General features: G+C 71.6%; 64 protein-coding genes (1 of these 64 running past the window's edge). 31 read left to right on the forward strand and 33 right to left on the reverse strand.

What is annotated here, in order from left to right; all coding sequences use genetic code 11:
- Positions 1-55 precede the first annotated feature (55 nt).
- Positions 56-1558: an MDR family MFS transporter gene (locus CVS47_RS09360; protein ID WP_127095838.1), complete on the forward strand. Its 1503-nt coding sequence runs from the start codon at positions 56-58 to the stop codon at positions 1556-1558.
- Between the two features lie 37 nt (positions 1559-1595).
- On the opposite strand, the gene CVS47_RS16775 is transcribed toward CVS47_RS09360, so the two are convergent.
- Positions 1596-1733, reverse strand: a complete 138-nt coding sequence (locus CVS47_RS16775) for a hypothetical protein (RefSeq protein ID WP_164734624.1) — start codon at positions 1731-1733, stop codon at positions 1596-1598.
- 119 nt (positions 1734-1852) lie between these two features.
- On the opposite strand from CVS47_RS16775, the gene CVS47_RS09365 reads away from it, so the two are divergent.
- Positions 1853-2470 carry a carboxymuconolactone decarboxylase family protein gene (locus CVS47_RS09365; RefSeq protein ID WP_127095839.1) on the forward strand — a complete coding sequence of 206 codons (618 nt, stop codon included), beginning with the start codon at positions 1853-1855 and terminating at the stop codon, positions 2468-2470.
- A gap of 40 nt (positions 2471-2510) precedes the next feature.
- Here the strand turns inward: CVS47_RS09365 and CVS47_RS09370 are convergent, their stop codons facing one another.
- From CVS47_RS09370 to CVS47_RS09380, 3 genes are all read right to left on the reverse strand, one after another.
- Positions 2511-3506 carry an IS481 family transposase gene (locus CVS47_RS09370; RefSeq protein WP_127094508.1) on the reverse strand — a complete coding sequence of 332 codons (996 nt, stop codon included), beginning with the start codon at positions 3504-3506 and terminating at the stop codon, positions 2511-2513.
- Between the two features lie 115 nt (positions 3507-3621).
- On the reverse strand, positions 3622-4461 hold the full coding sequence (locus CVS47_RS09375; RefSeq protein WP_127095840.1) for an Fpg/Nei family DNA glycosylase: 840 nt from the start codon (positions 4459-4461) through the stop codon (positions 3622-3624).
- Positions 4462-4528: 67 nt separating this feature from the next.
- On the reverse strand, positions 4529-5497 hold the full coding sequence (locus tag CVS47_RS09380; RefSeq protein WP_241240094.1) for an alpha/beta hydrolase: 969 nt from the start codon (positions 5495-5497) through the stop codon (positions 4529-4531).
- Positions 5498-5609: 112 nt separating this feature from the next.
- On the opposite strand from CVS47_RS09380, the gene CVS47_RS09385 reads away from it, so the two are divergent.
- The gene (locus CVS47_RS09385; protein ID WP_241240095.1) at positions 5610-6119 is read left to right on the forward strand and encodes a MarR family winged helix-turn-helix transcriptional regulator; all 510 of its coding nucleotides are present in this window, start codon (positions 5610-5612) and stop codon (positions 6117-6119) included.
- 97 nt (positions 6120-6216) lie between these two features.
- Entirely contained in the window at positions 6217-6612 is a 396-nt protein-coding gene (locus CVS47_RS09390) for a glucose-6-phosphate dehydrogenase (protein WP_127095841.1), read from the forward strand.
- A gap of 22 nt (positions 6613-6634) precedes the next feature.
- Here CVS47_RS09390 and CVS47_RS09395 read toward each other — a convergent pair whose 3' ends face one another.
- Entirely contained in the window at positions 6635-7114 is a 480-nt protein-coding gene (locus CVS47_RS09395) for a GNAT family N-acetyltransferase (protein WP_127095842.1), read from the reverse strand.
- A complete protein-coding gene (locus tag CVS47_RS09400; RefSeq protein ID WP_127095843.1) occupies positions 7111-7836 on the reverse strand; it encodes a DUF72 domain-containing protein in 726 nt (241 codons plus the stop codon). Before CVS47_RS09400 ends, CVS47_RS09395 begins: the two co-directional genes overlap by 4 nt.
- Before the next feature lie 150 nt (positions 7837-7986).
- On the opposite strand from CVS47_RS09400, the gene CVS47_RS09405 reads away from it, so the two are divergent.
- From CVS47_RS09405 to CVS47_RS09420, 4 genes are all read left to right on the forward strand, one after another.
- Positions 7987-9051: an acyl-CoA dehydrogenase family protein gene (locus CVS47_RS09405; protein ID WP_241240096.1), complete on the forward strand. Its 1065-nt coding sequence runs from the start codon at positions 7987-7989 to the stop codon at positions 9049-9051.
- Between the two features lies 1 nt (position 9052).
- A complete protein-coding gene (locus tag CVS47_RS09410) occupies positions 9053-10477 on the forward strand; it encodes a bifunctional PIG-L family deacetylase/class I SAM-dependent methyltransferase (protein ID WP_127095844.1) in 1425 nt (474 codons plus the stop codon).
- The gene (locus CVS47_RS09415; protein ID WP_127095845.1) at positions 10474-11232 is read left to right on the forward strand and encodes a glycosyltransferase family 2 protein; all 759 of its coding nucleotides are present in this window, start codon (positions 10474-10476) and stop codon (positions 11230-11232) included. The genes CVS47_RS09410 and CVS47_RS09415 overlap by 4 nt, the downstream gene beginning before the upstream one ends.
- A gap of 67 nt (positions 11233-11299) precedes the next feature.
- Positions 11300-12055: an EAL domain-containing protein gene (locus tag CVS47_RS09420; RefSeq protein ID WP_164734625.1), complete on the forward strand. Its 756-nt coding sequence runs from the start codon at positions 11300-11302 to the stop codon at positions 12053-12055.
- A gap of 127 nt (positions 12056-12182) precedes the next feature.
- On the opposite strand, the gene CVS47_RS09425 is transcribed toward CVS47_RS09420, so the two are convergent.
- From CVS47_RS09425 to CVS47_RS09440, 4 genes are read right to left on the reverse strand one after another with little or no spacing between them, the layout of a single operon-like run.
- Positions 12183-12437 (reverse strand): hypothetical protein, encoded by a 255-nt coding sequence (locus CVS47_RS09425; protein ID WP_127095847.1) that lies wholly within the window; start codon positions 12435-12437, stop codon positions 12183-12185.
- Between the two features lie 28 nt (positions 12438-12465).
- The gene (locus CVS47_RS09430) at positions 12466-12795 is read right to left on the reverse strand and encodes a DUF7882 family protein (protein ID WP_206502588.1); all 330 of its coding nucleotides are present in this window, start codon (positions 12793-12795) and stop codon (positions 12466-12468) included.
- 58 nt (positions 12796-12853) lie between these two features.
- Positions 12854-13708 carry an ADP-dependent NAD(P)H-hydrate dehydratase gene (locus tag CVS47_RS09435; protein ID WP_127095848.1) on the reverse strand — a complete coding sequence of 285 codons (855 nt, stop codon included), beginning with the start codon at positions 13706-13708 and terminating at the stop codon, positions 12854-12856.
- Positions 13692-14456, reverse strand: a complete 765-nt coding sequence (locus CVS47_RS09440; RefSeq protein WP_127095849.1) for a histidine phosphatase family protein — start codon at positions 14454-14456, stop codon at positions 13692-13694. Before CVS47_RS09440 ends, CVS47_RS09435 begins: the two co-directional genes overlap by 17 nt.
- 87 nt (positions 14457-14543) lie before the next feature.
- Between CVS47_RS09440 and CVS47_RS16780 the strand changes: the two genes are divergently transcribed.
- The 5 genes from CVS47_RS16780 to CVS47_RS09460 all read left to right on the forward strand — a co-directional run bounded on the left by CVS47_RS16780 (position 14544) and on the right by CVS47_RS09460 (position 16724).
- Positions 14544-14693 (forward strand): hypothetical protein, encoded by a 150-nt coding sequence (locus CVS47_RS16780; RefSeq protein ID WP_164734626.1) that lies wholly within the window; start codon positions 14544-14546, stop codon positions 14691-14693.
- Positions 14694-14828: 135 nt separating this feature from the next.
- Positions 14829-15059, forward strand: coding sequence for a hypothetical protein (locus CVS47_RS09445; protein WP_127095850.1), 231 nt, complete (start codon positions 14829-14831; stop codon positions 15057-15059).
- Between the two features lie 178 nt (positions 15060-15237).
- Entirely contained in the window at positions 15238-16041 is an 804-nt protein-coding gene (locus CVS47_RS09450; protein WP_127095851.1) for an SDR family oxidoreductase, read from the forward strand.
- Positions 16038-16463 carry a hypothetical protein gene (locus tag CVS47_RS09455; protein ID WP_127095852.1) on the forward strand — a complete coding sequence of 142 codons (426 nt, stop codon included), beginning with the start codon at positions 16038-16040 and terminating at the stop codon, positions 16461-16463. Before CVS47_RS09450 ends, CVS47_RS09455 begins: the two co-directional genes overlap by 4 nt.
- 57 nt (positions 16464-16520) lie before the next feature.
- Entirely contained in the window at positions 16521-16724 is a 204-nt protein-coding gene (locus CVS47_RS09460; protein WP_127095853.1) for a hypothetical protein, read from the forward strand.
- 21 nt (positions 16725-16745) lie between these two features.
- Here CVS47_RS09460 and CVS47_RS09465 read toward each other — a convergent pair whose 3' ends face one another.
- Entirely contained in the window at positions 16746-17960 is a 1215-nt protein-coding gene (locus tag CVS47_RS09465; RefSeq protein WP_127095854.1) for an NAD(P)/FAD-dependent oxidoreductase, read from the reverse strand.
- A 116-nt stretch (positions 17961-18076) separates the two neighbouring features.
- Positions 18077-18406, reverse strand: coding sequence for a biopolymer transporter Tol (locus CVS47_RS09470; RefSeq protein WP_127095855.1), 330 nt, complete (start codon positions 18404-18406; stop codon positions 18077-18079).
- A gap of 123 nt (positions 18407-18529) precedes the next feature.
- Here CVS47_RS09470 and CVS47_RS16785 point away from each other — a divergent pair, with 123 nt between their 5' ends.
- Positions 18530-18685 carry a hypothetical protein gene (locus CVS47_RS16785; protein ID WP_164734627.1) on the forward strand — a complete coding sequence of 52 codons (156 nt, stop codon included), beginning with the start codon at positions 18530-18532 and terminating at the stop codon, positions 18683-18685.
- Positions 18686-18699: 14 nt separating this feature from the next.
- Here the strand turns inward: CVS47_RS16785 and CVS47_RS09475 are convergent, their stop codons facing one another.
- Complete coding sequence (locus CVS47_RS09475) at positions 18700-19245, reverse strand: TetR/AcrR family transcriptional regulator (protein ID WP_241240097.1); 546 nt, start codon at positions 19243-19245, stop codon at positions 18700-18702.
- Between the two features lie 129 nt (positions 19246-19374).
- On the opposite strand from CVS47_RS09475, the gene CVS47_RS09480 reads away from it, so the two are divergent.
- Positions 19375-22059, forward strand: a complete 2685-nt coding sequence (locus CVS47_RS09480) for an MMPL family transporter (protein WP_127095856.1) — start codon at positions 19375-19377, stop codon at positions 22057-22059.
- Positions 22060-22078: 19 nt separating this feature from the next.
- On the opposite strand, the gene CVS47_RS09485 is transcribed toward CVS47_RS09480, so the two are convergent.
- The 5 genes from CVS47_RS09485 to CVS47_RS09505 all read right to left on the reverse strand — a co-directional run bounded on the left by CVS47_RS09485 (position 22079) and on the right by CVS47_RS09505 (position 26163).
- Positions 22079-23398, reverse strand: coding sequence for a cytochrome P450 (locus CVS47_RS09485; protein ID WP_127095857.1), 1320 nt, complete (start codon positions 23396-23398; stop codon positions 22079-22081).
- Positions 23395-24600, reverse strand: a complete 1206-nt coding sequence (locus CVS47_RS09490) for an alcohol dehydrogenase catalytic domain-containing protein (RefSeq protein WP_127095858.1) — start codon at positions 24598-24600, stop codon at positions 23395-23397. Before CVS47_RS09490 ends, CVS47_RS09485 begins: the two co-directional genes overlap by 4 nt.
- 113 nt (positions 24601-24713) lie before the next feature.
- Positions 24714-25028 (reverse strand): hypothetical protein, encoded by a 315-nt coding sequence (locus tag CVS47_RS09495; RefSeq protein WP_127095859.1) that lies wholly within the window; start codon positions 25026-25028, stop codon positions 24714-24716.
- Positions 25025-25615, reverse strand: a complete 591-nt coding sequence (locus CVS47_RS09500) for an Asp23/Gls24 family envelope stress response protein (protein WP_241240098.1) — start codon at positions 25613-25615, stop codon at positions 25025-25027. Before CVS47_RS09500 ends, CVS47_RS09495 begins: the two co-directional genes overlap by 4 nt.
- A complete protein-coding gene (locus tag CVS47_RS09505) occupies positions 25612-26163 on the reverse strand; it encodes an RNA polymerase sigma factor (RefSeq protein ID WP_241240099.1) in 552 nt (183 codons plus the stop codon). Before CVS47_RS09505 ends, CVS47_RS09500 begins: the two co-directional genes overlap by 4 nt.
- A gap of 160 nt (positions 26164-26323) precedes the next feature.
- Here CVS47_RS09505 and CVS47_RS09510 point away from each other — a divergent pair, with 160 nt between their 5' ends.
- Together CVS47_RS09510 and CVS47_RS09515 are read left to right on the forward strand one after the other, a co-directional pair.
- Complete coding sequence (locus tag CVS47_RS09510) at positions 26324-26791, forward strand: Asp23/Gls24 family envelope stress response protein (protein WP_127095862.1); 468 nt, start codon at positions 26324-26326, stop codon at positions 26789-26791.
- A 114-nt stretch (positions 26792-26905) separates the two neighbouring features.
- Positions 26906-27259, forward strand: coding sequence for a helix-turn-helix domain-containing protein (locus CVS47_RS09515; RefSeq protein ID WP_241240100.1), 354 nt, complete (start codon positions 26906-26908; stop codon positions 27257-27259).
- A 105-nt stretch (positions 27260-27364) separates the two neighbouring features.
- On the opposite strand, the gene CVS47_RS09520 is transcribed toward CVS47_RS09515, so the two are convergent.
- Together CVS47_RS09520 and CVS47_RS09525 are read right to left on the reverse strand one after the other, a co-directional pair.
- Positions 27365-28297, reverse strand: coding sequence for a diacylglycerol/lipid kinase family protein (locus CVS47_RS09520; protein WP_127095863.1), 933 nt, complete (start codon positions 28295-28297; stop codon positions 27365-27367).
- Positions 28298-28484: 187 nt separating this feature from the next.
- On the reverse strand, positions 28485-30122 hold the full coding sequence (locus CVS47_RS09525) for an ABC-F family ATP-binding cassette domain-containing protein (protein WP_127095864.1): 1638 nt from the start codon (positions 30120-30122) through the stop codon (positions 28485-28487).
- A 106-nt stretch (positions 30123-30228) separates the two neighbouring features.
- On the opposite strand from CVS47_RS09525, the gene CVS47_RS09530 reads away from it, so the two are divergent.
- On the forward strand, positions 30229-31482 hold the full coding sequence (locus tag CVS47_RS09530; protein ID WP_127095865.1) for an NAD(P)/FAD-dependent oxidoreductase: 1254 nt from the start codon (positions 30229-30231) through the stop codon (positions 31480-31482).
- Positions 31483-31491: 9 nt separating this feature from the next.
- On the opposite strand, the gene CVS47_RS09535 is transcribed toward CVS47_RS09530, so the two are convergent.
- From CVS47_RS09535 to CVS47_RS09545, 3 genes are all read right to left on the reverse strand, one after another.
- Positions 31492-32055, reverse strand: coding sequence for an alpha/beta fold hydrolase (locus CVS47_RS09535; RefSeq protein ID WP_127095866.1), 564 nt, complete (start codon positions 32053-32055; stop codon positions 31492-31494).
- A gap of 63 nt (positions 32056-32118) precedes the next feature.
- Positions 32119-33192, reverse strand: a complete 1074-nt coding sequence (gene ychF, locus CVS47_RS09540) for a redox-regulated ATPase YchF (RefSeq protein ID WP_127095867.1) — start codon at positions 33190-33192, stop codon at positions 32119-32121.
- 94 nt (positions 33193-33286) lie between these two features.
- Positions 33287-34045: a class I SAM-dependent methyltransferase gene (locus tag CVS47_RS09545; RefSeq protein ID WP_127095868.1), complete on the reverse strand. Its 759-nt coding sequence runs from the start codon at positions 34043-34045 to the stop codon at positions 33287-33289.
- A 99-nt stretch (positions 34046-34144) separates the two neighbouring features.
- Between CVS47_RS09545 and CVS47_RS09550 the strand changes: the two genes are divergently transcribed.
- Both CVS47_RS09550 and CVS47_RS09555 read left to right on the forward strand, forming a co-directional pair.
- On the forward strand, positions 34145-34801 hold the full coding sequence (locus CVS47_RS09550) for an exonuclease domain-containing protein (RefSeq protein WP_241240101.1): 657 nt from the start codon (positions 34145-34147) through the stop codon (positions 34799-34801).
- A gap of 191 nt (positions 34802-34992) precedes the next feature.
- A complete protein-coding gene (locus CVS47_RS09555; RefSeq protein ID WP_127095869.1) occupies positions 34993-36276 on the forward strand; it encodes a DNA recombination protein RmuC in 1284 nt (427 codons plus the stop codon).
- Positions 36277-36279: 3 nt separating this feature from the next.
- Here the strand turns inward: CVS47_RS09555 and CVS47_RS09560 are convergent, their stop codons facing one another.
- Together CVS47_RS09560 and glpX are read right to left on the reverse strand one after the other, a co-directional pair.
- Complete coding sequence (locus CVS47_RS09560) at positions 36280-36495, reverse strand: UDP-N-acetylmuramyl pentapeptide phosphotransferase (protein ID WP_127095870.1); 216 nt, start codon at positions 36493-36495, stop codon at positions 36280-36282.
- 223 nt (positions 36496-36718) lie between these two features.
- Positions 36719-37708: a class II fructose-bisphosphatase gene (glpX, locus tag CVS47_RS09565; protein ID WP_127095871.1), complete on the reverse strand. Its 990-nt coding sequence runs from the start codon at positions 37706-37708 to the stop codon at positions 36719-36721.
- A 181-nt stretch (positions 37709-37889) separates the two neighbouring features.
- Between glpX and fbaA the strand changes: the two genes are divergently transcribed.
- Positions 37890-38918 (forward strand): class II fructose-bisphosphate aldolase, encoded by a 1029-nt coding sequence (gene fbaA, locus CVS47_RS09570; protein ID WP_127095872.1) that lies wholly within the window; start codon positions 37890-37892, stop codon positions 38916-38918.
- 97 nt (positions 38919-39015) lie between these two features.
- On the opposite strand, the gene CVS47_RS09575 is transcribed toward fbaA, so the two are convergent.
- From CVS47_RS09575 to CVS47_RS09590, 4 genes are all read right to left on the reverse strand, one after another.
- Positions 39016-39717, reverse strand: a complete 702-nt coding sequence (locus CVS47_RS09575) for an anti-sigma factor family protein (protein WP_127095873.1) — start codon at positions 39715-39717, stop codon at positions 39016-39018.
- On the reverse strand, positions 39714-40220 hold the full coding sequence (locus tag CVS47_RS09580; RefSeq protein WP_127095874.1) for a sigma-70 family RNA polymerase sigma factor: 507 nt from the start codon (positions 40218-40220) through the stop codon (positions 39714-39716). The genes CVS47_RS09575 and CVS47_RS09580 overlap by 4 nt, the downstream gene beginning before the upstream one ends.
- An 87-nt stretch (positions 40221-40307) precedes the next feature.
- Entirely contained in the window at positions 40308-40874 is a 567-nt protein-coding gene (locus tag CVS47_RS09585) for a DUF6264 family protein (protein ID WP_127095875.1), read from the reverse strand.
- The gene (locus tag CVS47_RS09590) at positions 40871-41911 is read right to left on the reverse strand and encodes a 4-hydroxy-3-methylbut-2-enyl diphosphate reductase (RefSeq protein ID WP_127097294.1); all 1041 of its coding nucleotides are present in this window, start codon (positions 41909-41911) and stop codon (positions 40871-40873) included. Before CVS47_RS09590 ends, CVS47_RS09585 begins: the two co-directional genes overlap by 4 nt.
- Before the next feature lie 102 nt (positions 41912-42013).
- On the opposite strand from CVS47_RS09590, the gene xseA reads away from it, so the two are divergent.
- Genes xseA through CVS47_RS09625 form a run of 7 tightly spaced genes read left to right on the forward strand, consistent with a single transcriptional unit; the run spans position 42014 to position 48500 of the window.
- Complete coding sequence (gene xseA / locus CVS47_RS09595) at positions 42014-43309, forward strand: exodeoxyribonuclease VII large subunit (RefSeq protein WP_127095876.1); 1296 nt, start codon at positions 42014-42016, stop codon at positions 43307-43309.
- Between the two features lie 30 nt (positions 43310-43339).
- Positions 43340-43573, forward strand: coding sequence for an exodeoxyribonuclease VII small subunit (locus CVS47_RS09600; RefSeq protein ID WP_127095877.1), 234 nt, complete (start codon positions 43340-43342; stop codon positions 43571-43573).
- Entirely contained in the window at positions 43573-44214 is a 642-nt protein-coding gene (locus CVS47_RS09605; RefSeq protein ID WP_127095878.1) for a DUF4245 family protein, read from the forward strand. Before CVS47_RS09600 ends, CVS47_RS09605 begins: the two co-directional genes overlap by 1 nt.
- Positions 44211-44870 carry a carbonic anhydrase gene (locus CVS47_RS09610; RefSeq protein WP_127095879.1) on the forward strand — a complete coding sequence of 220 codons (660 nt, stop codon included), beginning with the start codon at positions 44211-44213 and terminating at the stop codon, positions 44868-44870. The genes CVS47_RS09605 and CVS47_RS09610 overlap by 4 nt, the downstream gene beginning before the upstream one ends.
- A 28-nt stretch (positions 44871-44898) precedes the next feature.
- Complete coding sequence (locus tag CVS47_RS09615; protein WP_127095880.1) at positions 44899-46290, forward strand: class II fumarate hydratase; 1392 nt, start codon at positions 44899-44901, stop codon at positions 46288-46290.
- Between the two features lie 39 nt (positions 46291-46329).
- Entirely contained in the window at positions 46330-47847 is a 1518-nt protein-coding gene (locus CVS47_RS09620; RefSeq protein ID WP_127095881.1) for a sensor histidine kinase, read from the forward strand.
- A complete protein-coding gene (locus tag CVS47_RS09625) occupies positions 47844-48500 on the forward strand; it encodes a response regulator transcription factor (RefSeq protein ID WP_127095882.1) in 657 nt (218 codons plus the stop codon). The genes CVS47_RS09620 and CVS47_RS09625 overlap by 4 nt, the downstream gene beginning before the upstream one ends.
- A 272-nt stretch (positions 48501-48772) precedes the next feature.
- Here CVS47_RS09625 and CVS47_RS09630 read toward each other — a convergent pair whose 3' ends face one another.
- Both CVS47_RS09630 and CVS47_RS09635 read right to left on the reverse strand, forming a co-directional pair.
- Positions 48773-50122, reverse strand: coding sequence for a PhoH family protein (locus CVS47_RS09630; RefSeq protein WP_127095883.1), 1350 nt, complete (start codon positions 50120-50122; stop codon positions 48773-48775).
- 179 nt (positions 50123-50301) lie between these two features.
- Entirely contained in the window at positions 50302-51087 is a 786-nt protein-coding gene (locus tag CVS47_RS09635; protein ID WP_127095884.1) for an isoprenyl transferase, read from the reverse strand.
- Between the two features lie 157 nt (positions 51088-51244).
- On the opposite strand from CVS47_RS09635, the gene trhA reads away from it, so the two are divergent.
- Positions 51245-51949 (forward strand): PAQR family membrane homeostasis protein TrhA, encoded by a 705-nt coding sequence (trhA, locus tag CVS47_RS09640; protein WP_127097295.1) that lies wholly within the window; start codon positions 51245-51247, stop codon positions 51947-51949.
- Positions 51950-52079: 130 nt separating this feature from the next.
- Here the strand turns inward: trhA and CVS47_RS09645 are convergent, their stop codons facing one another.
- Complete coding sequence (locus CVS47_RS09645) at positions 52080-52397, reverse strand: hypothetical protein (protein WP_127095885.1); 318 nt, start codon at positions 52395-52397, stop codon at positions 52080-52082.
- 85 nt (positions 52398-52482) lie between these two features.
- Between CVS47_RS09645 and CVS47_RS09650 the strand changes: the two genes are divergently transcribed.
- Together CVS47_RS09650 and greA are read left to right on the forward strand one after the other, a co-directional pair.
- Positions 52483-52872 (forward strand): DUF4307 domain-containing protein, encoded by a 390-nt coding sequence (locus CVS47_RS09650; protein ID WP_127095886.1) that lies wholly within the window; start codon positions 52483-52485, stop codon positions 52870-52872.
- 96 nt (positions 52873-52968) lie between these two features.
- A complete protein-coding gene (gene greA, locus CVS47_RS09655) occupies positions 52969-53457 on the forward strand; it encodes a transcription elongation factor GreA (protein WP_127095887.1) in 489 nt (162 codons plus the stop codon).
- A gap of 9 nt (positions 53458-53466) precedes the next feature.
- Here the strand turns inward: greA and ilvA are convergent, their stop codons facing one another.
- Positions 53467-54061 carry the final stretch of a threonine ammonia-lyase gene (gene ilvA, locus CVS47_RS09660; RefSeq protein ID WP_127095888.1) on the reverse strand. The gene runs 632 nt beyond the window's last position, so the window shows 595 of its 1227 coding nt (coding positions 633-1227); the start codon falls outside the window, past its right edge; its stop codon occupies positions 53467-53469.

The following is a 54061-nucleotide window of genomic DNA, read 5'->3' on the forward strand; positions in this document are numbered from 1 at the left end:
TCGAACAGTGCTGTCTGCGGGGGACGGTCACGCGCGCCGTTCGAGGAGACGATCTATGACCGCCGACACCGACACCATCCGGACCACGACGGGCTCGCGGCCGATCACGGCACGGGAGTCCCGGGTCATCTGGCTGCTGCTGGGGGCCGCCTTCGTGGTGATCCTCAACGAGACGATCATGAACGTCGCGATCCCGCATCTCATGACCGATCTGCAGATCACCGCGCTCGCGGCGCAATGGCTCACCACCGCGTTCATGCTGACGATGGCGGTGGTGATCCCCATCACCGGCTTCCTGCTGCAGCGCTTCACGACCCGCCAGGCGTTCATCGGCGGCATGTCGCTGTTCTCCGCCGGCACGCTCATCGCCGGCCTCGCGCCCGGGTTCGAGGTGCTCCTCGGGGCGCGCGTGGTGCAGGCATCCGGCACCGCCATCATGATGCCGCTGCTGATGACGACCATCATGAACCTCGTGCCGCCGAACGCTCGCGGACGCATGATGGGCCGGGTCTCCGTGGTTATCTCCGTCGCCCCCGCCATCGGACCGACGCTGTCGGGAGTCATCCTGCAGACCCTCGGATGGCGCTGGATGTTCGGGGTGGTCTTCCCGATCGCCCTGGTCATGCTGCTCATCGGCGCGAAGTGGGTGACGAACGTCGGGGAGACCCGCCGCGCCCCCATCGACCCCCTGTCGATCGTGCTGTCGGCGCTGGGCTTCGGCGGCATCGTCTACGGACTCAGCCAGATCGGCGGCGCCTCGGCGCACGGCGGCAATGCCGACGCGGATGCCGCGGCCGCCACGGCGACCGTGTCGCTGTGGATCGCGCTCGTGGTCGGCGTCGTCGCGCTCGTGGCCTTCGTCTGGCGCCAGATCCGCCTGCAGCGCACGGACGACGCTCTGCTCGACCTGCGCGTCTTCCGCTCGCGGAACTTCACGATCTCGATGACGCAGATGCTCGTGCTGTCGCTCGCCTTCTTCGGCTCCCTGACCGTCCTGCCGCTCTACCTGCAGAACGTGAAGGGCTTCACGGCGCTCGAAACGGGCCTCATCGTCCTGCCGGGTGCGCTCGTGATGGGCCTCACCGGCCCGCTCATCGGCCGCATCTATGACCGCTGGGGCACCGAGGTGCTCGTGATCCCGGGAGCGTTCCTCACGAGCGCGATGCTCTGGTTCTACTCCACCGTCGGCCAGGACACCCCGGTGCCGATGATCGTCGCCGCACAGATCGTGCTGTCCCTCGGACTCGCGATGTCGTTCACACCGCTCTTCACGGCGTCACTCGGATCGCTCGAGCGCCGGTTCTACTCGTACGGCAGCGCCGTCGTCGGCACGGTGCAGCAGGTGGCCGGCGCAGCAGGCATCGCGGTGTTCATCACGGTGCTGTCGGGCGTCGCCGCCGCGGGCATCGCCGGCGGGGCGGAAGATGTCGCCGCGCAGGCCGACGGCGTGCGCGCCGCGTTCCAGGTCGGCGCCGTCGTGTCGCTGCTGAGCGTGATCGGATCGTTCTTCGTGCGCAAGCCGGCGGATCAGCCGGGCGTCGCCCCGATGGCGCACTGACGCTGGGACGCCGTCCGCGTATGCGGGCGGCGTCGGCTCACATGGAGCAGGAGCCCCCGCCGCAGCAGGACCCGGAGGCCTCCGGGGCGAGGAGGTTCTTCTCGTCGGGGAGGGGCTGCAGCACGGGACGGATGTCGTCGGACGGCGTGGCGGTGGCGGTCTGCTGATCGGACATCCCTCCACTCTAGACCCGCCGCCGCGCGAGGGCGCGGGAGAACACCCCCGGGCCCGCAGGACGTCTACCGCGGCCTCCCGAACAGGAGGAGACTGCGGACACCGACAGAACGGCGCGCCATGATCCTCACCCCTCCCCCCACCGAGCAGGCCTCGGGTCACGTCGCCGAGATGTATGCGGACGACCTCGCCGCCGACGGGCTCGTGTTCGCCCACACCCGAGCGATGGCCCTCAACCCGGAGGCTCATCAGGCGTTCGAGGCACTGGTGGGCGCGGTCGTCGGATCCCTGGGCCTCCGCGACTACGAACTGGTGACCCTGGCGGCCGCCGAGGCCCTGGGCTCGACCCACTGCCTCCTCGCTCACGGACGCAAGGTCATCGCGGGGGGCATCCTCACCGAGGATCAGATGGGGCAGCTGGTGCGAGACCACCGTGTCACCGGCCTGTCCGACCGCGAGATCGCGATGATGGACTTCGCCCGCAGGCTGTCGACGGATGCCGCGGGCATGACCGATCAGGACAGCCTGGCGCTGCGCGCCCACGGCTTCACCGATCGCCAGATCGCCGACATCGCGCTGACAGCCGCGGCACGCAACTTCTTCAGTCGCACCCTGCTCGCCCTCGCCGTCCCGGTGGACGAGGTGCCCGGGCTGACGCCCTCTGTCCGCGAGGCGGTCATGGAGTCGCGTCATGCGGGCAGCCGCCGGTCGACGGACGTCTCCGGCCTCGCCGGGTGAAACCGACGCGACACGTGCGGCCGACCCGCCGACGGCAGTGCTAGTTGTGATGTCCAGGCAGGTTGTTGAGTCTGCTGATGGGTGGGCCGCCGATGGCGGAGTGGGTTCGGTGATGATTGTAGAAGTGCAGCCAACCGGGCAAGGCAGCGCGTCGTTCGGTTTCTGAGGAGTAGAAGCGGGCGTAGGCCCATCCGTCGGCGAGGGTGCGGTGCAGGCGCTCGATCTTCCCGTTGGTCTGCGGCCGGTAGGGGCGAGTTCGTTTGTGGCGGATCCCGAGCTGGGTGCAGGCGTCTTTCCAGGCGTGGGATCGGTAGGCCGAGCCGTTGTCGGAGAGCACGCGCTCGACGGTGACGCCGCGTTCAGCGAACCAGGTGACTGCGCGCTCGAGCACGCCGATCGCCGTGACGGCCTTCTCGTCTGCGCAGACCTCGATGTAGGCGACGCGGGAGTGGTCGTCGATCACGGTGTGCAGGAACGCGGTGCCGATGAGAGGGCGGTAGTGGCGGCCGCGTTCCCCGGTTCGGACGGCTTGGTCGCGGGCGTTGGCTTTGCTCTGCTGGCGGCTGAGGAACTTGTGTCCGCCGCCGTCGGGGATGTTGCCGAACTTGGTGACGTCGACGTGGATAAGCGAACCCGGGTGCGGGTGCTCGTAGCGTCGGATCGGCTCGCCGGTGACGCGGTCGATATGGCTGAGCCGGTTGATCCGGGCGCGCACGAGCACCGCGTGAACTGTCGATGCCGGCAACCCCAGTTCGCCGCCGATCTGCACAGGTCCGAGCCGTCGCCGCCATCGCAACCTGACGATTCGTTTGACGACATCCGGTGGTGTTCTGGTCGGCATCGACCGCGGGCGACTGGAGCGATCCACCATCCCCGCAGCGCCCTCGGCCCGATATCGGGCCGCCCACTTTCGGGCAGTCACGGGCGAGACCATGAACATCTTGGCCGCGACGATCACCGGCCACCGATCATCGACGACGAGCCGCGCCAACCGAAGTCGAGCGCGCGGAGTCAGAGCAGCATTAGCGTGGGACACGAAGGCCTCCTGAGTGCGAGAGCGGTTCCTAGACAGCTCCACTCTCGCAACGGGAGGCCTTCACCCGTCAGCGAATCACACGCTATTCACGCAACAACGTCCCTGGACATCACAGCTAGTCCGGGCGCGCTCCGCCGGTCTGGCAGGTCGGGCAGTAGTGCGCGGCGGCCCCCGAGAAGGTCATCTCGGCGATCGTGTCGCCGCAGACCGGGCAGGCCTCGCCGGGCCGCCGATGCACCCGCATGTCGGCGCGCTTGTCGTCTTTCAGCGCCTCGGGGCGGCTGCCGCGACGCGCCGTCACGGCGTCGGCCAGGACGGTTCGCGCACTGTCGAAGAGCCGGTCGATCTCCTCGGCGCCGAGGGTGGACGCGTGCACGACCGGCGACAGCCGCGCCGCGTGCAGGATCTCGTCGGAGTAGGCGTTGCCGATCCCGGCGAACGCCTTCTGGTCCTGCAGCAGCGCCTTCAGCTGCTTGCGGCGACCGGAGACGGCCGCCGCGACATCCTGACGGGTGAATCCGGGCGCCGTCGGATCCGGGCCGAGGGCGGCCACCGCCGGCACGTCGGACGGGTCGGACACCGCCGACAGGGTGAGCGCCTTCCACGGACCGTCGTCGGTCAGATCGAAGCCCGAGCCGTCGTCGAGCCGCACGCGGGCGAGAAGCGTCGCCTCCCCGGTCCGGCGGGTGCCCTCAGGAACGACGTCGTGCCACAGCAGCCAGCCGTCGTGGCCCCAGTGCACGATGAGGTGCGCGGGGCCGGAGGCCGATGACACCCCGATGTCGAGCATCTTCCCGCGGCGCTCGACGGCGTCGATGAGCCCGCCCGCCGCCTCCGCGGGCGCGCCGGCCTTCACGATCTTGGGGAGGACGACGTCGAGGGCGGCGATGCGTCGCCCGACCGCGCGTGCGGAGAGGAATTCGGCGAGGGCCTGCACCTCGGGGGACTCGGGCATCCGCTCATGATGCCACGGGGCTCCGACACCCCGGTGGCGGAGCCCGGCCGCCGGTTCCCGACCGCCGTCAGTCCAGGTGGCGGCGCACGAAGCGCCCCATCTCGGCGAGCGCTTCCCGTCCGGCGGGCAGTCCGCCGTTCCACAGCGGGAAGGCGTGGATCATGCCGGGCCACGTCTGCAGCGTCGCCGCCGCCCCGGCGGCTCCCGCCGCGCGCACCAGCCGCACCGCGTCGTCGAGGAGCACCTCATCGGTGCCGACCTGCACCAGCGTGGGCGGCAGACCGCGGAGATCCGCGAACAGCGGCGAGACCAGCGGCTCGCGGCGCCCGACGCCGCCGGCGAGATAGGCGGCGGCGAGTTCGTCGAGGTAGGGACGGTGGAGCAGGGGGTCCGCGGCATCCTTCTCGGTCATCGACGACCCCGACAGCGTGAGATCCGTCCACGGCGAGACCAGCCACAGGCACGCCGGCGAGGCGGCGCCCCGGTCGCGGAGCACCTGCCGGAGGGCGAGCGCCAGCCCGCCGCCCGCGCTGTCGCCGCCGACGACGATGCGGTCGGGCGCGTAGCCGCTCGCGAGCAGCCACTCCCAGGCGGCGAGGGCGTCGTCGAGGGCCGCGGGGAACGGATGCTCCGGCGCGAGGCGGTACTGCAGGGCGAGCGTCCGCGCGCCGGCCGCCCGGCCGGCCTCCGTCGCGAGCGACCGGTGGCTCACGATCGATCCCGAGCAGTAGCCGCCCCCGTGGAGGAAGAGCAGCACATCGGATGCCGCGGCACCGGGCGCCGTCGACCACTCGGCCGGCACGCCTCCGGCGTCGACGGCCTCGAGGCGGATGTCGTCGGCCACCGGCCAGGTCGTCCCGACCTCCTCGATGCGCTGTCGGCGCGCCGCCCACCCCACGGGCCGGGGGCGGGAGCCGAGCATCAGCCGCACGCCGACCATGCCGGTCGGGTCGTCGCCGCTCATGCCCGTCTTGTCGTCGCCGGTGACGCCCGTCGGGTCCTCGCCGGTCACGCCCGTCGGGTCGTCGTCGGCCATGCCGCCTCCTCGTGCGCGTCGCGCGATCCCCGCGGTCGCGCCTGCCGACACGGTAGTGCACGGCCCGCTCCCCTCCCGCCTGCCCTGCACGGCGGGCCGTTAGAGTGACGTCGTGGCAGCGCACGCGGACAGGGACGACGAGGTCGACCTCCTCATCGATGCCTGGTCGCGTCGGCTTCCCGAGGCAGACCTCAGCCCCCTCGACGTGATGTCGCGGCTGCGCCGCGTATCGCTGCGGCTCGCGCGCCTGCGCTCGGACGCCTTCCGCGCCGCCGGGCTGGCCGCGTGGGAGTTCGACGTGCTGGCCGCACTGGGCCGCGCGGAGCCGGTGCACGAGCTCAACCCCGCCCAGCTGATCGAGCGGACGATGATCTCGAGCGGGGCCATGACCAACCGCCTCGGTCATCTCGCCGAGCGGGGGCTCATCGAGCGCGCCCCGAACCCCCAGGACGGCAGGAGCGTCCTCGTGCGCCTGACCCCCGCGGGCGCGGAGCGCGTGGACGCCGCGATGACCGAGCTCGTGCGCCGCGAGGAGCTGGAGCTGCAGCCCCTGCGCCGCCAGGATCGCGACGAGCTCGTGCGGCTGCTCCGGCTGCTCGGCGAGGGCTCGCGCGGGCTCTGAATCCCGGCGCCGACGTAGACTCGGTGAGGACGCCCCACCCCGAGGGGCGGTCCGACGGCTCCGCGGCTTTCACGGCCGCGTCGGAAGGAAACCCCGCATGAAGATCGCCGATTCCGCGGACTGGCGCGGGTCCCTCCCCTTCGACAGTCCTGTGCTGGTCGCCGACCTCGCGCCCGGCGATGCCGCACGGTGCGCGGCCTGCGGCGCCGACGCCGAGCCGCTGCCCCGCACCGAACTGTGGGCGGTCAAGCACCGGCATCCGAAGAACCACTCAGGCTTCGTGCGCTTCTACTGCGCCGAGCACACTCCCCGGGTTCCGGCGCCGGCTCCCGTCGCCGTCGCGCCCGTTCGCGCCCGCCGCGCCCCTGCCGCCGAGCGCGCACCGCGCCGCCCCGCGGTGACCGATGCCGCTCCCCGCGCGATGTGCCCGGACTGCTTCGTCGAGGTCTCGGCGACCGGCGAGTGCGGCATGTGCGGCCTGCAGGTGGCCTGACCCGTTTCCGAGCGCGAGGGGTTCAGCGCAGTCGCTTGCGCAGGAAGACCTGGGCCGTGCCGTCGCCCTGCTCGATGCGCTCGAACTCCTCGTAGCCGCAGTCCTCGTACAACCGGATGTTCGCCTCGCTGAGGCTGCCGGTGAACAGCTCCGCCGTGCGGCAGCGCGTCGTGCGCTCGGCGGTGGCGAGCAGCGTGCGGCCGAGCCCGCCGCCCTGCTGGTCCGGGGCGATCGCGATGCGCCCGATCTCGAGCACGTCGCCGCGCTCGCGCGTGCGGATGGCGCCGACGATGCGGCCCTCGACGATGGCCACGTATCCGCCCGCGTCGACCAGCTCCGCCTCCAGCTGCGCGAGGGTCTGGGTGAGCGCCGGCTGATCAGGGTCGCCGTAGATGAGCGCCTCGGAGACGAAGGCGGCGCGCTGGACGGTGAGCACCTCCCCCGCGTCCCCGGGACCGATCGGGCGCACCTCGATGGCCGGGTCTTCCGCATGCACGCTCATCGCAGCGCTCCTTCCAAGGCGCGCGCATCGCGCACCGCATGGCCGTAGCCGTCGTTGTTGAAGTAGGCGTAGACGTCGAGCCCCGCAGCATCCCATTCGCGGATGCGATCGGCCCACCAGCCGATCGCGGCGCCGTCGTACGACCCGGCGTAGAGGTGCTCGGGGTCGGGCCCGTGCAGGCGCACGTAGACGAACGGCGCGGTGGCGCGCAGGATGCACGGCAGGTGGGCGCCGCTCATCACGACGTAGGCGGCTCCCGCCCGTTCGAGGATGCCGAAGACGGACTCGTCGAGCCACGAGCCGTGACGGAACTCGACGGCGACGCGGATGCCGGCGGGAACCGCCGCCAAGAAGCCGGTCAGTCGCTCGTCGTCGCGGGCGAAGTCGGGCGGGAGCTGCACGAGGAGCACACCCCGTCGGGCTCCCAGCACCTCCCAGACCCGCACGATGCGGGCGATCCACTCCGACGGATCCGCGAGCTTGCGCGCATGGGTGAGACCGCGCGGCGCCTTCACCGTGAACGTGAAGTCCTCCGGCAGCCGCCGCATCCACGCGTCGAAACGCGCCTCCCCCGGCCACCGGTAGAAGCTCCCGTTCAGTTCGACGGTGGAGAACTCCTCCGCGTACCGCTCCAGCCATCGTCCGGGCGGCAGCCCGCGCTCGTAGAGCACGCCGCGCCAGGAGTCATAGCTCCACCCCGACGTCCCGATCCGCACACTCATCACCGGCAACCTACGAGCGTCGGCGCGGATCCTCCGCGGGCCTTGACACGGCGTGCCGGAGCGGCGACGGGATGCGGCGCCGGCTTATCAGCCGCCCCCGGGCGCGGCAAGGCCCCGGCTCCGTCGTCCGCGCCCGACGAGAATCGAACCGTGACTGCCTCGCCGATCGACGAACCGGCGGGCCTCCGCGCCTCCGGCGTGCTGTCGCCGTCGGCATCGTCCGTCCGGCGATCCGCGGCCGCCGAGCCCGGCTTCGGACGCGACGTCGACGCCACGCTGCGATGGGCTGCCACCGTCGGCGGACGCATCGCCGCGGAGGAGTCCGTCGCCGCGGTGTGGGAGACCCTCGCCGTGGTCGCCTCCCGCGATGTCGCCGCCGCCCGCATCCTCGAGCCGCACGTCGACGCCCTGCGCATCCTCCACGAGGCGGCGCAACAGGGGATCGCGGGGCCTGCCGACGTGCCGGACGCCGCGACCTGGGGCGTCTTCGCGGCCGAGGGGTCGGGCATGCGCGTCACCGCGCGCCGCGACGGCGACCGGTGGCGGCTGGACGGCACGAAGCCGTGGTGCTCGCTGGCCGGTCGCCTCAGCCACGCGTTGGTGACCGCCTGGGTCGACGACGACGACAGCCGTGGGCTCTTCGCGGTGTCGCTCGGCGACGCCGGCGTCCACGCTCATGGCGGTCCATGGCACTCGCACGGCTTCCCCGACATCGTCAGCGCACCGGTGGACTTCGACGACGTCCCGGCCGCAGCCATCGGCGATCCCGGGTGGTACCTCGCCCGACCGGGGTTCGCGCGCGGCGGCATGGGTGTCGCCGCCTGCTGGTGGGGCGGAGCATCCGCGCTGCTCACCCCGCTGTGCACCGCGGCGGCCGCCGACCGCGCGGACCAGCTCTCCCTCGTGCACCTCGGTCGGGCGGATGCCGCACTCTGGGCCGCGCGCGCCGTGCTGGTGGAGGCCGCCGACGTCATCGACGGAGGCGCCGAGGTCGACGAGCGCCTCCTCGCCGCGCGCGTGAGGGCCACCGTGTCCGAGGCGGCGCAGCTCGCTCTCGACGAGGCGGACGAGGCGCTCGGCCCGCTGCCGCTCGTCGCCGACGCCGCGCACGCCCGCCGGACGGCCGACCTGCGCATCTACCTGCGCCAGCAGCACGGCGCCCGGGACGTCGCCGGCATCGGCCGCCGCGTCGTCGCCGCGGCCGAGGGGCGCTGACATGGCCGGCGGCTTCAGCCACCTCGACCCCGGCACCCCCGAGGACGAGTGGGCCGCGGCGTTCCGCACCGCCGCCGTCTCCCGTGCCGACCTGGACGTCGCCGCACTCGTCGTGGTGGCCGCCCATCCCGACGACGAGACGCTCGGCGCCGGCGGGCTGATCGGCCTCGTCGCGCGGCGGGGCACGCCCGTGCGGGTCATCGTCGCGACCGACGGCGAGGGATCCCATCCCGCGTCGCCGACCCGCTCGCCCGCCGAGCTCGCCCGCACCCGCCGCGACGAGGTGACCGCCGCGCTCGAGCTGCTGAACCCCGGCTCCGCACCCGAGTTCCTCGGGATTCCCGACGGCGCTGTCGCCGCCCACGCCCGGGTGCTCGCGGGCGCCGTCTCCGACGTGCTCGACACCCTTCCGCAGCCCGCCCTGGTCATCGCCCCGTGGTCGGGCGACGGGCACGGCGATCATCGTGCCGCGGCCGAGGCGACGGCGGAGGTGTGCCGGCGACGCGGCGCCGCCTTCCGCGGATACCCGATCTGGCTGTGGCACTGGGGCACCCCGGCCGACGCGCCCTGGGAGCACATGGAGCGCGTGCCGCTGGACGGCGAGGCGCAGGAGCTCAAGGCGCGCGCCATGGCCGAGCACCGCAGCCAGACGTCTCCTCTCTCGCCGGCCGTCGGCGACGAGGCCGTTCTGCACAGCGGGATGCGCGCACACTTCTCCCGCCCGTTCGAGATCCTCGTCCTCGACGCGGCCGCACCGTCGTCCCCTCTGATGGAGAGCGCCGCGACGACGGTTGCGCCGACGCAGGAAGAGCCCTCGCCGGGCTCCACCCCGCGCCAGTGGTTCGACGACTTCTACGACCGCAACGGCGACCCCTGGGGCTTCGACACGCGATGGTACGAGCAGCGCAAGCGCGCCGTGCTGCTCGGCGCGCTGCCGCGCCGGGGGTACGAGCACGCGCTCGAACTGGGCTGTTCCACGGGTGCGCTCACCGCCGCCCTCGCGGATCGCTGCGAGCGGGTGACCGCCGTCGACTTCGCGCAGGCTGCCCTCGACGCCGCACGCGAGCGCATCGGCGACCGGGAGTCCGTCGAGCTGCGACAGGCGGCACTCCCCGCGGAGTGGCCCGACGGCGCGTTCGACCTGATCGTGCTGTCGGAGCTGGGCTACTACTGGGACGCGGCCGATCTCGAGCGCGCGATCGATCGGATGCTGCGGAGCCTCCGACCGGGCGGCCACATCGTCGCCTGCCACTGGCGGCACCCCGTCGCCTCCCACCCCGTGACCGGCGACGGCGTGCACGTGGCCCTGCGCACGCAGCCGGACCTGCACACGATCGTCCACCACGAGGAGGAGGACTTCCTCCTGGACGTCTTCGGCACCGCACCCGCGCGCTCCGTGGCGGCGGAGACGGGTCTGCTCCCGTGACGCCGACCCGCACGGCGGTGATCGTGCCCGTGCACGACGAGGAGGAGCTGCTCGGCGACTGCCTCGCCTCGATCCTCGTCGCCGCGGCAGCCGTGCCTGTGCCCGTCGAGATCGTGGTCGCTCTCGACGCGTGCAGTGACGGCTCCGCCCGCATCGCGACCGCGACCGGCGTGCGCACGGTGGAGCTGGCCGCCGGGCTGGTGGGCGCGGCCCGAAGGGCCGGCACGGCGCGCGCCCTCGAGCTGCTCGACGGCGACCCGTCGCACCTGTGGCTCGCGCACACCGATGCGGACTCGATCGTGCCACCGCACTGGCTCGCCCACCAGCTGGCTCTGCGCGACGCGGGAGCAGGCCTGGTGCTCGGCACCGTGCGCCCTGACTTCCGGGGGCTGAGCGCGCGCCACGCCGCGCACTGGACGGCGACCCATCCCCGTGGCCGGCCCGCCGGCAACGTCCACGGGGCGAACCTCGGCCTGCGCGCGGACGTCTACCTCGCAGCCGGCGGCTTCCCCGCCGTCGCGGAGCACGAGGACGTCGAGCTCGTCGCGCGAGCACGATCCGTCGACGCGACGGTCGTCGTCTCCGACGAGGCCGAGGTGCTCACCTCCGCACGGTTCACGGGACGCACGCCCGGCGGCTATGCCGCCTTCCTGAGGGCTCTCGCGGCGGACCTGACCGACGAGGTCTCGGATGATGACCTCGTCGATCAGCGGTCTGCCAGATTGTCTCCGGCGACGCGAAAACTCGTACTCTAGCGCAGCTTCCCCGATCCCTCTACGTGTTGTCCGATCACGGGAAAAGAGGAGTATGGAGGGCGTGATCATGCCCGCCGAACTCGCCGCCGACCTGCGCGTCGCGGTGCCGGGCAACCAGCTCTTCCCCGTCTTCCAGCCGCAGATCGACCTGCGCACGGGCGGCATCGTGGCCGTGGAGGGGCTCTGCCGCTGGCGGCACCCGCGCCTCGGTCTGGTCCCCGCGCAGGAGTTCATCGACCTCGCCGAGCGCTCCGGCGTCATCCACGACATCGGCGATTTCATGCTCGACGTCTGCTTCGCGGCGGCCGAGGCCTGGTTCGCGGACGGCCTGCAGGTCTCCGTGTCGGTGAACACCTCCCCCGTGCAGCTCGCCTCCGAGGTCTTCGCGGACGCACTCGTCGAGCGGCTCCGCTCGACCTCGCTGCCGGCGCGCACGATGACGGTGGAGATCACCGAATCGCTGCCGGTGTCGGACATGGGCGTCATGGTGCTGCGGCTCACGGAGCTGCGGCAGCTCGGCCTCGGGGTCGCGCTCGACGACTTCGGCACCGGGCACGCCTCCCCAGATCAGTTCGCCGATCTTCCCGTGACGGAGTTGAAGCTCGACCGCACGCTCATCCAGGACGACCGGGAGTATCCGGCGGAGGATCTCGCCGACGTCGTCGCGAATGCGCACGCCCGCGGCATCCGCGTCGTCGCAGAGGGCGTCGAGACTCCTCGCCACCTGCGGCGCGCCGAGACGATCGGCTGCGACCGCGCGCAGGGCTACCTGCTCGGCCGGCCGATGATGCGCGACGCCATCGACCAGCTGCTCGCGGCCTGACGGCCCGGCCGACGTCCCGCCGTGGTCACGGTGGGGTCTCGTGAACGGTCCGCCGACTTCCACACTCCCGGCGTGCGAGAGCCCGCCGGCGCGGCGCGCGGGCGGGCTCTCGTGGCGACGGCGGGCGTCAGATGTCGGTGAAGGTGTCCGACGCCGCGTCGTCGGCGTCGTCCGTGTCGCCGCCGACGTCGATGCGCGTCCAGACCACCGGCATGCCCGGCGAGAAGAGGATGTCGATGCCGGGGCCTGAGCGCAGGGGCGGGATGTTCACGTACCCGCCGCCCTGGCGTACCGCGTCGAGGATCTTCTCGCGGAGCTCGGTGACCGGGTCGGGCAGGAAGTAATCCCGACCGTCGACGGTCAGTCTGTTCACGCTGGGCATGTGATCTCCTTTGACATCGTCATCTTCTCTACGCGCCCCCAGGGCCGGGAGGCGCCGAGCGCGTCGGCTCCGGTACGAGCTCGAGACCGTTCGGGCTGTTGGCGGTCACCATGAGCGCTTCGATCCACTCGCGGTTGAGCGCCGGCTCGCGGCCTCCGAAGAACTCGAACTGCAGCGGGATGGAGGGGTGCACCCAGAAGGAGCTGCGCCCGCTGCCGCGGATGGAGTCCTGCTTCCAGGAGAAGCTGAAGCTCTCGGCGCGCCGGAGCTTCGCGAGCATCACGATCCGCAGGTGCGCCAGTGCCCGATCTTCGAACTCCACGAACCAGTTGGGAGCGCCGTACACGAGTCTGCCCACGAGACCTCCATTCACCTGGCCCCATCCTCCCACGGCGATCCGCGGGGGGCTGCACGCGCTAGGCGCGCACCTCGTTGACCGCCGCCGACACCTCGCGGGCGAGATCACGGGCGAGGAAGCCGAGACCGGATGCTGCGGTCAGCCGCTGCCCGGCACGTGCCTGCGCCCAGCTGCCCCAGACCGCCGCGCGCTCCGGCTCCATGCCCTGCGCGGCGAAGCCGGCGATCGCCCCGGCGAGGACGTCACCGCTGCCGGAGGTCGCCAGTCCCGGTCCGCCGATCTGCACGCGCCAGGCCCGCCCGTCGGGCGCCGCGACCATCCCGTAGGAGTTCACCACCGCCCGGTACCGCGCTGCGACGGCGCGCAGATCGGCGAGAGGATCATCTGACCCGTCGCCGTCGAGGAGGATCGCGACCTCCTCGCGGTTCGGGTTGAGGATCAGCGCGTCCGGGAGGGCGCCGCGATCGATGCCGGGGAGCACACCGAGCGCGAAGGCGTCCAGCACGAGCACGGCCGGCGACAGCTCCGCCACCGCAGTCAGCGTTCCGCGGGTGTCGTCCGGATCGTCGAACCCGGGGCCGACCAGCACGGCATCCGCGCCCTCCACCTCGTCGCGCAGCGTGCCCCTCAGAGACTCGTCGGCGCTCTCGGGCAGCGTGAGCACCGCCGCCTCGGGGATGACGACCCCCATCTGCGCCTCGACCGAACCGGGCACGGCGAGCCCGAGTCGCCCCGCGCCGCTGCGGAGCGCCGCCTCGCCGGCCAGCAGCACGGCTCCGGGCGACCGGCGGGAGCCGCCCACGACGATGATGCGCCCGCGCGCCTTCTTGTCCTCGCCGGGTTCGGGCAGTCCCCAGCCGCGCAGGACCGCCGGGGTGATCCTGCGACCGCGACGACTACGCGGGCTGGACATCGGGGCTCCCCGGGTGCGCCGTGACGTCGGCGCCCTCCCGCTGCAGGTGCGACACATCGGAGAAGGAGCGCAGCATCCATTCGTCTCCGTCGCGCACCAGCGTCGTCACGGAGGCATTGAGCACGGTGTGGGCCGCGGCGTACTCCATCAGCTCCTTCTCCGTGCAGCCGAGGAGGACGTACAGCAGCAGCATCACGACGGCGTCGTGGGCGACGATCAGGCCCGTTCCCGTGCCGGGCGAGGGCTGCTGGTCGGCGTCGGCACGGACATCGGCGGGAGCGGAGCCCAGCGCGTCCCGCACGAAAGACCGCAGACGCAGCGCGACGTCGGCCCAGGACTCCCCGCCCGGTGGGCGGTGCAGGAACTTGCCCTGCCGGCGGCGACGGGCGGCCTCCTCGGGGTGCCGGCGCTCCACTCCGTCCCGTGTCAGGAGATCGAGGATGCCGAGCTCGCGGTCGCGGAGCCGTTCGTCCTGCCGCGGCGAGACGGCGACCCCCGCGTCATCGGCGGCGAGCTGCAGGGTCTGGCGGGCGCGGACGTACGGGGAGACCCACACGTGCGCGGGGTGATGCTCGCTCAGCCACGCGCCCAGGGCCCGGGCCTGCTCCTCGCCGACCTCGGACAGCGGCACGTCCGCGTCGCGGTCCTCGAGGTCGATCGTCTCGAGCCCCTCCCGCTCGGCGTGCGACGCGCGGAGGTTGCCGACGCTCTCGCCGTGCCGCACCAGCCATAGCTCTGTGATCGTCATGCCCCTCACGCTAGGGACGGTTCGCCGGCATCCGTCTGAGGGTTGACACCGGCCCCCGCCGTCGGCGGTGGGCGTAGCGTGTGCTGCATGGACCAGACCTCGACACCCTCCGACCGCCCCGACGCCGATGATCTGCCCCTCGGCGGAGACGAGACCACGCAGGATCAGCTCCAGGCCGACAACGCCGTGGAGGAGGACCAGCTGAAGGCCCTCGACCCCGAGGCGCCGTCCGCCTGAGGTTTCCGGGGGACCGGAAAGCGGGGACTCGCGAGAACGCGGGTCCCCGCTTTTGTCAATCCCCATGGTCTCCTGCACCGTCGGCGTTCTAATCAAGGTGCGGCGCGAGAAGCGCCGGGATGCGAAGGAGCACAGATGACACTCATCGAAAGTGCCCCGCCGAAACAGGGTCAGCCAGCCGATCCTGTGTGGCGTGAGGTGGAACCGGGATTCTGGGTCGCCAGTGCCGACGGGATGTTCCTCGGAACGATCGAGCAGCACAGCGAGCGCCGGTTCTTCGCGCGGAACTCCACGCGGACCTATGTCGGCGAATGGTCGAGCCTCGAGCTGGCCAGGGACGCCGTCCTGACGGCCCGCGTGCACTGACACGCGCCACGGCACGACCAGCCTCCTGCGATCGCGTCCGACTCCTCGAAGTCGGATCGGGATCACAGGAGGTTCTTCTTTTCTCCCTGCGTCCCGGCGGACCGCGCAGGGTCTAGCGTCCGCCTCCCGCCGTGTAAACCCCGCCACGTGGTGCCGCCGCCGCGATTAGCGTGCGAACATGACCCAGCCCTTCTCCCCCGCCACCGCCATCGTCACCGCCTCCGACTCGGGTATCGGCGCCGCCACGGCCGTCGCGCTCGCCGACGCCGGTCTCGACGTCGGCGTCACCTGGCACAGCGACGAGGAGGGCGCCCAGAAGACCGCGGACCTCGTCCGCCGGCGCGGGCGCACCGCCGTCGTGCGGCAGCTCGACGTCACGCAGCTCGATGAAGCCGGTGCCGTCATCGACGACCTCGCCGACGAGCTCGGCGGACTGGACGTCTTCGTCAGCAACGCCGGCGGTGGAGGCGGCACGCCCTTCCTCGACCTGCCGCTCGACGAGTGGCGCTCGACGCTGGCGCTCAACCTCGACGGCGCCTTCGTGTGCCTCCAGGCGGCCGCGCGGCGCATGGTGGCCGCCGACCGCGGCGGGCGCATCGTGGCGATCACCAGCGTGCACGAGCACCAGCCGCGCGTGGGATCGGCGAACTACGTCGCCGCCAAGCACGGCCTCGGCGGGCTGCTGAAGGTGATGGCGCTCGAGCTCGGCGAGCACGGCATCACGGTGAACGCCGTCGGCCCGGGGGAGATCGCGACCCCGCTCAACGACATGGACGCGGAGGATGCCGAGTCCACCCATCGCGGCGGCATCCCGCTGGGTCGCCCCGGCCGGCCCGAGGAGATCGCGGCGGTCGTCGCGTTCCTCGCCACCCCCGCGGCGTCGTACGTGACGGGTGCGAGCTGGGTCGTCGACGGCGGGATGCTGCAGATGGGCCCGCAGGCAGGATCCCACCTCACGTCGGACGACTGGCGCCGCGCATGAGCACCCCCGGTTCCGAGCCGGAGAAGGGCGCGGAAGCCCGGGACTGGGTGCAGAGCCTCGAACCCGGCGTCGATGCCGAGCATCTCGCCGGCAGCGCGGCCGTGGCCCAGACGCCCACCGGGTCCACGGCCCCCGACGAGAAGACCGACGACGAGCGTCGCGCGCCCATCTGGACGATCGTGGTCATCGTGTTCTCGGTGGTGGCGATCGCCGTGCTGGCGTTCCTCATCCCCGTGAGCGCCGCTCCGGCCTGGCTCGGCATCGCGGTGCAGGTCGGCTGCCTCGCCTGGGCGGCCGCCGCGCTCATCCGATCGCGAGGACGCAGCCGTCGGGCGCGCGGCGTGCCGATCGTCTTCGCCGCGCAGGTGGCCGTCACCCTGGTGCTGCTGCTCCTCATCGGCCTCGTCGCCTGGAACGTGTGAGCTGACGGGCTGTCAATCCCCGCGGCGCCCGGATGCGCCACGACGTAGCCTGTTCCCGTGACCGACCGGACCGATGCCGCTGCAGATCCCATGGACGACGAGGCCAAGCGCCGCGACCAACTCCTGGCGGCACCCGACGCCGTCGAGGCGGATGCGGCGCCGCGCATCGACGTGACGCACCGCGAAGGGGTCACGCGGATCGATGTGCGCGACGACGCGGTGGTCCGTCCGGGTGGGCCGACGCGGGGCGAGGACGACTGACTGCCGAGCTCCGCGCCGCTGTCAGGCGCGGCCCTGCAGGATCAGGTTCCAGTACACCCACGGCAGCACGTGCCGGTCGAGGAACCACGTCAGCCGGCGCTCGCGCACCAGGCCGCGCCAGAACGGCACCGAGGGCTGCAGGCGGAGCTCGTCGTCGAACTCCGCGAAGACCACCGTCGAGCGCGACACGGTGAACGGGCAGACGCCGTAGCCGTCGTACTGCGCGGACGGCCGGCGACCGCGGAGCACCGCGGTGAGGTTCTTCGCCAGGACCATCGTCTGCTTCCGCAGCGCCCCGCCCGACTTCGAGTTGGTCGTGGCCGCGGCATCGCCCAGCGCCCACACGTTCGGGTACCGCCGGTGGCGGAGCGTGCGCGGGTCCACCTCCACGAATCTCCGCTCGTCGCCCGGGTCCGCGAGCGTGGTGGCGGCGAGCCAGTCCGGAGCGCTCTGCGGCGGCTCGATGACGAGGGCGTCGTACTCCAGTCTGCGCGCACGGCGGCCGTCGCTGCGGGCGATCAGCACGGTGCGGGCCGCGCCGTCCACCTCGGCGACGGTGCTGGCCGTGCTCAGCTCGATGCCGTACTCGGCGATCTTGCGCTCGAGCTCCCTGTCGACCTCGGGCACGCCGTACACGGTGGCATCGGGGACGACCAGCACGACGCGGATGTCATCCAGCACGCCTCGCGCACGCCAGTACGCGCAGGCCTGGTACATCGGCTTCTGGATGGCGCCCGCGCACGAGGCGGGTCCGGGCGGCTGCGCGAAGACCACCGTGCCCCGGGTGACGCCCTGCAGCAGGCGTGACGTCTTGACCGCCAGGTCGAGCGTGTAGTTCGACGCGACCTCCGGGGTGGACACCGCCTCCGCCAGGCCGGGGACGGCATCCCAGTCCTGCTGGATGCCGGGGCACACGATGAGGTGCTCGTAGCGCACCGTGGCTCCCGATGCGAGCGTCACGGAGCTCGCCTCGGGATCGATGCCGGTGACGGCGTCGCGGATCCACGACACGCCCTTCGGCGTCACGGCCCCCTGGTCGCGGACGACCTCCGCAGCCCGCGCCGTGCCGCCGGCGATGTAGCTGAAGAGCGGCTTGTAGAAATGCTCGGTGCGCGGTTCGACCACCACGATGTCCGTGACGCCCTGTCGGCGCAGGCGTCCGGCGACCGAGAGGCCGCCGTTGCCGCCTCCGATCACCAGGACGCGATGGAAGGATGACGGGCGGTCGGACGGCATGGATCTCCAGACGGATGCTGCGGGTCGCGCTGCTCGCGGACCGGCTTCCGACGAGCGTAGGCGCCGTCGGGCCGCGATCCGGCGGGGTTGACAGGTCGAGCGGCGGCGGCCGCGCCTCAGTCGTCGCGCAGCGGGTCGGGGTCGGGCAGCGCGTCGAGATCGCGCAGCGCGGCGCGCGCGTCGGCCACCCGCTCCGGCTCCGGCCGTTCCCACCAGTAGGGTCCCCGCTCCCCCAGTCCGTGCTTGGCCAGCCCCACCCTCCGCCGGGCCGCCGCGATGGCCTCCTCGTCGCCGGCGCGCTTCGCCGAGCGGACGCCGGAACGCCCGCGACCGAGGTGCGAGCGCAGGGCGGCGGCCAGCTCCTCCGGGATCGCCGGATCGGTCCGGCGCCAGCGGCGCCCGTCGATGACCAGCCATCGTTCCTCGTCGTGCTCGCCGGCGGACATGGCTCGACGCTATCGCCGGCGGCTACCACCTCGGCGCTGCGGGAGGAAGCCCGTGCCGACACGCGCCTCGCGGGCGCAGGCTCGGGTCAGACCGGCGTGCGCCGGTCGCAGAGAGGATCCATCATGAGCGATCGCGAACCCCATACCCGTCACAGCGACGACGCGCAGCACGACGACGCGCCGCCGACCGATGCCATGTCGGACGAGGTGAAGACCGATGCCGTCAGCGATCAGCTGCCGCCGGATGCCGCGGACGGCACCGCGCAGACGCATCCCTGATCCGCGGGAGCGTCTCAGCCGAGCACCGCGCGCAGCAGCCGATCGATGTCGGCTGGTTGCAGCGGCGACCGGCTGAGGGCCCGGAGGAGGAGCGCCCCGATGAGTGCCTCGGCGATCTCCTCCACCGGCGCCCCGCGCGGAAGGTTCGGCACCGTGCCCGTGGCGCGCTCGAGTCGTCCGGAGAGGGACTCGGGGCCGGCCAGCACGTCACGGAGGCGTCGCCCTACCTCGACGTGCTCGGCGGCGGCGGCGATGAGCGACCGCAGCAGCAGCTCGCCCTCGTCCCGGGCGAGCATGTCGGCCAGATCCCGCAGCCACCGGGTCAGGTCTGCTCGGATGTCTCCCGTGTCCGGCAGCTCGCCGCGGCCCGGGACCACCATCCCCTCGAGCAGGCACTCGGCGATGATGTCGCCCTTCGACGACCACCACCGGTAGATCGTCTGCTTGCCGACGCCGGCGGCGGCGGCGATCCCCTCGATCGTGAGGTGGTCGTACCCCCGCTCGGCCAGAAGCGTGGCCGTCGCCTGAAGGATCGCCCGGCGTGCATGCTCACTGCGCACGGGGCCGCTGCGGGGTAGGGCCACGGAGCTCCCTCCAGAAGACGAGACGGACCGTGTTATCTTAGCTCCGCACGTCCGCGTCGAGGCAACCGCTTCGTCGGACGACGCCCCCCGCATCAGAGGAGAAGAGTGGCCGAGCTGCTGCACCGCCTGGGAACGTTCGCCGCGCGCCGCGCATGGACGGTCATCTCCGCCTGGATCGCCATCCTCGCCCTCGCGGTCGGTGGGTTCCTGGTCGGATTCTCCGGCTTGAGCTCGAGCTTCGACGTGCCGAACACGGCCTCCGGCAAGGTCATCGAGGATCTCGAGAAGGAGCTCCCGGCCTTCAGCGGAGGCTCGGGCACGATCGTCTTCCACGCCACCGACGGGAACGCGCTCACCGACGCTCAGCGCGCCGCCATCACCGACGTCATCACGACGGCGCGGAGCCTCCCCGACGTGTCCGATGTCATCGATCCCTTCGACACGGCCGCGCAGCTGGCCGATCAGCAGAAGCAGATCGACGACGGACGCGCGCAGATCGAGGCCGGCCGCGCTCAGGCCGGGAGCGGGCAGCAGCAGCTGGATGCCGGCAGCGCCCAGCTCGCCGCCGGTCAGGCGCAGCTCGACGCCGCGCGCGCGCAGGCGGTGGCGGCCGGCGCCGACACCGCCGCCCTCGACGCCCAGCAGCAGCAGCTCGACGCTCAGCGAGCGCAGCTCGAGGAGCAGCAGGCGCAGCTGACCGCCGGCCTCACCACCCTCGACCAGGAGTCGGCGAAGCTGGAGAAGGGTGCCGAGCTCCTCGGCTACACCGACGGCATCCGCGTCGTGTCGGGCGACGGCGCCACCGCCATCGCCAACGTGCAGTTCACCGTCCCCCGCCTCGAGCTGCCGCAGGAGGCGAAGGACGCGGTCATCGCGCACTTCACCGAGACGCCGATCGACGGCGTCGAGGTCGCCATCTCCACCGACATCGCCCAGGGCATCCCAGAGATCCTCGGCGTCGGCGAGGCGCTCGGCGTCGCGCTGGCCGCCGTGGTCCTCATCGTCGTGCTGGGATCGCTCCTGGCCGCCGCGTTCCCGATCGTGACGGCGCTCGTCGGCGTGGCGATCGGCGCGCTGTCGACCCTCGCCTTCTCCGGCGTCGTCCAGATGGCCTCGGTGACCCCGATCCTCGGCGTCATGCTCGGACTCGCCGTCGGCATCGACTACGCGCTGTTCATCCTCTACCGCCACCGCAAGCAGCTCCTTCAGGGCGCCGACGTCCGCGAGTCGATCGGCCTCGCGAACGGCACCGCCGGCAACGCGGTCGTCTTCGCCGGCACCACGGTCGTCGTCGCGCTCCTCGCGCTCAACATCACCGGCATCCCGTTCCTCGGTCTCATGGGCACCGTCGGCGCGGTGAGCGTGCTGATCGCCGTCCTCATCGCCATCTCGCTGATCCCGGCCCTGCTCGGTCTCGCCGGCACCCGCATCCTCAGCCGTCGGGCGCGGGAGCGCGCCGCGGCTGCGGCGGCGCACCCCGTGGCGGCACCGGCTGCGGCGTCGGCACCGGCTGCGGCTGCGGCTGCACCGTCGCGCAGCGGCCAGGCCGGGGCATCCGATGGCCCTCCTCTCACCCGCCGGGCCCTGCGCGAAGCCGCCACGGGATCGGTCGCGACCGTCGCCGCCGACACCGGCTCCACGCCGACGACATCGTCGCGTCGCGCGCACCGCGGCCCCGCCGTCACCCCGATGCCGACGTGGCGCGCGGCGCTCACGGTGCTCGTGGCCACCGTCGCGCTGCTGGTCGTCGCGATCCCGGCCCTGTCGATGCGTCTGGGACTGCCCGACGGCGGGTCGGAGGCCGCGGATTCCACCGCCTACCGGGCGTTCACACTGACCGAGCAGGCATTCGGCGCCGGGGTGAACGGTCCGCTCCTGGTCACCGCCGCCCTGCCCGAGGGCCTCGACGACGACGGCGCGCTGGATGCCCGCCTCGCCGTCGCCCGCGAGCTCGCCGCGCAGGACGACGTCGTCACCGTGGCGCCGGTCGCCATCTCCGACGACAACCGGCTCGCCGCGTTCCAGGTGCTGCCGGCCGAGGGGCCCAACAGCGACTCCACGACGGAGCTCGTGCGGACGCTGCGCACGCTGCCGCCGGTCGACGGCGACATCCCGCTGGGCGTCGCCGGTCAGGCCGCGATCAACATCGACATCTCCGAGGGCCTCGCGGACGTGCTGCCGCTGTACCTGCTGGTCGTGGTGGGGCTGTCCTTCCTCATCATGCTGATGGTCTTCCGCTCGCTCCTCGTGCCCCTGCTGGCGACCGCGGGCTTCGTGCTGTCGCTCTTCGCGACCTACGGCGCGGTGACGGCCGTGTTCCAGTGGGGCTGGTTCGCCTCCGTCCTGGGTGTGAGCAACCCCGGGCCGATCCTGAGCTTCCTGCCGGTGATCCTCGTGGGCATCCTCTTCGGCCTGGCGATGGACTACCAGCTCTTCCTCACCACCGGCATGCGGGAGGCGTGGGCGCACGGTGCGGCACCTCGCCTCGCCGTCGCCCAGGGGTTCCGGGCGGGTCGGACGGTCGTCACGGCGGCGGCGCTCATCATGATCGCGGTGTTCTCGGGCTTCATCAGCTCCGAGGCGGTCATCATCAAGTCGATGGGCGTGGGGCTCGCGCTCGGCGTGCTCTTCGACGCGTTCGTCGTCCGGATGCTGCTCGTGCCCGCCTTGATGCACCTCCTCGGCGGCGCGGCGTGGTGGCTGCCGACATGGCTCGACCGCATCATCCCCAACGTCGACGTGGAGGGATCCGCCCTCGAACGGCGGCATCCCTCCCACGTCGGCGTCTGAGGCCGGTCGGCGGTCGCTGTCAGAGTCCGCGGTCCGGCGGCGTGCCCTCCGACCGGTGGAACGGACACCCGCCGCCGCCGGCGCGCACCTGTCCGCCCGAGGCCGGCATGGTCGGCATCCGACGGCGGTTCACCTCGAGGCCGTCGCCGAGGATGCCGACGCGCGGATCGCTGAGCGCCGCCACGGCCGCCGCCAGTCCGGCGATGGCCAGCCTCTCACCGGGACAGCGATGACCGGATGCCACGTCCGCACCTCCGTGCGGGATGAACGCCTCGAGCGCCTCGTAGTCGTCGACGCCGACGAACCGCTCGGGGTCGAAGTCCTCCGGTCGCTCCCAGGAGCGCTCGTCCAGATCGGTGCCGAGGATGTCGAGCACGACCCGCCCGCCGGCCCGCACGGTCTCGCCGCCCACTGAGACGTCGCTCAGCGCCCATCCGGGCAGCATCGGCACGAAGGGCGCCGTGCGCCGGATCTCCTGCGCGAACGCCGTCGCGAGCGGACCGCCGACGACGCGTCCGCGCTCCGCCGTCTCGACCGCGATGCGCGCCCGCCACTCCGGCCGGTCGTGCAGCTCCTTCGCGGCGAAGGCGACGAAGCGCGCGACCGCGATCATCGGGCGCATGCTGTTCTGCAGCTCGACGCCCGCGAGCCGGGATGACAGGAGCGCGCCCCCGGCATCGCCGTGCCACGCCCAGGCGTGCAGTGCGGTGCCCTTCGCCGGCTCGAGGGCACCCGCACGGACGGCTTCGATGAGGTCGCGGGCGTGCCGGTCCGACCACCACCGGTTCGCGGCGGCGGCGAGGTAGGCGGGCGAGTACGGCGTTCCGAAGCCGTCGACGATCTGCGCGAGGCGCGCCGCCCACCGCGTGCGGGCGGCGCGGGTGCCCGGCAGCCCCGCCCACGCCATCACCGAGCGTCCGAACGTCCCGACGGCCGCGTCGTAGGCGGAGCGCTGGGAGCCCGCCGCCCAGTCGGCCACCTCCGCCTGCCATTCCGTCTCGAGGAGCGGCAGGTAGCGCGCGACCTCATCGGAGTCGTAGGCGACGTCGACGAACGTGCGCTTGCGGTGCCGGTGCTCGTCGCCGTCGAGGCTGTGCACCGATCCCCGGCCGAAGAGCGTGCCCTGCACCAGGGCCGGCATCGCACCGTGCCGCGCCACCCGGGTCTCGTCGTAGAACGCGGCGACGCCCTCCGCGCCGCGCACGAACAGCGCCGGACGTCCCAGCAGCCGCATGGGTGCGGCCCGCGCGCCGCGGGGCACGCGCGCCCAGATGCGGGCGCCCAGGCCGTAGCCGTGCAGCAGCAGCCCGACGCCGTCCTCGTGGAGAGGGGTCCTCATGCTCTCCCGCCCGCGACGACCGGTGCGCCGGGCCGGAGGACGACCTTGATGCATCCGTCCTCCTTCTTCTGGAACGTCTCGTACAGCGCGGGCGCGTCCTCGAGCGGCGCGTGGTGCGTCACGAGGTCCATCACACCGAGCGGATCGGCCGGGTCCTCGACGAGCGGCAGGATGTCCTCGACCCAGTTCTTGACGTTGCACTGGCCCATCCGCAGGCTGAGCTGCTTGTCGAACATCGTCTTCATGGGCAGCACGTCCGCGTCGCCGGCGTAGACGCCCGACAACGACACTGTGCCGCCGCGGCGCACGACGTCGATCGAGGCGTACACGCTGGCGAGCCGGTCCATGCCGGCGGTGTCCATCAGCTTCTGCGCGATGCCGTCCGGCAGCAGGCCGATGGCGTTCTGCGCGAACTTCACGCCCGGATTGCCGTGCGCCTCGAGCCCGACCGCGTCCACCACGCCGTCCGCTCCCCGGCCCTCCGTCACATCGCGGAGCTGGTCCACGACGTCATCCGTCAGGTCGTAGGCGAGCACGCCGTGGCGCTCGGCCATGGCGCGACGGTCGGCCTCGGGCTCGACCGCCAGCACCCGATAGCCGCGCTGCACGCCGATGCGGGCGGCGAACTGGCCGACCGGTCCGAGACCCATCACGACCATGGTCCCGCCCTGCGGCACCTCGGCGTACTGCACGCCCTGCCAGGCGGTGGGGAGGATGTCGCTCAGGAAGAGGTAGCGATCGTCGGGCAGCTCATCGCCGACGCGCACGTGGTTGTAGTCGGCCAGCGGGATGCGGAGGTACTCCGCCTGCCCGCCGGGCACCTGCCCGTACAGCTTGGTGTAGCCGAACAGGGAGGCGCCGCTGCCGTACTCGGTGACCTGCGTCGTCTCGCACTGCGACTGCAGGCCGCGGCGGCACATGAAGCACTCTCCGCAGGAGATGTTGAACGGCACGACGACGCGGTCGCCCACCGCCAGTGAGGTCACGGCCGAGCCCACCTCGACCACCACGCCCATCGGCTCGTGCCCCAGGATGTCGCCGGCGTCCAGGAACGGCCCGAACACCTCGTACAGGTGCAGGTCGGAACCGCAGATCGCCGTCGAGGTCACCCGGATGATCGCGTCCGTCGGATGCTGGATCACCGGGTCGGGGACCGTCTCGACCGAGACGTTCCGCTTGCCCTGCCATGTCAACGCCTTCATGCGCACTGCCTTCCTCGAGATGAGGGTTCAGTGTGCGCGCGGAGGTCGCCGTCGCCGAGGGCGTTGACTCGACGCCGATGACCTGAAAGACGGACGACGGCCGCCTGCGGCGCTCAGTGGATCCGGGCGACCTGGATGGCGATGCGCACGTTGGGGGGTGTCAGGTCGAGGAGGGCGTCCGCGACCCGGCGTGCGGCGTCGGGAGCCCGGTCCACGGCCGATGCCGCGATGCGGGTGGCGAGGGTCGGCACGCCGTCGCGGACGGTGATCGCGAGGTCGGTGCGCCGGTCCTCCGCGGCGCCGGTCGCCGCGGCGATCACACCGGGCACCCTCGCGAGGCCCGTCGGATACGAGAAGACGTCGGTGACGCCGTCGACCGCGCGGATGCGGGTCACGAAGTCGGGCGCGAGCGGGGTCGTGTCGGTCATCTCTCGTCCTTCGGGGTGTATCCGTGGATGTCTTCGACGATCACGTCGACGGCCGTGACATTCAGTTCCGTGTGGCGCTCGAGCGCTTCGAAGACCTTGACGCGCAGGGTCTCGGAGACGTCGGGGATCGACTGACCCCATCCGATCGTCGCGGTGAGCACGACCTGCACGGGTGCGCCCGGGATCTCGGCGTCGCCGACGATCTCCGTGCGTCCGATGAAGACGCCGTCCAGCGAATCGCCGACCGAACGCAGCAGCGACCGCACCGCTCCTTCCGCGAGGGTGATCGACACCCGCGGATCGGGATGTGTGATCGGGATGCTGCGGCCCGCCCGCAGCTCGGAGTGGATCGCCGAGAAGATGCCTTCGAACCAGCTCTGCGGCGGCGCAGGCAGCAGCGCCGCATCCTCCGCGACGAGGTCGCGCGAGAGCTGGCCGACGCGCTGCAGGGACTCGATCGCGTTGAGGCAGTCCGGACACGTCTCGATGTCGCGGTCGTAGGGCTGCCGGCCCGCCTCGAGGTACGCGCTGAGCTCCTCGACCGAACGACCGCAGTCGAGCTTGTCGGGGACCCTGTCGTCGCTCATCGCCACTCCTCCATCTGGACGGCGATGCTCGCACGAGCCCGTGACAGGATGCCTCGCACCGTGCTGGGAGGTATGTCCATCTCTTCCGCAATCTCTGTATAGCTCAGTTCCGCGATCTCCCGCAGGAGCCAAGCCTGTCTCTGGTCGTCGGACAGCTTGTCCAGCGCTGCGGACAGGGCCCTCAGCTGGGCGTTGCGCACCGCGACGTTCTCGGGCTGCGCGTCCACCGGCGTCGTACGGGAGTAGTCCTCGAAGGGCTGCTCCGCCGGACGACGGCGGATGTGGCCGAACGCCTCGCGACTGGCGATCCGCATCAGCCACGCCTTCACGGCTGAGGGGTCGCGCAGGGTGGGCAGCTGCTTCCACGCCACGACGAAGGCTTCCTGCACCACGTCGTCCGCTTCGGAGATCGAGCCGACGATGCGGAAAACGTACGCCCGCATGAGGGAGGAGTGCCGCCGCACGATCTCGCCGAAGGCGACCGGGTCGCCGTCCACGGACCGCTGGACGAGGATGTGATCCGAGACGGCGGCGAGTGCCTCGTTCACCTCTGACTGCGTCTGCCCCACCACGACCCCTCGGAATCCGACCGAACTCATTTGTGACGGATCCGCCGCTGCGGACCTCTTATCACTGGGCCGAAGATAACGCGCCCGAATAGGCAACCGCCCGGGTTGTAATTCACCACACTTCGAGATAGGAGATCTCATGGCAACCGAAGACCAGAAGACCACCACCGCCGGCCGCGTGGACCGCACGCTCGAGACGCGCAGCCTCCGCGGCGAGGAGTCCGCAGCAGGCACCACGCACATCGCCGACGGCGTGGTGGCCAAGGTCGCCGGCATCGCCGCCCGTGAGGTCGCCGGCGTGCACGCGCTCGGAGGCGGCGGAGCCCGCGCCTTCGGCGCCATCCGCGACGCGGTCAACGCGACCGACCTGACCCAGGGCGTCAAGGTCGAGGTGGGCGACACGCAGGCCGCCGCCGATCTGACGATCGTCGTCGAGTACCCCGCGCGCATCCAGGAGGTGGCCGGCCAGGTCCGCGCCGCCGTCGCCGGTGCGATCGCCCGTGTGACCGGCCTCGAGGTCGTCGAGGTCAACATCGACGTGAACGACGTCCACATCCCCGGCGAGGACGACGGCAACGACGACGAGTCGGAGTCGCGCGTCTCCTGACGCCGCTCGCGGGTCACGCCTCGTCGTGATCCGCGATGAGACGAGGCGGTGGGCTGGTGCCCGCCGCCTCGTTCTCTGTGCACGGCGCGGGACGGTGTCGGGGAGAATCGGTGCATGACGATGAACACGACCCAGCTCGCACGCTTCGTCGCCGCGGCGGAGGAACTGCATTTCCCGCGGGCGGCGGACGCGCTCGGCATCCCCCTGGCGTCGTTGTACACGACCCTCGACAAGCTCGAAGCCGAGGTGGGGCATCCTCTCCTCACCCGCGACGGCGGCCCGACCCGGCTGACGCCCGCGGGTGAGCTGCTGCTCGTGGAGGCGCGCGCGCGGCTCGCCGCCGCTCCCCCGCCCGTGGCACCGCCCAAGCCCGCAGGGGGCGGAAAGGCCAAGGCTTCCAAGGGCAAGGGTCGGGCGCCCGTGGTCAAGGGTCAGCCGAAGCCGTTCAAGAAGCGTCAAGGACGCTGAGCTGCGGCATCCGGATTCCGGGGCTTTCTCAGCGCGAAAGGGCCGCCGGGACTCCGGACGCCGCGTTCAGCATCGGCCGTCGATCGGCGACGGCCGGTCGCCTGTTCAGCGAACGTGGACCCCGCCGGGCTGGATGCTGACCCGGAACGCCTTCGTCTCGCCGATCTCCTCGCCGTCGATCTCGAAGGGCCGAGGCTCCTCGAGGGTCACCGTCAGGGCGCGCGCGCGTCCGTGCGTGACGGAGTCGCTGTCGACGGTGTCGTCGGATTTGGTGAGGAGACGCTTCAGCCCGTTGTCCCAGGCCATCGTCTTGAGGGTGCCCATCCACTCGCCGAAGCCCTCGGCGCTCAGCAGGAGGAAATCGAGCTCACCATCGGACGGGTCCGCATCCGGCAGAAGGGTGACGCCGCCCTGCAGCGAGCCGCAGTTGGCGATGAGCAGCGTGTGCCCGTCCTCGTCCCGACCCGGCTGGTCGTCGACGCTGAGGTTGAACGGGATGATCTCGCTGGCCTGCAGAGCACGTCCCAGCGACTCGACGTACGCCAGCCATCCAGCCTTGCTCTTGAGGTCGTCATTGGTCTCGGCGATCATGTGGGCGTCGATGCCGAACCCGATCATCACGACGAACGCGTGACGCTCGGTGCCCTCCGGAAGGTCGACCTCGACCCAGCCGACGTCGACGGCCGTCGCCTCTCCGGTCAGGGCGCGCGTGATCGCGGCGCGGACGTCGTTGATCGGGACCTCGAGGTTGCGGGCGAGCAGATTGCCGGTGCCGAGCGGCACGATGCCCAGCGCGACGTCCGACTCCACCTCGGCCAGATGCTCGGCGACGGCGCGCACGGTTCCGTCTCCGCCGGCGACGATAACGAGCGACGGGTGGGCCTCCAGGGCACGGGCGGTCGCTCCGGCGCCGGGGTCGTCCTGCGTCGTCTCCCACCACTGGATGTCGGCGGGACCGGCGACGGCGAGCAGGGGCTCCTCCAGGGTCTCCCGATCGGTCTTCGACGGGTTCCAGACGACCGCGATGCGCGTATCCATGGGTTCCTCTCCCCTGCTGTGCTGCTGTGCTGCTGTGCTGCTGTGCCGCCGCGCAGCCGTGCTGCCCCGTGTCGCAGGCATCCCTCGTTAAGGTACGCGGTCGGGCGACCTCTGCGTCGTCACGCCCGCCCGCGCGCCGTCGGCCGTCGCTCAGAGCTCGGAGCTTCGTCGCTCAGGGCTCGGTCGCTTAGAGCTCGGTCACCCGGCCCCCGTCCACACGCCACTGCCGATTCGTGCGGACCGCCTCCAGCATCCGGCGATCGTGGGTCACCAGCAGCAGCGTTCCGGCATAGGTGTCGAGCGCCTGTTCGAGCTGCTCGATCGCGGGGAGGTCGAGATGGTTGGTCGGCTCGTCGAGGACCAGCACGTTCACGCCCCGCGCCTGAAGCACGGCGAGACCGGCCCGCGTGCGTTCGCCGGGCGACAGCTCGTCGACGGGGCGGGTGACGTGGTCGGCCTTCAGCCCGAACTTGGCGAGCAGAGTGCGCGCGTCGCCGGGTGACAGGTCGGGGACGACATCGCCGAAGGCGTCGGCCAGCGGCCGTGGTCCGGCGAGCACGGCACGAGCCTGGTCGATCTCGCCGATCTCGACACTCGCGCCGACGCTGGCCGAGCCCTCCTGCGGCGTCTGGCGCCCGAGGAGCGCCCGCAGGAGTGTGGTCTTGCCGGCACCGTTGGGACCGGTGATGCCGATGCGGTCACCGGCGTCGACCTGCAAAGAGACCGGTCCGAGCGTGAAGGCCCCCTGTCGGAGGACCGCTCCGCTCAGCGTCGAGACGACCGAGCTCGCGCGCGGTGCGGCCCCGATGGTGAATTCGAGCTGCCACTCTTTGCGCGGTTCGTCGACCTCGTCGAGACGCGCGATCCGGCTCTCCATCTGGCGGACCTTCTGCGCCTGCTTCTCGCTCGACTCCGTGGCCGCCTTGCGACGGATCTTGTCGTTGTCGGGCGCCTTCTTCATCGCGTTGCGCACGCCTTGGCTCGACCACTCCCGCTGCGTGCGCGCCCGGGCGACGAGGTCGGCCTTCTTCTCGGCGAAGTCGTCGTACTTCTCGCGCGCATGCCGGCGCACGGTCGCACGCTCCTCGAGGTAGGCGTCGTACCCGCCCCCGTAGAGCCGACTCGTGTTCTGCGCGAGGTCGAGCTCGAGCACCCGTGTGACGGAGCGCGCCAGGAACTCGCGGTCGTGGCTGACCAGCACGACGCCCCCGCGGATGCCGCGCACGAACGCCTCGAGGCGCTCGAGTCCGTCGAGGTCGAGGTCGTTCGTGGGCTCGTCGAGCAGCACGATGTCGAAACGACTGAGCAGGAGCGCCGCCAGTCCGACGCGGGCCGCCTGCCCACCCGAGAGGGCTGTCATCGGCAGGTCGGCGTCCAGCGCCAGTCCGAGGTCGGCGAGCACCACCGGCAGTCGTTCGTCGAGGTCGGCCGCTCCGCTGGCGAGCCAGCGCTCCAGCGCGGTCGAGTAGGCGTCGGCCGCGTCGGCATCCGGGTCGGCGAGCGCCGCGGCCGCGGCATCCATCTCCGCGGTCGCCGGCGCGCAGCCGGTGCGACGCGCGATGTAGGCGGCGATCGTTTCTCCGGGCACCGGTTCGTGCTCCTGCGGAAGCCATCCGACGAACGCGTCGGCGGGGCTCGATCGCACGTTCCCCGCCTGCGGCATGTCGATGCCTCCGAGCAGCCGCAGCAGGGTCGACTTGCCCGCCCCGTTCGCCCCGACGACACCGATCACGTCGCCCGGAGCCACCGTGAGGTCGAGCCCCTCGAAGAGCGTGCGGTGGCCGTATCCGCCGGCGAGGCCGTGGGCGACGAGGGTGGCGGTCATCCGTCGATTCTCCCATTCCGGTCGTCGCTCGCACGCCTGAGTCGACGGCCGAACCGCCCGTGCGCAAGCCGCACCGCGCCTTCGTCCCCCGCCCTAGGCTCGGACGGTGACCACCCACGACGTCATCGTCATCGGAGCGGGCCTCGCCGGCCTCAGGGCCGCGACGCGCCTGGCCCGCGCCGGACGCGATGTCGTCGTGCTCGAGGCGGCGGACCGCGTCGGCGGACGCGAGCGCACCGACGTCGTCGACGGCTTCCTCCTCGACCTCGGCTTCCATGTCCTGAACCCCGCCTACCCCGCCGTCCGCCGGTGGGCCGACGTCGACGACCTCGACCTGCGCGCCTTCCCGGTGGGGGTGCGCGTGCGCCGCGAACGCACGACGGCCGAGCTGCGGCATCCGCTCCGCTCGCCGGGAAGCATCCCGCGGACGTTGCGCAGCCGGATGGTGCGGCCCCGCGATCTCGTGGCCCTGGCCCGATGGGCGGGTCCGGCCCTGCTCTCACCCCAGCGGGTCATCGCCGGCGACGACCGCACTCTCCGCGCCGGGTGGAACCGCGCGGGCGTCCACGGCCCGCTGCGCACGGAAGTGCTCGAGCCGTTCCTGGCCGGCGTCATCGCGGACGACTCGGGGATGACCTCCGACGCGTTCGTGCGCCTTCTCATCCGGATGTTCGCCCTCGGGACGCCGGGCCTCCCCGCGAGCGGGATCGAAGCGCTGCCCCGCCAGCTCGCCGACCGCGCACGGCGGGCCGGAGCCGACATCCGCCTCTCGCGCCGTGCGACCGACGTCCGGCGGGCGGCGCGCGGCGTCGAGGTGAACACGGACGGCGCCGACACCGTGACCGCTCGCGACGTCGTGGTCGCCGTCGGTCCCGACGTCGTCGCGGACCTCATCGACGTGCCGAGACCGGCGACGAAGGGTCTGCAGACCTGGTGGTTCTCGACGGATGCCGCGGCTCCGGCATCCGCCCTGCTGAGCGTCGACGGACGACGTCGCGGACCCATCGTGAACACGGCGGTCATGTCGCACACGGTGCCCGAGTACGCGCCTCCCGGCCGTGCGCTCGTGCAGGCGACGTGCCTGCTCCCCCGGGATCCCGGGAGCCGCGCGACGGAGACCGCCGTCCGCACGCAGCTCGGCCTCATCTGGAACGACGCCGACGTGCCGGCCTGGCAGCTGATCCGTCGCGACGACCTGCCCGACGCCCTGCCCGCGCAGCCGGCACCGCTGCGCACCACCAGCCCGCCGAGGATCTCCGAGCACGTCTACGTCGCGGGCGATCACCGCGACACCGCCTCGATTCAGGGCGCCTTGGTGTCAGGCGATCGGGTCGCACGGGCACTGCTCGCCGACCGCTGACCCGCGAGATCAGTCCCAGTCGAGGTATTCCTCGATGATGAAGGCCGTCTCGATGGGGTGATCGAGCGGGAACAGGTGTCCCGCACCGTCGAGGTTCTTCACGCTCGCGCGCTCCGGAGCCGTCGCCTGCAGACGCGTGCCGTTCTCGGGGGGTGTCACGTCGTCGTCGGAGCCCTGGATGATCAGCACCGGCAGCAGCGGCGGCAGCGGGGAGTCCTCGTCCTCCACGCCCAGCAGCAGCAGTCCGTTCGACCGGTCCGCGTGCGCGGTGGCGAAGGCGCGGGCGACGCGACCGCCGGCACCGTGTCCGCCGATCCAGGTGTGCGTGAGGCCGATGTGGTCGAGCACGGCGACGACGTCCTCCACCTGCTCGTCGACATCGGCGGCACCCGCCCGCGAGCCGATGCGCACGACGTGGAAGCCGGCCTCTTCGACGAGGTAGTGCGAGATGACGCCGAGGCCGTCCGCGCCCACGTCTCCCTCGGGCAGGAGCGCCAGCGAGACGGGGCCTTCACCCTCCACCGCGAACGGGATCGCGCGTCCGTCCGGTTCGAAGATCTGGATGTCGGTCATGGTGGGTCCTCTCGCGTCGCGGGGGATCGGCGGGGCGCGGCGGGCGAAGCCCGCGCCCGACCATCAGTTGTTGAAGCGGAACTCCACGACGTCGCCGTCGCGCATCACGTAGTCCTTGCCCTCCAGGCGCGCCTTGCCGCGGGAGCGGGCTTCGACGATCGAGCCGGCGTCGACGAGGTCGTCGAATGAGATGACCTCCGCCTTGATGAAGCCCTTCTCGAAGTCGGTGTGGATGACGCCGGCCGCCTGCGGAGCCTTCGCACCGCGCGGAATCGTCCACGCGCGCGCCTCCTTCGGCCCGGCCGTCAGGTAGGTCTGCAGTCCCAGGGTCTCGAAGCCGATGCGGGCCAGCTGGTCGAGCCCCGACTCGTCCTGGCCCGTGGACGCCAGCAGCTCCGCCGCGTCCTCGGGATCGAGATCGATGAGCTCCGACTCGATCTTCGCGTCGAGGAAGACGGCGTGCGCGGGAGCGACGAGCTCCTCGAGTGCGGCCTTGGCCGTGGCATCCGTCAGCACCGTCTCGTCGACGTTGAAGACGTAGATGTAGGGCTTGGCCGTCAGCAGGCCCAGCTCGCGGATGGGCGTGAGGTCGATGCCCGACGACGCGAGCAGCACGCCGCGCTCGAGCGCGTCTTTGGCCGCGACGGCGGCCTCGACGACGGAGGGGTCGGCCTTCTTGCCCTTGACCTCCTTCTCGTAGCGGGGGATCGCCTTCTCGAGCGTCTGCAGGTCGGCGAGCATGAGCTCGGCGTTGATCGTCTCGAGGTCGTTCTTCGGATTCACGCCGCCCTCGACGTGCACGACGTCGTCGTCGGTGAATCCGCGCACGACCTGGGCGATCGCGTCGGCTTCGCGGATGTTGGCGAGGAACTGGTTGCCGAGCCCCTCCCCCTCGGACGCGCCGCGGACGATGCCCGCGATGTCGACGAACGACACGGTCGCGGGCAGGATGCGCTCCGAGTGGAACACCTCCGCGAGCTTCCCGAGGCGGGGATCCGGCAGGCTCACGACGCCCACATTCGGCTCGATCGTCGCGAACGGATAGTTCGCCGCGAGCACGTCGTTCTTGGTCAGCGCGTTGAACAGGGTGGACTTGCCGACGTTGGGCAGGCCGACGATGCCGATAGTGAGAGCCACGGGAGTCCAGTCTACGTGGGTGGTCGCGACGCACCCGTGGCGACCCTGGCGAAGAGGAGCGGATGCCGCGGTCCGCGTCAGGGTCGGCCCGGGTTCAGGGGCGGAGCGTGCGGAACGCCTCGGTGCGATAGGGCAGGTCGACGACCTCTCCACCGTCCGCGTCGCTTCGGGCGTTCGCGGTGAACAGCTCGTCGACCCCGTCCAGGATGCGCGCGCGCTCGTCGTCGGTCGCGGTGATGATGTAGCTGCGCGAGAGCACCATGTCGCGCAGCGCGGTCCGAGAGATGACCCGCGTCCAGGTCCACGTCTGCGTCTCGAGCACCCCGAACGGCGCCGCCACCCGCACGCCGTCGCCGGCGAGCATCTCCTCCGCGTGGCTGCCGTGCATCACGCGCGTGAGGTCGGCCACCCAGGGCACGCTCTCGTCCCGGATGTTCCAGACCAGCCCCAGGACCCCGCCGGGCCGCAGCACCCGCCCGATCTCGGTCGATGCCGGCTCCACGTCCACCCAGTGCCAGGCCTGCCCGAGCAGCACGGCGTCGACCGCGGCGTCGGGCAGCGGCATCCGCTCGGCCGTCCCGACGAAGGTCGGCACGCCGAGCACGTGTCCCTGCAGGCTCGTGAGCATGTCCGGGTCGGGATCGATCGCGACCACCTCGGCGCCCGTTTCGGCGATGACCCGCGTGAGCTTTCCGGTGCCGGCGCCCACGTCGGCCACGCGCACCCTCGCACTCTCGCGGGCGACGGGCTCCAGCATCCAGTGCACCGCCGCGGCGGGGTAGTCGGGTCGCCCCGCCTGATACGCATCGGCTGCCACCCCGAACGACGTGGACATCTGCTCCCGGTCGACCATGCGGAAGAGCCTAGGCCGCCCGGGCCGACACGCCCGGAGCGTTCGGGCGGACCGGCGCGCCTTCCCCCGGTGGCGCACCCGTCGGGTGAGGGTGAGAGCGTGCCCCTGGATTTCACCGCCATCGACTTCGAGACGGCGAATTCCAGCACGGCGTCCGCCTGCGCCGTGGGCCTGGCCCGTGTGCGCAGCGGACGCGTCGTCGCGACCGCCGGATGGCTGATCCAGCCGCCGCCCGGACACGACAGGTTCTTCGAGCTGAACACCGGGATCCACGGCCTCCGCGCCGCCGACGTCGTCGACGCGAAGACCTGGAGCGCGCAGCTCGACGACATCGTCGCCTTCGCCGGCGCCGACGTCCGGGTCGCGCACAACGCCGGATTCGACATGGCAGTGCTCAAGCGCGCGTGCGCGGCGACCGGCGATGCCTGTCCCCCGTACCGGTACGCGTGCAGTCTGCAGGTGGCCCGCAACGTCTACACGCTCGAGTCCTACCGCCTGCCGTTCGTCGCGGCGGAGGCCGGCTTCGCGGAGTTCGCACACCACGACCCCCTCGCCGACGCCCTCGCCTGCGCGCACATCATGATCGACGCCGCGCGCCGTGTCGGAGCGTCGGATGTCGCGGCTCTCGCCGAGTCGGCCGGCGTGAAGATGTCGCGCATCCGCGTCGACGAGCCCGATCCGGTGTTCTTCGAGTCGTCCGCTCCCACCGGCGCCGCGCTCCTCGACACCGGCGCGCTGCAGACCGCCGTCGCCTGACGAGGAAGGCTCTCCGCCGCTGTCCGCACTGTGGCGGGTGGGCCTGCCTCCCCGCCGCCGGTCGGATACATGGGCGGCACGTCCTCGTACGACGCGCCCTGCTGATACGGTGAGCATCTCTGCGACACCGGGACCTGAGACCCGCCGGAACAGTCGTCGACGATGTCGGAGGCGTCGGCCAGCATGGCGCCATGGACGCACTCCTCCTCCCCCTGCTGGCCGTCGTGTGCCTCGCGGCCGGCCTCCTCGCCGGCTGGGCCGCGGGCGCCGCCCGGGCAGCCGCGCGCGGTGCCCGCGAGCACAGCGACCTCTCGGCCCGTCTGGCCGCCTCCGACGCGGCCGGGCAGGGGCTGCGCGCGGAGCTCGATCGGCAGGAGCAGCGATCCCGCGATCTGCTCGGACAGGTGCGGGCCGACCAGGCCGCGCGCGAGGAGCGCGAGCGTCGCGAGCAGTCGGTGCTGCGGGCCCTCGCTCCCGTGCAGGACGCGCTGCAGTCCATGCAGCACAAGGTCGACGTGCTCGAGCGCGATCGCCACGCCCAGTTCGGCGCGGTCGCCGAGCAGCTGCGCATCGCCCATGAGTCGGGCGAGGCGCTGCGCGCGACCACGGAGTCGCTCGCCGGCGCGCTGCGGTCCGGGGCGACACGGGGGGTCTGGGGCGAGACGCAGCTGCGACGCGTGGTGGAGGCGGCGGGCCTCGCCCGCTACGTCGACTTCGACACCCAGACGTCCATCACGACGGATGCCGGAGCCGGCCGCCCCGACATGGTGGTGCGCCTCCCGGGCGGCAAGGCGCTGGCGATCGACGCGAAGGTGCCCCTGGACGCCTACCTCGAGGCCTCGGCGATCCCGCTGACCGCCCAGGGCGAAGAGGCGGCGCGACGGCGGACTCTGCTCGAGCGACACGTGCGGGCGGTGCGAGCACACGTCGACGCGCTGGCCAAGAAGACGTACTGGGCGGGCCTGGACTCCAGCCCCGAGTTCGTCGTGTGCTTCATCCCCAGCGAGTCCCTCCTCGCCGCGGCGCTCGAAGAGGATCCGTCGCTGCTCGATCACGCCTTCGGCCGCCGCGTGGCGCTCGCGTCGCCGGTGAACCTCTGGGCCGTGCTGAAGACGGTCGCCTACACGTGGACGCAGCAGGACGTCTCCCGCGAAGCGCGGTCGCTCTTCGACCTCGGCACCCAGCTGTACGACCGCCTCTCGGGGCTCGCCGGACATGCCGACGATCTGCGCCGGGCGCTCGAGCGGACGGTGGAGAGCTACAACAGGTTCGCCGGCACGCTCGAGTCGCGCGTGCTCGTCACCGCGCGGAAGTTCCCCGGGATCGACCAGACGCGGCTCGACGCCTTGGACTCACCGGCGCTGATCGAGAAGTCGCCGCGACACCTCGTCGCGCCGGAGATGCTCGAGGGCATCGACCGCGAGACGGGCGCCGACGTGGGTGCCCTGCGCGAACGGCTGGGCGCAGACGACTGAGCGTCAGACCCCGGCGCCGCCAGGCACGAAGCTGAGGAGGGCGATGACGGCCAGCGAGACGCCGACGAAGGCGCCGATCATCCACCAGGCGCTGGCCTGGTGACCCTCGTCACGACGGACGCGGAAGAGGACGTCGGGCCGACGGGCAGGATCGATCGCATCGGCGATCACGGCCTGTGCACCCGTCTGGGGCGCAGAGCCATTCAGCTGTGCGGACATCATCCATCTCCTCGAGATCCTCGGATTCAGCGTCCTCATCGACTCCACAAGCGATTGTGCCAGACAACCCTGAAGATCAGGCCGCAGCCGCCGACACGCCGCGAGCCGCCTGATCCACCCCGAGACGGGTCGCCGGAGCCGCTTCGACTCGGGCGGGAAAAACTCTGGAGACGCGCGCCGGAGGATCCCGATCCGAGGAGTCAGCGCACCGACTGCAGAGCCGTCACAGCCACTTCGAGGCGAGGTGCTCCGAGCTGATCCGGCGGAGGGTGCCCGAGGCGTTCCGGAGCACGACGCTCTCCGTGTAGACGTACTCGCCCTCGCGACGCACGCCGGCCACGAGCTGGCCGTCGGTCACGCCCGTCGCGACGAAGATCGTGTTCTTGCCGGTGACGAGCTCCTCGGCCTCGTACACGTGACCGTCGACCTTGAGCCCGGCATCCGCGCCCTTCTGCTTCTCGTCGTCGTCCCGCGGCCAGAGGATGCCCTGGATGTGCCCGCCGAGCGCCTTGATCGCGCACGCCGTCACGATGCCCTCCGGGCTGCCCCCGATGCCCACGCACATATCGGTGCGGGCGTTGTGACGGGCGGCGTTGATGCCGCCGGCGACGTCGCCGTCCGACATGAGGCGCGTGCCGGCACCCGCGGCACGGATGTCCTCGATCAGCTGCTCGTGACGCGGACGGTTCAGCACCGAGACGACGATCTCGTCGACCGGCTTGCCCAGCGCCTTGGCCAGGAGGCGGATGTTCTCGCCGATGGGGTTGCGGATGTCGACCACGCCGACGCCGGCGGGGCCGGTGACGAGCTTGTCCATGTAGAAGACCGTCGAGGCGTCGAGCATCGTGCCGGCGTCGGAGACGGCGATCACCGAGAGGGCGTTCTGCCGGCCGGCCGCCGTCAGCGAGGTGCCGTCGATGGGGTCGACCGCGACGTCCGCCTTCGGCCCCTTCCCGTTGCCGACCCGCTCCCCGTTGAACAGCATGGGCGCGTTGTCCTTCTCGCCCTCGCCGATGACGATGGTGCCGTCGAAATTGACGGTGTCGAAGAAGGCCCGCATCGCGTCGACGGCGGCGCCGTCCGCAGCCTCCTTGTCGCCGCGTCCGATGAAGGGCACCGCACGGATCGCGGCCGCCTCGGTCGCGCGCACCAGCTCCAGCGCGAGGTTGCGGTCGGGATGCAGAGGGCTCATGTCGCCTGTGATGCTCACCATGCTGCCCACCCTGCCACGATCTTCCGCGTCCGGACGGTCGGAGTGACCCGCGTGCGCCGAAGGAATCGCGATTCTTTCACCGACGGCATGCCAGGCCCGCAACGGCCCTCGCACGACTCGTCGGCAGGGGTGCCTTCGCTAGAGTGACCGTGGACGTCCCCACCAGTGCAAGGAGCCCTACATGCCCGTCGCCACCCCTGAGCAGTACGCCGAGATGCTGGACCGCGCGAAGGCAGGCGGATTCGCCTACCCCGCGTTCAACGCCTCGAGCTCGCAGAGCATCAACGCGATCCTCCAGGGCCTGACCGAGGCCGGCTCCGATGGCATCATCCAGGTCACCACGGGCGGTGCGGACTACTTCGCCGGGCACACGGTGAAGGCGCGCGCCACCGGCGCGCTCGCGTTCGCCCGCTTCGCCACCGAGGTCGCCAAGAGCTACCCCGTCACGATCGCGCTGCACACCGACCACTGCCCGAAGCCGGCCCTCGAGGACTTCGTGCTCCCGCTCATCGCCGAGTCGGAGAAGGTCGTCGCCGACGGCGGCAACCCCATCTTCCAGTCCCACATGTGGGACGGGTCGGCCGTGCCGCTCGACGAGAACATCGACATCGCGAAGGAGCTCCTCCCGCGCATGAAGGCGATCCGCGCGATCCTCGAGGTCGAGATCGGCGTCGTCGGCGGCGAGGAGGACGGCGTGCAGCACGAGGGATCGAACGAGGCCCTCTACACGACCACCGCCGATGTCGCGAAGGCCGTCGAGGCGCTGGGGCTCGGCGAGCAGGGCCGCTGGATCGCCGCGCTCACCTTCGGCAACGTCCACGGCGTCTACAAGCCGGGCAACGTCAAGCTGCGCCCCGAGCTCCTCGGCGAGATCCAGGAGGGCATCGCCGCCCAGTTCGGCACCGGAGCGAAGCCCCTCGACCTCGTCTTCCACGGCGGCAGCGGCTCGACCGACGAGGAGATCGCCCTCGCGGTGCGCAACGGCGTCGTGAAGATGAACATCGACACCGACACCCAGTACGCCTTCACCCGCGCGGTCGCCGGCTACATGTTCCAGAACTACGACGGCGTCCTAAAGGTCGACGGCGAGGTGGGCAACAAGAAGGCCTACGACCCGCGCGCCTGGGGCAAGGTCGCCGAGAGCGCGATGGCAGCCCGCGTCGTGCAGGCCACGCAGCAGCTCGGCTCGCACGGCCAGTCCCAGAGCTGACGCGGAGCAGCCGACACGACGACGCCCGGTCCCCCCGAGGGGGCCGGGCGTCGTCGTGTCAGCGGAGGTCAGCGATCGGGCGGCCGTCGACGATGCGTCAGCGGTCGCCGACGTCCGCGCGCATCAGGACCGCCCCGGTGGTCAGCGAGCGGATCTCCATGCTCTTGATCTGATCGCGGCCGAGCGCGGTGCCCGCCGTCACCCAGGCGTGGCTGTCCGGCCACGACCTCCAGCTCGACACCTCCGACTCCGTGCCGTCCTGGCCGGTGATCACCAGGGCGTAGGGCCAGCCGTCCGCCGGCGGCTCGACCTCGCCGTCCGTGCCGTAGGCGCAGTCCAGGTCGATGCGCGTGCCCCACTCCACCGGGTCGAGCTCCACCGATGCGGTGATGGGCGCGTCGACGAGCTTCTCGAAGGCCACCGTCTCGAGCGTCGGCGTCTGCGACGAGATCGCCACCGGCACGGCGATCGCGGCCACGACCAGCAGAGCCGCCGCCAAGGCGAAGACGCCCCACCGGAGGCGTCGCCGACGGCGGGAGTCGGCCTGCCCGCGTCGCAGCAGCGCATCGCGCCCGGCGGACGCGTCCACCGCGGCCGCATCGACCGACAGCATGGTCGACGCGTGATCGGCGTCGACCCGCGACAGCAGTCCGGTGACGGGGGCGAGCTCGGCGATGGCGGTGCGACAGAGGTCGCACCCCTCCAGATGCGCCTCGAATGCGCGGCGGTCCGCCGGGCTCAGCGACCCGAGGACGTATGCCGCATCCCATTCCGCGAAGCGCTCATGATCGGCGTTCATCGTGTCACCCCCTTCTCCTGCAGGGCCAGGCGCAGGGCGCGCAGGCCGTAGTGCAGTCGTGATTTGACGGTCCCCTCGGGGATGTCGAGCTCCTCGGCGATCTCGCGCACGCTGCGGCCGCCGAAGTACGCGCGCACCACCACGCCGCGGTGGTCCGGCCCCAGACTCGCCAGCGCGTCCTCGACCAGCATCGTCTCGAGGATCGCGTCCGTCCTGTCGGCGGCTGCGCGCTCCGGGGTCTCGGCCGTGACGTGCTCGTGACGACGGCGCGCGCTGCGGGCCTCGTCGATCACGAGATTGCGCGCGACGGTGAACATCCACGACCGGGTCGTCTCCGGCCGGTCGGCCATGATCCGCGGCGTGCGCCAGGCGCGCAGCAGCGTCTCCTGCACCACGTCGTCGGCGCCGGCGTGGTCACCGGTGAGGCTCACGACGTAGCGCTGAATGTGCGCGGCGTGGGCGTCGTAGAGCGCCACGAGGCGCGCGTCGTCATCGCGGGGCATCACGACCTCCTCGAAGAGAACACGACGCGGAGCCGGGAATGGTTCACCGGATGCTGCGGCACCGGCTCCTTCGTCGGGGGATGCGTCTCAGGAGGAGCGCAGGAAGTAGCCCATGATCGCGGGGTCTCCGATGAGGGCGGAGGTCAGGCAGACGGTGAGCAGCACGAAGGCGAGGACCGCGCCGGTGAGCGGAACCCACCACGTGCGTCTGCTCCGCCGGAACAGCAGCACGACGACCAGCACGACCGCGAGGTACACGGCGGCGTAGGCGATGGCGCCGATCGTGCTCCACAGCTGACCCTGGGCGTCGTTCGTGAACGATCCGTCGATGCCCGCGACGCGCATGAACTCCTGCGCGAACGCGGGGAAGTCGCTCAGCTGGACGGCGGTGACCACGACGTTGACGAGCCCGTACCCGAGCAGCACGAGCGTCACGATCATGTCCACGCGGCGCCGGACGGCAACGGTCGCCGGGGCGACCGGCGCCGCCGTGCTCGAGGCGGGCTGGGCGCGCTCCGCCGGCTCCGGGGCCTGACCCGTCTCCAGCGCATACGTCGCGTCGGGCTGTGCGATGCGGGCGCGCTGCTCCTCCGGCGTCGCGTACTGGCCGTACAGGGGCTGGGGCCGCGCGTCGCCGCGGGGCTGATCGGTCATGCCCGGGTCCGCCCACCCAGGGCACGCTCGTCACGCCGACCCGCGGCATCCGAACGCAGCTCCTTCGGCAGCGAGAACTGGAGGTCCTCCTCGGCGGTGCGCACCTCTTCGACGTCGCCGTAGCCGGCGCCGGCGAGCTCTTCGAGCACCTGCTGCACGAGCACCTCGGGCACCGAGGCGCCGCTGGTCACGCCCACCGTGCGCACGCCGTCGAGCCACTCCTGGCGCATCTCGTCGGCGTAGTCGATGCGATAGGCCGCCTTGGCGCCGTACTCCAGCGCCACCTCGACGAGCCGCACGCTGTTGGAGGAGTTCGCCGACCCGACGACGATCACCAGGTCGGCGTCGGTGGCGACCTTCTTGATCGCGACCTGCCGGTTCTGCGTCGCGTAGCAGATGTCGTCCGACGGCGGATCCTGCAGGTCGGGGAAGCGCACGCGGAGGCGGCGCACCGTCTCCATGGTCTCGTCCACCGACAGCGTGGTCTGAGAGAGCCACACCACGCGAGAGGGATCGCGCACCTCGACGACGTCGGCGTGCTCGGGCGAGTTGACGACGGTCACGTGCTCCGGCGCCTCGCCGGCGGTGCCCTCGACCTCTTCGTGTCCCTCATGGCCGATCAGGAGGATCTCGAAGTCGTCGCGGGCGAACCGCACCGCCTCGCGGTGCACCTTGGTCACGAGCGGGCACGTGGCGTCGATCGCCTGCAGCGAGCGATCCGCCGCAGCGTTCACGACCGCCGGCGAGACGCCGTGCGCGCTGAAGACGACGTGCGAGCCCTCGGGAACCTCGTCGACCTCGTCGACGAAGATCGCGCCCTTCGCCTCGAGTTCGGACACCACGTGGATGTTGTGCACGATCTGCTTGCGCACGTAGACGGGTGCGCCGTAGCGCTCCAGCGCCTTCTCCACAGCGACGACGGCGCGGTCGACACCTGCGCAGTATCCGCGGGGCGAGGCCAGCAGGATCCGCTTGCGTCCTTCGACGGCGTTATCCTTGAGGCGCTCGCGCCGCCGGGGAATGCGGGGAACGGGCATTCGTACGGCCGGTGTGCTCACCTCTTGATTCTACCGGGGCGCTCCCGTGCGCCGGCCGAGAGGCGGCTTCCGCGGGCCGCACCGCCCACGACGAGGAGAAGCGTGACGACGTTCCAGCCCGACACCGTGCCGGGGCAGCCGCCTCCGCCCGACTCGGTGCACCCGCGCGATTCCGCTCCCGCCTCCCCCACGTCGGTCTCGCGGCTCAACGACACGATCCGCGGCTTCATCGAGAAGTGGGGCTCGGTGTGGGTCGAGGGCGAGATCACGTCATGGAACGTGCGCGGCGGCAACGTCTTCGGCCGCCTCAAGGACGGCAGCACCGACGCCACCATCTCGTTCCGGCTGTGGTCGAGCACCCGGCAGCGCCTCGCCGACGATCTCGCCGTCGGCGACCACGTCATCGCCTGCGTGAAGGCCGACTACTTCCCGCGCAGCGGGGACTTCACCTTCGCCGTCTCGGCCATGCGCCATGTCGGCCTCGGCGATCAGCTCGAGAAGCTCGAGCGCCTGCGTGTGGCGCTCCGCGCCGAGGGACTGTTCGACCCCGCCCGCAAGCGCACCCTGCCCTTCCTCCCGACGGTGGTCGGCCTCATCACCGGCGAGAAGTCCGACGCCGAGAAGGATGTCCGCCGCAACGCGGAGCTGCGCTGGCCGCAGGTGCGCTTCCGCACCGCGTACGCGGCGGTGCAGGGCGACCGCTGCGTGCCCGAGACGATCGGGGCGCTGAAGGCGCTGGACGCCGACCCCGAGGTCGACGTGATCGTGATCGCCCGCGGCGGCGGCGATCCGCAGACCCTGCTCGGATTCAGCGACGAGCGGCTGCTGCGCGCCGTCGCGGCCGCCTCGACACCGGTCGTGAGCGCGATCGGGCACGAGAACGACCGTCCGCTGCTGGACGACGTGGCCGACCTCCGGGCCTCCACGCCGACCGATGCGGCCAAGAGGGTGGTGCCGGATGTCGCGGAGCAGCGCGCGATCGTCGCCCAGCTGCGCTCGCGCCTCACCATGCGCCTCACACAGCGCGTCTCCACCGATATCGCGCACCTCGAGCAGCTCCGCTCCCGCCCCGCGCTGCGCAACCCCGCAGGCATGCTCGACCAGCGCGCGCAGCAGCTGTGGATGCAGGTGAGCCGCGGCCGCGACATCATCGGCCGTCGATGGGATGCCGAGACCCGGCGCGCCGCGGAGCTGAGGGCGACGCTCCGTGCCCTCTCCCCCGCCTCGACCCTGGCCCGTGGGTATGCCATCGCCCACCTGGCCGACGGGGTGATCGTCCGCGACGCCGCCCAGGCTCCCGCCGGGGCGCGCCTCACCGTCACGGTGGGACGAGGCTCCATCGGCGCCCGGTCGGAGGGCGAGATCGCGGAGGGCGACGGCGCGTCGGGCGACGGATGAGGCCGGCCCGCACCGCATAGACTGGACGGCATGTCCGCTACGACCGAGGGTGTGTCTCCCGCGTCGTCGCTGTCGTTCGAGCAGGCCCGTGACGAGCTCGTGAGGGTCGTCGCCGAACTCGAGCAGGGAGCTCCCACGCTGGAGGAGTCCCTCGCCCTGTGGGAGCGCGGCGAAGCGCTCGCGGCACGCTGCGAGGAGTGGCTCGTCGGCGCGAAGCGCCGCCTGGACGCGGCGCGCGACGCGGCCGGCGACACGGAGCGATGATGGCCCGCCCCCCGCGGATCGTCGCCGAGTTGGGACGCCCCGAGACGCCCGGCGAGCAGGCCGACCGCAAGGCCGCGTCCTCCCGCGTCTACCGGTCGAGCCAGACCGCGCGCAACCTCATCGCCGCCCTGCTCATCACGCTGGCCGTGGTGGCCGTGGTGATCTTCGCCGTTCCGCGCGGCGGCCCGCCGCCGCGGCCCTCCATCGACGTCGCCGCCGTCGCCGCCGACCTCGGGACCAGCCGCGGGCGGGTCGTCATCGCCCCCGTCGTGCCGGCCGACTGGCGCGTGAACGTCGCCGAGATCGAGGGCGGCGACGTGGAGGCGTGGACCGTCGTCTACGTCCCCGGCGAGGACGCGGGCTACCTGCGCGTCGCGCAGGGCTTCGACGCCGACGCGGGCTGGCCGGGGCGCACGCTCACCGGCGGTCGTCCCGACGGGACCGTCGAGTACGGCGGCGTCACGTGGGACCGCTATCGCTTCGACGACTCCGGCGCGTCGGGCAACGTGACCTCCGCCGTCAGCGTGCAGGCCGGCCCCGACATCGTGCTGATCTACGGCGCCACCGACGACGCCTCCCTGGCCACGGCCGCGGAGGGCGTCGCCGACGAGGTGCGCAGGCTGCAGGACGGGACGAGATGACCGACGTCAGGAACACCCCCGCCGAGGTCTGGGCGGAGATGCAGCGCGGCAACGAGCGCTTCGTGGCCGGAGAGCCGCAGCATCCCCGGCAGGATGCCGAGCGCCGCACCGAGCTCGCGTCGGGTCAACGACCGGATGCCGCGCTGTTCGGCTGCTCGGACTCCCGTCTCGCGGCCGAGATCATCTTCGACAAGGGACTCGGCGACCTGTTCGTCGTGCGCAACGCGGGCCAGGTCATCTCCGACTCCGTCATCGGCAGCCTCGAGTACGCCGTCGCCGTGCTGGAGGTGCCGCTCATCGTGGTGCTCGCCCACGACGCCTGCGGCGCCGTCGGCGCGGCGATCGAGAGCACGGGCGTCGACGCGCCGACGCTGCCCGCGTACATCTGGCGCCAGATCGCCCCCATCGTCCCGGCCGTCCGCCGGGTCATCCGCCGCGGCACGGACGAGGGGCGGCCCGCCGACGTGATCGACGCCGACGCGGTCGGTCTCGAGCACCTGCGGGCGACGGTCACGGAGCTGCTGCGCTCCTCCGAGCTGATCAGCGAGGCCGTGGCCGACGGCCGCGTCGCGATCGTCGGGGCCAACTACCGACTCGGGGAGGGCACCGCCGTCCCCAGCATCATCGTGGGCGACGCGAGCGACGCGAACGCCTGAACGCCGTACACACAGGAGGAACGACGACGTGACCGACACCGAGTACCGCATCGAGCACGACACCATGGGAGAAGTGCGCGTCCCGAAGGACGCGCTCTACGCTGCGCAGACGCAGCGGGCCGTGGAGAACTTCCCGATCTCGGGTGACCCGCTGGATGCCGCGCAGATCGTGGCGCTCGCGCGGATCAAGAAGGCCGCCGCCCTCGCCAACAAGGAGCTGGGTACCCTCGACGGCGCCATCGCCGACGCGATCGCCCGTGCCGCCGACCGGATCATCGCCGGAGAGTACGCCGATCAGTTCCCGATCGACGTCTATCAGACCGGCTCGGGCACGTCGTCGAACATGAACATGAACGAGGTGCTGGCGACCCTCGCCACCCGTGACCTCGGCGCGCCGGTGCACCCGAACGACCACGTCAACGCCTCGCAGTCCTCCAACGACGTCTTCCCCACGTCGGTGCACATCGCCGTGACGCAGGAGCTCATCGACGACCTCATCCCCGCGCTCGACCACCTCGCCGTGGCGCTGGAGGAGAAGGCTCAGGAATGGTCGTCGGTCGTGAAGTCCGGACGCACCCACCTCATGGACGCCACCCCCGTCACCCTCGGCCAGGAGTTCGGCGGCTATGCCCGCCAGATGCGCCTCGGCATCGAGCGCGTGCAGTCGGTGATCCCCCGCGTCGCGGAGGTCCCGCTCGGCGGCACCGCCGTGGGCACCGGCATCAACACCCCCCTCGGCTTCCCGCAGAAGGTGCTCGAGCTCATCGTGGCCGACACGGAGCTGCCCATCACCGAGGCCAAGGACCACTTCGAGGCTCAGGCGAACCGCGACGGCCTGGTCGAGGCATCCGGAGCCCTCCGCACGATCGCCGTCTCGCTCACCAAGATCAACAACGACATCCGCTGGATGGGCTCCGGCCCGAACACGGGGCTCGGCGAGCTGCACATCCCCGACCTGCAGCCCGGGTCCTCGATCATGCCCGGCAAGGTCAACCCGGTCATCCCCGAGGCGACGCTCATGGTGTGCGCGCGGGTGATCGGCAACGACGCGACCATCGCCTGGGCGGGCGCCTCGGGCAGCTTCGAGCTGAACGTCGCCATCCCCGTCATGGGCACGGCGCTGCTGGAGTCGATCAGCCTGCTCGCCAACGCGACCCGCCTGCTCGCCGACAAGACCGTCGCCGGTCTCGAGGCGAACACCGAGCGCTCGGCGCTCGCGGGCATGTCGCCCTCGATCGTCACCCCGCTCAACAAGCTCATCGGCTACGAGGCCGCCGCGAAGATCGCCAAGCACTCCGTCGCGAAGGGCATCACCGTGCGCGAGGCGGTCGTCGATCTCGGCTACGTGGACCGCGGAGAGGTCACCGAGGCGCAGCTCGACGAGAAGCTCGACCTGCTCTCGATGACGCATCCGGGATGATGTCCGTCGCGTAGGGCGTGAAGGGGCGATAATCGAGGTGTGACCCGCACGCCTCGACCTGTTTCGGCGCGCGTCCGCATCCTCGGAGCCATCCTCGCCGTCGCCTGCGTGGGGCTGGCGATCGTGGGCAGCGTGACGTTCGTCGTTCAGCGCGAGCGCGTGCTGGAGGAGGTCGACGACCGTCTCGACGCACAGGTGGAGATCCTCCAGACCGTCACGCGCACCGACGAATCGACCGAGGTCGCCACAGGGACCCCCCTGGCCACGGCCGATCCCGACGCCGACAGCTTCACCACCGTGGCCGACTTCCTCGACGCGGCCATCAGCCGCATCGTCCCGCCGCGCAACGAGGCCTCCCTCGCCATCATCGACGGCATCCCGCGCTTCAGCCCGCGCACCCTCACCGGCTTCGACATCTCGGGCGACCAGGCCTTCATCGACCGCGTCGTGGCCGACACGGCCTCGGCCACGACGCCGGTGCGGGACACGGTCGCCGCCGAGCGCGGCTCGCTGCGCTTCATCGCGATCCCCGTCCAGATCGCCGACGATCCCAGCCGCGGCCTCTACGTGCGCGCCATCGACCTCGACACCGAGCTGGAGCCGGTGACGACGTCGATCATCACCTACTCGATCGCCGCCGGCGCGGTGCTGCTGTCGATCCTCGTCGTGGGCTGGTTCGTGGCCGGTCGGCTGCTCTCGCCGCTGCAGCGGCTGCGCGACACCGCGGACTCCATCACGCTGACCGATCTCGGCGCGCGCCTGCCCGCCGAGGGCAACGACGACATCACCGACCTCACCCGCACGGTCAACTCCATGCTCGACCGGCTCGAGGGCTCGGTCGACGTGCAGCGCCAGCTGCTCGACGACGTGCGGCACGAGCTCAAGACGCCCATCACCATCGTGCGCGGGCACCTGGAGCTGATGGACCCCCACGATGTCGACGATGTCGCCAGCACGCGCGACCTCGGCATCGCGGAGCTCGATCGCATGACGCGACTCGTCGAGGACATCGACCTCCTCGCTGCCGTCGACGGCGAGGACTACTCGATGAAGCAGGTCGACGTCGACGACCTCACCGACCGGGTGGGCGAGCTCGTCGCGGTCATCCCGGCGCACACCTGGTCGGTCCAGCAGCGCGCGCACGGCGTCGTGCTGGGCGATGAGGACCGACTTCTCCAGGCATGGCTCGCCCTCGCCGACAACGCCTCCAAGTACACGCCGTCCGGCTCCCCCATCGAGATCGGCAGCGTCACCGACGACGTCGAGGCCCGACTCTGGGTGAAGGATCACGGACCCGGCATCCCACCCGCGGAGCGCCGGCGCATCTTCCGCCGCTTCGACCGCGCGCAGGGCAAGCGCACGGTGGGCGGATCCGGACTCGGGCTCGCGATCGTCGAGACCATCACCAAGGCGCACGGCGGTCACTGCTCCGTCGGCGACACCCCCGGGGGCGGCGCGATCTTCACGATCCACGTGCCTCTCGAGCACGTGACGGCCGAGTTCCCCGCGCCGGTGCGCGCGGGCGACGTGGTCCTGCAGCGAGAGGCGTTCGGATGACGTTCATACTCATCGCGGAGGACGAGCCGCGCATCGCCTCGTTCGTGCGGAAGGGCCTGGAGAACGCGGGGTACCGCGCGCAGGTCGTGGAGGACGGCGCCGAGGCGCTGGCAGTCGCTCTGGAGGACGAGGTCGACCTCGTGCTCCTCGATGTGGGCCTGCCGACCATGGACGGCTTCGAGGTGCTGCGCCGCCTGCGCGGACAGGCCTCCAGCGTGCCGGTCATCATGCTGACGGCACGCTCCAGCACCCGCGACACGGTCGACGGACTGGATGCCGGAGCCAACGACTACGTCTCGAAGCCGTTCACGTTCGACGAGCTCCTGGCCCGCGTGCGGTCACGGCTGCGGGAGACGATCGCGAGCCCCAGCATGGCCATCGTGCGCGGCGACGTCACCCTGGATGTGCTGGCGCGCCGGGCGACCGTGTCCGGGCGCGAGATCGACCTGTCGGCCCGCGAGTACGCCCTCGCCGAGCAGTTCCTGCGCAACCCCGGCCAGGTGCTGAGCCGCGAGCAGCTGCTCAGCCGCGTCTGGGGACTGGACTTCGATCCGGGATCCAACGTCGTGGACGTCTACGTCCGGTACCTTCGCGGCAAGTTCGGCGCGCATCACATCACCACGGTCCGTGGAGCGGGATACCGCTGGGATTGACGGCCGGCCGGCATCCGCTCGTTATGCAGCAGCGCCGTGCAGGCAGAGAAGAGCCCCCGGCGCTGGGGGGGCGTCGGGGGCTGTAGGACTTCAGAGCGGGGGACTCTGAGCCATGTCAGTCGCGCAGGTCACGAGGACGGGCGACTGCTCTTCATCTGTGTCGGACGACGATGGGGGATCGTCGCCGTGTCTCTATGATCCCAGATCGCCGGCCGCAGACGGGGTTATTGCGATGAGAATCCCCTCATGCTACGGCTGGCTCTCCGTCGGCCTCAGGCGAGCTCGCCCGCCTCCAGCAGCTCGGTCACGAGGGCGGCGATCGCGGAGCGCTCGGAGCGCATGAGCGTCACGTGCCCGAACAGCTCGTGGTCCTTGAGCGTCTCGATGACCGACGCGATGCCGTCGTGGCGGCCCACCCGGAGGTTGTCGCGCTGCCCGACGTCGTGGGTGAGCACGACGCGCGAGTTCTGACCGATGCGGCTCAGCACCGTCAGGAGCACGTTGCGCTCGAGCGACTGCGCTTCGTCGACGATCACGAAGGCATCGTGCAGCGACCGGCCGCGGATGTGCGTGAGCGGCAGCACCTCGAGGAGTCCGCGCGCGAGCACCTCCTCGACGACGTTGCCCGACACCACCGATCCGAGCGTGTCGAAGATGGCCTGCCCCCACGGGTTCATCTTCTCGTTCGCGTCGCCGGGGAGGTAGCCGAGCTCCTGGCCGCCGACGGCGAACAGGGGCCGGAACACGATGATCTTCCGCTGCTGCTGGCGTTCCAGCACCGCCTCGAGTGCGGCGCACAGCGCGAGCGCCGACTTGCCCGTTCCGGCGCGACCGCCGAGGGACACGATGCCGACCTCCGGGTCGAGGAGGAGGTCGATCGCGATGCGCTGCTCGGCCGAACGGCCGTGCAGGCCGAAGACCTCGCGGTCGCCGCGCACGAGCTTGTACGCGCCGTCGCCGGTGACCCGCCCGAGCGCGGAGCCGCGCTCGGAGTGGATGACCAGACCCGTGTTGATCGGCAGCCCGCGCACGTCATCGCTCATCGCGACGTCGCTCTCGTAGAGGTCGCTGATGTCGTCGCCCGAGACGTCGATCTGGGCGATGCCCGTCCAGCCGGAGTCCACCGCCTGCTCGGCGAGGTACTCCTCGGCCGTGATGCCGAGAGAGGCGGCCTTCACCCGCATCGGCAGGTCCTTGGAGACGACCGTCACCTCCTGGCCGTCGGAGGCCAGGTGCAGGGCCACGGCGAGGATGCGGCTGTCGTTGTCGCCGAGGCGCATGCCTGAGGGAAGCACCGACGCGTCGGTGTTGTTCAGCTCGACGCGCAGGGTGCCGCCCTCCCCCACCGGGACCGGGAAGTCGAGTCGGCCGTGCTCGACGCGCAGCTCGTCGAGGTGACGCAGCGCCTGCCGCGCGAAGTAGCCGATCTCCGGGTCGTGGCGTTTGCCCTCGAGCTCGGTGATGACAACGACGGGGATGATGACGGAGTGCTCGGCGAAGCGGAAGAACGCCCGCGGATCACTGAGCAGGACGGAGGTGTCCAGCACGTAGGTGCGGAGGTCCGTGGGGCTGTGGTCCTGGTCGAATCGGTCCTGCTGCTGCTGTGCTGCTCGTGTGGTCACGACCCACTCCCGACCCGGGATGTCTCCCGGCAGTCACGAGTCGACCTGGGGTCACGAGTCGCGATCCGAACGGCCGACCCGACGGGCGCCTTGCCCGTTGTGATGAACGTACGTCGAGGCGCCGACACGGGCCACCGCGACACGCTGGCGGCAGGTTACGGCCGTGTGAACGTCCTGGGTCAGCTGCCGTAGCGGCGGTGACGCGAACCGAAGTCGCGGATGGCGCGGAGGAAGTCGACCTCTCGCAGGTCGGGGCCGAGCGCCTCGACGAAGTAGAACTCGGAGTGCGCCGACTGCCACAGCAGGAAGTCGCTGAGACGCTGCTCGCCGGAGGTGCGGATGACGAGGTCGGGGTCGGCCTGACCGCCGGTGTAGAGGTGCTCGCCGATCTGCTCGGGGGTGAGGCTGGCCGCCAGCTCCTCGAGCGAGCCGCCGTCGCGGTCGTGCTGGGCGATGATGCTGCGCACCGCGTCGACGATCTCGCTGCGTCCCCCGTAGCCCACGGCGAGGTTCACGTGCAGTCCGGTGTGGTCGCGCGTGCGCTCCTGCGCCTCGGCGAGCGAGCGCGCCAGCTCGGGCGGCAGCAGGTCGGCGCGCCCGACGTGCTGCACGCGGAAGTCGCGGTCGCGCGACAGCTCGTCGGCGAGGTCGGCGATGATCTCGATCAGATCGGACAGCTCGCGCGAGTCGCGCTTGGTGAGGTTGTCGGTCGAGAGCAGATAGAGCGAGACGACCTCGACACCCACGGCGTCGCACCACTCGAGGAACTCGTGCATCTTGGCCGCCCCGGCGCGGTGTCCGTGCGCGGCGGTCTCGTACCCGAGCTGGCGCGCCCACCGACGGTTGCCGTCGATCATCATCGCCACGTGATGGGGCACGCCGTCCGGCGAGATGCGCCGGCGCAGGCGATTGATGTAGAGCCGATAGAGGGGTCCCCTGCCCTCATTCGCCGAGACGCTCGTCACCGGTACAACCTACCGCGCCCGCCCGGGAACCGACCTGGACGTCCGGCAGGTACCCGCCACGTGTCCGGAGGGAACTCCCAGGTGCCCGAGCGGGCATGTCCCGCGGCGTATCCTCGTCACCATGACTTCCCGCGAGCAGCTCGACGACGGCGCCGAGATGCCGCAGCTCCCCCTGCTGGAGGCCTCCTCCGTCCTCGCTCAGGATGAAGTGAAGCCGACCTGGCGGGGGTGGATCCACGCGGGGACCTTCCCCGTCGCGATCGTCGCGGGCATCGTGCTCATCGCGGTCGCGCAGGGCGCACCGGCCAAGTGGGCGGCCGCGGTGTTCATGGCCTCCTCGCTGCTCCTGTTCGGCAACTCGGCCCTGTATCACCGCTTCACCTGGAAGCCCTTGACGCGCGCGATCCTCAAGCGGATCGACCATGCGAACATCCTGCTGCTCATCGCCGGCACCTACACCCCCATCGCCGTGCTCGCCCTGCCCCCGGAGAAGGGCACGCTCCTGCTGATCCTGGTGTGGTCCGGAGCGTTCCTGGGCATCCTCTTCCGGGTCTTCTGGATCGGCGCCCCGCGATGGCTCTATGTGGCGCTCTACCTCGCCCTCGGGTGGGCGGCGGTCATGTACCTGGCCGACCTGTTCGCCGTGAACCCGGTCATGATGGCGCTCGTCATCATCGGCGGGCTGCTGTACACCGGCGGGGCGATCATCTACGCGATGAAGCGGCCCAACCCCTGGCCGGGCCATTTCGGCTTCCACGAGATCTTCCACGTGTGCACCGTGCTGGCGTTCCTCTGCCATTGGACGGCGTGCCTGCTCATCGCTCTGAAGCCGCTGAGTCCCTCTCTGGGCCTCCCCGGCTGACGGCACGGGCGTCCCCGGCTGACGGCACGGGCGTGGCCGGCTGACGGCACGGGCGTCGCCGGCTGACGGCGCTGGGCCTCCCCGGCTGGGTCAGCCCCTCTACCGAGTCGGCGTCACCGACCCGCCCGGCTCACCGCCGAGGCGTGTCGGCGTCGGTGTCGCCCTCCGCCGAGAGCGTCTCGTCGATGTCCTGCGAGTCGGCGTCGGTGGCGAGCTCCGCGCGTTCGGCCTGCTCCTCGGCGTCGAGCTCCTCGTTGACCTCGGCGCGATAGCGACCGCGCCGGATGCGGCGCAGCATGTCCCAGATCAGCGCGATGACCGCGAGGGTCAGGAAGGCGATGGCGACGAATCCCCACGGGCCGGGGGTCACCAGCACCGGGTCGACGGTCTGCTCCGGAGACGGCGTGACGGTGACGGCGGTGGCGATCCGGTCGATCAGGGCGTGCATGGAGGTCCTCGTTCCGGCGGGAAGCGCTTAGCCTGGAGGTCCAGCCTATTCGTCCCCACGACCGCCTCGATGCCCCGGACACGCCATGACCACTTCAGACACGCTCGACGAGCGGTACGGCCGCGTCCGCACGCCGCGTCAGACGTGGACGCGGGCGATCGTCATCGCCGTCGCGGCCGTGATCATCGGGGGCTTCGCATGGATCACCGTCGCGAGCACCCTCGACGACGTGCAGGCCGAGGGCACGGCGTACACGATCGACGACAGCGGCGTGACCGTGTCGTTCCAGATCTCGATCCCGGCCGGACGCTCCGTCGCCTGCGCCCTCGAGGCGCAGGACGAGGAGCACGGCGTGGTGGGGTTCCGGGTGGTCGAGATCCCGGCGGCCGACCAGCACACGCGGGCCTTCCGGGAGACGATTCCGACCGTTGCGCCGGCTACCACGGGTTTGGTCAACTCCTGCTGGGTGACATAGGCTTTCCGGACTCGATGAACATGACGCCCTGGCCGATGCCGGGGCGTTTGCGTATGTTCCCGCCAGCCGGTCACCGGCCGAAACCCAGGAGTTGACGTGTCCAGCGACGCCCCCGCCACCTTCCTCACGCAGGAGGCGTACGACCGCCTCGCCGCCGAGCTCGAGCACCTGTCGACCACGGGCCGCGAGGAGATCGCCAAGCGCATCGAGTCCGCTCGCGAAGAGGGCGACCTCAAGGAGAACGGCGGCTACCACGCCGCGAAGGACGAGCAGGGCAAGCAGGAGGCGCGCATCCGCACCCTCCAGCAGCTGCTGAAGGACGCGACGGTCAGCGAGGCGCCGCCGAGTCGCGGCATCGTCGAGTCCGGCACGGTCATCACCGCCGTGGTGGCGGGCGGCGAAGAGGTCTTCCTCCTCGGCAACCGCGAGATCGCCACCGGCTCCGACCTCGACGTCTACAGCGAGGCCTCGCCCCTCGGCGCGGCCATCCTGGGGCTCAAGATCGGCGAATCCACGACCTACACCGCGCCGAACGGCCGCGAGATTCCGGTCGAGATCCTCAAGGTCGACACCTACACGGGCTGAGCGCGCCGCTCAGTCGCGCACGAGCGTCGGCTCGAACCCCGCCTCGACGAGCGTGCGGATGACGTGCTGGCGATGCTCCTCACCGCGCGTCTCGACGCTCAGCTGCAGGACCACGTCGCTGATCTGCATGCCCTGACCGTGCCGCGTGTGCAGCACCTCGTTCACATTGGCGCCCGCCTGCGCCACCAGCTCCGCCACGCGCGCCAGCTGGCCGGGACGATCGGGCAGCGGCACGCGCAGCGTCATGTAGCGACCGGATGCCGCGAGCCCGTGCGCCACGACGCGCTGCAGCAGCAGCGGGTCGATGTTGCCGCCGGACAGGACGGAGATCGTCGGTCCGCTCGCCTCGACCTTGCCCGCGAGCATCGCGGCGACGCCGACCGCTCCGGCGGGCTCGACGACCTGCTTGGCGCGCTCGAGCAGCACCAGGAGGGCGCGGGCGATGTCGTCCTCGTCCACCGTGACGACCTCGTCGACGAGCTGACGGATCATCTCGAACGGGATGTCGCCGGGACGGGCCACCGCGATGCCGTCGGCGATCGTGGGCCGCGTGACCACCTCGAGCGGCGAGCCTGCCGCGAGCGAGCCGGGGTACGCCGCGGAG

It is taken from the genome of Microbacterium lemovicicum, from assembly GCF_003991875.1.
In the GTDB taxonomy this organism is placed as follows: Bacteria; Actinomycetota; Actinomycetes; order Actinomycetales; family Microbacteriaceae; genus Microbacterium; species Microbacterium lemovicicum.

Bases quoted from the DNA above. Each gene is read 5' to 3' on its own strand.
- CVS47_RS09360 (WP_127095838.1), top strand. From the start codon at position 56: ATGACCGCCGACACCGACACCATCCGGACCACGACGGGCTCGCGGCCG.
- CVS47_RS16775 (WP_164734624.1), bottom strand. From the start codon at position 1,733: ATGTCCGATCAGCAGACCGCCACCGCCACGCCGTCCGACGACATCCGT.
- CVS47_RS09365 (WP_127095839.1), top strand. From the start codon at position 1,853: ATGATCCTCACCCCTCCCCCCACCGAGCAGGCCTCGGGTCACGTCGCC.
- CVS47_RS09375 (WP_127095840.1), bottom strand. From the start codon at position 4,461: ATGCCCGAGTCCCCCGAGGTGCAGGCCCTCGCCGAATTCCTCTCCGCA.
- CVS47_RS09380 (WP_241240094.1), bottom strand. From the start codon at position 5,497: ATGGCCGACGACGACCCGACGGGCGTGACCGGCGAGGACCCGACGGGC.
- CVS47_RS09390 (WP_127095841.1), top strand. From the start codon at position 6,217: ATGAAGATCGCCGATTCCGCGGACTGGCGCGGGTCCCTCCCCTTCGAC.
- CVS47_RS09395 (WP_127095842.1), bottom strand. From the start codon at position 7,114: ATGAGCGTGCATGCGGAAGACCCGGCCATCGAGGTGCGCCCGATCGGT.
- CVS47_RS09400 (WP_127095843.1), bottom strand. From the start codon at position 7,836: ATGAGTGTGCGGATCGGGACGTCGGGGTGGAGCTATGACTCCTGGCGC.
- CVS47_RS09410 (WP_127095844.1), top strand. From the start codon at position 9,053: ATGGCCGGCGGCTTCAGCCACCTCGACCCCGGCACCCCCGAGGACGAG.
- CVS47_RS09420 (WP_164734625.1), top strand. From the start codon at position 11,300: ATGCCCGCCGAACTCGCCGCCGACCTGCGCGTCGCGGTGCCGGGCAAC.
- CVS47_RS09425 (WP_127095847.1), bottom strand. From the start codon at position 12,437: ATGCCCAGCGTGAACAGACTGACCGTCGACGGTCGGGATTACTTCCTG.
- CVS47_RS09435 (WP_127095848.1), bottom strand. From the start codon at position 13,708: ATGTCCAGCCCGCGTAGTCGTCGCGGTCGCAGGATCACCCCGGCGGTC.
- CVS47_RS09440 (WP_127095849.1), bottom strand. From the start codon at position 14,456: ATGACGATCACAGAGCTATGGCTGGTGCGGCACGGCGAGAGCGTCGGC.
- CVS47_RS16780 (WP_164734626.1), top strand. From the start codon at position 14,544: ATGGACCAGACCTCGACACCCTCCGACCGCCCCGACGCCGATGATCTG.
- CVS47_RS09445 (WP_127095850.1), top strand. From the start codon at position 14,829: ATGACACTCATCGAAAGTGCCCCGCCGAAACAGGGTCAGCCAGCCGAT.
- CVS47_RS09450 (WP_127095851.1), top strand. From the start codon at position 15,238: ATGACCCAGCCCTTCTCCCCCGCCACCGCCATCGTCACCGCCTCCGAC.
- CVS47_RS09455 (WP_127095852.1), top strand. From the start codon at position 16,038: ATGAGCACCCCCGGTTCCGAGCCGGAGAAGGGCGCGGAAGCCCGGGAC.
- CVS47_RS09465 (WP_127095854.1), bottom strand. From the start codon at position 17,960: ATGCCGTCCGACCGCCCGTCATCCTTCCATCGCGTCCTGGTGATCGGA.
- CVS47_RS09470 (WP_127095855.1), bottom strand. From the start codon at position 18,406: ATGTCCGCCGGCGAGCACGACGAGGAACGATGGCTGGTCATCGACGGG.
- CVS47_RS16785 (WP_164734627.1), top strand. From the start codon at position 18,530: ATGAGCGATCGCGAACCCCATACCCGTCACAGCGACGACGCGCAGCAC.
- CVS47_RS09485 (WP_127095857.1), bottom strand. From the start codon at position 23,398: ATGAGGACCCCTCTCCACGAGGACGGCGTCGGGCTGCTGCTGCACGGC.
- CVS47_RS09490 (WP_127095858.1), bottom strand. From the start codon at position 24,600: ATGAAGGCGTTGACATGGCAGGGCAAGCGGAACGTCTCGGTCGAGACG.
- CVS47_RS09495 (WP_127095859.1), bottom strand. From the start codon at position 25,028: ATGACCGACACGACCCCGCTCGCGCCCGACTTCGTGACCCGCATCCGC.
- CVS47_RS09500 (WP_241240098.1), bottom strand. From the start codon at position 25,615: ATGAGCGACGACAGGGTCCCCGACAAGCTCGACTGCGGTCGTTCGGTC.
- CVS47_RS09510 (WP_127095862.1), top strand. From the start codon at position 26,324: ATGGCAACCGAAGACCAGAAGACCACCACCGCCGGCCGCGTGGACCGC.
- CVS47_RS09515 (WP_241240100.1), top strand. From the start codon at position 26,906: ATGACGATGAACACGACCCAGCTCGCACGCTTCGTCGCCGCGGCGGAG.
- CVS47_RS09520 (WP_127095863.1), bottom strand. From the start codon at position 28,297: ATGGATACGCGCATCGCGGTCGTCTGGAACCCGTCGAAGACCGATCGG.
- CVS47_RS09525 (WP_127095864.1), bottom strand. From the start codon at position 30,122: ATGACCGCCACCCTCGTCGCCCACGGCCTCGCCGGCGGATACGGCCAC.
- CVS47_RS09535 (WP_127095866.1), bottom strand. From the start codon at position 32,055: ATGACCGACATCCAGATCTTCGAACCGGACGGACGCGCGATCCCGTTC.
- CVS47_RS09545 (WP_127095868.1), bottom strand. From the start codon at position 34,045: ATGGTCGACCGGGAGCAGATGTCCACGTCGTTCGGGGTGGCAGCCGAT.
- CVS47_RS09555 (WP_127095869.1), top strand. From the start codon at position 34,993: ATGGACGCACTCCTCCTCCCCCTGCTGGCCGTCGTGTGCCTCGCGGCC.
- CVS47_RS09560 (WP_127095870.1), bottom strand. From the start codon at position 36,495: ATGTCCGCACAGCTGAATGGCTCTGCGCCCCAGACGGGTGCACAGGCC.
- glpX (WP_127095871.1), bottom strand. From the start codon at position 37,708: ATGGTGAGCATCACAGGCGACATGAGCCCTCTGCATCCCGACCGCAAC.
- fbaA (WP_127095872.1), top strand. From the start codon at position 37,890: ATGCCCGTCGCCACCCCTGAGCAGTACGCCGAGATGCTGGACCGCGCG.
- CVS47_RS09575 (WP_127095873.1), bottom strand. From the start codon at position 39,717: ATGAACGCCGATCATGAGCGCTTCGCGGAATGGGATGCGGCATACGTC.
- CVS47_RS09580 (WP_127095874.1), bottom strand. From the start codon at position 40,220: ATGCCCCGCGATGACGACGCGCGCCTCGTGGCGCTCTACGACGCCCAC.
- CVS47_RS09585 (WP_127095875.1), bottom strand. From the start codon at position 40,874: ATGACCGATCAGCCCCGCGGCGACGCGCGGCCCCAGCCCCTGTACGGC.
- CVS47_RS09590 (WP_127097294.1), bottom strand. From the start codon at position 41,911: ATGCCCGTTCCCCGCATTCCCCGGCGGCGCGAGCGCCTCAAGGATAAC.
- CVS47_RS09600 (WP_127095877.1), top strand. From the start codon at position 43,340: ATGTCCGCTACGACCGAGGGTGTGTCTCCCGCGTCGTCGCTGTCGTTC.
- CVS47_RS09605 (WP_127095878.1), top strand. From the start codon at position 43,573: ATGGCCCGCCCCCCGCGGATCGTCGCCGAGTTGGGACGCCCCGAGACG.
- CVS47_RS09610 (WP_127095879.1), top strand. From the start codon at position 44,211: ATGACCGACGTCAGGAACACCCCCGCCGAGGTCTGGGCGGAGATGCAG.
- CVS47_RS09625 (WP_127095882.1), top strand. From the start codon at position 47,844: ATGACGTTCATACTCATCGCGGAGGACGAGCCGCGCATCGCCTCGTTC.
- trhA (WP_127097295.1), top strand. From the start codon at position 51,245: ATGCCGCAGCTCCCCCTGCTGGAGGCCTCCTCCGTCCTCGCTCAGGAT.
- CVS47_RS09645 (WP_127095885.1), bottom strand. From the start codon at position 52,397: ATGCACGCCCTGATCGACCGGATCGCCACCGCCGTCACCGTCACGCCG.
- CVS47_RS09650 (WP_127095886.1), top strand. From the start codon at position 52,483: ATGACCACTTCAGACACGCTCGACGAGCGGTACGGCCGCGTCCGCACG.